The sequence below is a fragment of the Bacillus sp. 41-22 genome (assembly GCF_025809295.1).
Lineage (GTDB): Bacteria > Bacillota > Bacilli > Bacillales > Bacillaceae_G > Bacillus_A > Bacillus_A mycoides.
In genome coordinates this window covers 263,015-320,685 of record NZ_CP084035.1, presented here as the reverse complement: position 1 = coordinate 320,685, position 57,671 = coordinate 263,015, and the positions used below count along the sequence as shown (strand labels likewise).

28 protein-coding genes, 15 rRNA genes, 4 pseudogenes and 3 riboswitches (1 of these 50 cut by a window edge) are annotated in these 57,671 nt (G+C 41.8%); of the genes and pseudogenes, 15 read left to right on the top strand and 32 right to left on the bottom strand.

Translation table 11 applies throughout. From position 1 onward, the window contains the following. The 7 genes from purL to purE all read right to left on the bottom strand — a co-directional run. Nucleotides 1–311, bottom strand: partial view of a phosphoribosylformylglycinamidine synthase II gene (purL, locus tag LCF45_RS01760; RefSeq protein WP_002124868.1) — the beginning only. The gene continues 1,909 nt to the left of window position 1, outside the view; the window shows 311 of its 2,220 coding nt (coding positions 1–311); the start codon lies at nucleotides 309–311; the stop codon falls past the left edge of the window. Next, on the bottom strand, nucleotides 295–978 hold the full coding sequence (gene purQ, locus LCF45_RS01755) for a phosphoribosylformylglycinamidine synthase subunit PurQ (RefSeq protein WP_000666771.1): 684 nt from the start codon (nucleotides 976–978) through the stop codon (nucleotides 295–297). Before purQ ends, purL begins: the two co-directional genes overlap by 17 nt. Beyond that, nucleotides 975–1,229, bottom strand: coding sequence for a phosphoribosylformylglycinamidine synthase subunit PurS (gene purS, locus LCF45_RS01750; protein ID WP_000278823.1), 255 nt, complete (start codon nucleotides 1,227–1,229; stop codon nucleotides 975–977). The genes purQ and purS overlap by 4 nt, the downstream gene beginning before the upstream one ends. Then, nucleotides 1,222–1,941, bottom strand: coding sequence for a phosphoribosylaminoimidazolesuccinocarboxamide synthase (gene purC, locus LCF45_RS01745; protein ID WP_002010014.1), 720 nt, complete (start codon nucleotides 1,939–1,941; stop codon nucleotides 1,222–1,224). The genes purS and purC overlap by 8 nt, the downstream gene beginning before the upstream one ends. An 88-nt stretch (nucleotides 1,942–2,029) precedes the next feature. Further along, nucleotides 2,030–3,337: an adenylosuccinate lyase gene (purB, locus tag LCF45_RS01740; RefSeq protein ID WP_002124866.1), complete on the bottom strand. Its 1,308-nt coding sequence runs from the start codon at nucleotides 3,335–3,337 to the stop codon at nucleotides 2,030–2,032. Beyond that, nucleotides 3,334–4,485 (bottom strand): 5-(carboxyamino)imidazole ribonucleotide synthase, encoded by a 1,152-nt coding sequence (gene purK / locus LCF45_RS01735; RefSeq protein ID WP_002124865.1) that lies wholly within the window; start codon nucleotides 4,483–4,485, stop codon nucleotides 3,334–3,336. The genes purB and purK overlap by 4 nt, the downstream gene beginning before the upstream one ends. Then, nucleotides 4,482–4,967, bottom strand: a complete 486-nt coding sequence (gene purE, locus LCF45_RS01730; protein WP_002010008.1) for a 5-(carboxyamino)imidazole ribonucleotide mutase — start codon at nucleotides 4,965–4,967, stop codon at nucleotides 4,482–4,484. Before purE ends, purK begins: the two co-directional genes overlap by 4 nt. A 110-nt stretch (nucleotides 4,968–5,077) precedes the next feature. Then, nucleotides 5,078–5,179, bottom strand: a riboswitch (purine riboswitch). Nucleotides 5,180–5,461: 282 nt separating this feature from the next. Here purE and LCF45_RS01725 point away from each other — a divergent pair. After that, nucleotides 5,462–5,730 (top strand): annotated as a pseudogene (locus LCF45_RS01725) (hypothetical protein). Between the two features lie 43 nt (nucleotides 5,731–5,773). Here LCF45_RS01725 and rrf (LCF45_RS01720) read toward each other — a convergent pair. The 3 genes from rrf (LCF45_RS01720) to LCF45_RS01710 all read right to left on the bottom strand — a co-directional run bounded on the left by rrf (LCF45_RS01720) (nucleotide 5,774) and on the right by LCF45_RS01710 (nucleotide 10,558). Then, nucleotides 5,774–5,889: ribosomal RNA gene (gene rrf, locus LCF45_RS01720) — 5S ribosomal RNA — on the bottom strand. 49 nt (nucleotides 5,890–5,938) lie between these two features. Continuing rightward, a 23S ribosomal RNA gene (locus tag LCF45_RS01715) occupies nucleotides 5,939–8,860 on the bottom strand. 146 nt (nucleotides 8,861–9,006) lie between these two features. Further along, nucleotides 9,007–10,558: ribosomal RNA gene (locus tag LCF45_RS01710) — 16S ribosomal RNA — on the bottom strand. Together the 16S, 23S and 5S rRNA genes form the textbook arrangement of a ribosomal RNA operon. A 318-nt stretch (nucleotides 10,559–10,876) precedes the next feature. Between LCF45_RS01710 and LCF45_RS01705 the strand changes: the two genes are divergently transcribed. Next, nucleotides 10,877–11,668, top strand: coding sequence for a sulfotransferase family 2 domain-containing protein (locus LCF45_RS01705; protein WP_002124863.1), 792 nt, complete (start codon nucleotides 10,877–10,879; stop codon nucleotides 11,666–11,668). A gap of 93 nt (nucleotides 11,669–11,761) precedes the next feature. Here the strand turns inward: LCF45_RS01705 and LCF45_RS01700 are convergent, their stop codons facing one another. The 4 genes from LCF45_RS01700 to LCF45_RS01685 all read right to left on the bottom strand — a co-directional run bounded on the left by LCF45_RS01700 (nucleotide 11,762) and on the right by LCF45_RS01685 (nucleotide 17,827). After that, nucleotides 11,762–12,682, bottom strand: a complete 921-nt coding sequence (locus tag LCF45_RS01700) for a DMT family transporter (protein ID WP_002124860.1) — start codon at nucleotides 12,680–12,682, stop codon at nucleotides 11,762–11,764. Nucleotides 12,683–13,042: 360 nt separating this feature from the next. Beyond that, nucleotides 13,043–13,158, bottom strand: a 5S ribosomal RNA gene (gene rrf / locus LCF45_RS01695). Between the two features lie 49 nt (nucleotides 13,159–13,207). Further along, a 23S ribosomal RNA gene (locus tag LCF45_RS01690) occupies nucleotides 13,208–16,129 on the bottom strand. A 146-nt stretch (nucleotides 16,130–16,275) separates the two neighbouring features. After that, nucleotides 16,276–17,827 (bottom strand): 16S ribosomal RNA (locus LCF45_RS01685). A 558-nt stretch (nucleotides 17,828–18,385) separates the two neighbouring features. On the opposite strand from LCF45_RS01685, the gene LCF45_RS01680 reads away from it, so the two are divergent. From LCF45_RS01680 to LCF45_RS01650, 7 genes and pseudogenes are all read left to right on the top strand, one after another. Then, entirely contained in the window at nucleotides 18,386–19,099 is a 714-nt protein-coding gene (locus tag LCF45_RS01680) for a response regulator transcription factor (RefSeq protein ID WP_002170136.1), read from the top strand. Next, complete coding sequence (locus LCF45_RS01675; protein WP_263894461.1) at nucleotides 19,089–20,102, top strand: sensor histidine kinase; 1,014 nt, start codon at nucleotides 19,089–19,091, stop codon at nucleotides 20,100–20,102. Before LCF45_RS01680 ends, LCF45_RS01675 begins: the two co-directional genes overlap by 11 nt. Nucleotides 20,103–20,170: 68 nt before the next feature. Further along, the gene (locus LCF45_RS01670; RefSeq protein WP_263894460.1) at nucleotides 20,171–21,100 is read left to right on the top strand and encodes an ABC transporter ATP-binding protein; all 930 of its coding nucleotides are present in this window, start codon (nucleotides 20,171–20,173) and stop codon (nucleotides 21,098–21,100) included. Further along, nucleotides 21,093–21,830, top strand: a complete 738-nt coding sequence (locus LCF45_RS01665) for an ABC transporter permease (RefSeq protein ID WP_078207067.1) — start codon at nucleotides 21,093–21,095, stop codon at nucleotides 21,828–21,830. The genes LCF45_RS01670 and LCF45_RS01665 overlap by 8 nt, the downstream gene beginning before the upstream one ends. A 17-nt stretch (nucleotides 21,831–21,847) precedes the next feature. After that, nucleotides 21,848–22,645, top strand: coding sequence for an undecaprenyl-diphosphate phosphatase (gene bacA, locus LCF45_RS01660; RefSeq protein ID WP_002124850.1), 798 nt, complete (start codon nucleotides 21,848–21,850; stop codon nucleotides 22,643–22,645). A gap of 424 nt (nucleotides 22,646–23,069) precedes the next feature. Beyond that, nucleotides 23,070–23,270: pseudogene (locus LCF45_RS01655) on the top strand (peptidase M20); the annotation flags it as partial. A 27-nt stretch (nucleotides 23,271–23,297) separates the two neighbouring features. Then, a complete protein-coding gene (locus LCF45_RS01650; protein WP_002124849.1) occupies nucleotides 23,298–23,756 on the top strand; it encodes an ASCH domain-containing protein in 459 nt (152 codons plus the stop codon). A 151-nt stretch (nucleotides 23,757–23,907) separates the two neighbouring features. On the opposite strand, the gene rrf (LCF45_RS01645) is transcribed toward LCF45_RS01650, so the two are convergent. From rrf (LCF45_RS01645) to LCF45_RS01635, 3 genes are all read right to left on the bottom strand, one after another. Beyond that, nucleotides 23,908–24,023: ribosomal RNA gene (gene rrf / locus LCF45_RS01645) — 5S ribosomal RNA — on the bottom strand. A 49-nt stretch (nucleotides 24,024–24,072) separates the two neighbouring features. Further along, nucleotides 24,073–26,994 (bottom strand): 23S ribosomal RNA (locus LCF45_RS01640). A 146-nt stretch (nucleotides 26,995–27,140) separates the two neighbouring features. Continuing rightward, a 16S ribosomal RNA gene (locus tag LCF45_RS01635) occupies nucleotides 27,141–28,692 on the bottom strand. 516 nt (nucleotides 28,693–29,208) lie between these two features. Here LCF45_RS01635 and LCF45_RS01630 point away from each other — a divergent pair. Beyond that, entirely contained in the window at nucleotides 29,209–31,140 is a 1,932-nt protein-coding gene (locus LCF45_RS01630; protein ID WP_263894459.1) for a glycosyltransferase, read from the top strand. A gap of 65 nt (nucleotides 31,141–31,205) precedes the next feature. Further along, nucleotides 31,206–31,982, top strand: a complete 777-nt coding sequence (locus tag LCF45_RS01625) for a class I SAM-dependent methyltransferase (RefSeq protein ID WP_059038016.1) — start codon at nucleotides 31,206–31,208, stop codon at nucleotides 31,980–31,982. A gap of 40 nt (nucleotides 31,983–32,022) precedes the next feature. On the opposite strand, the gene LCF45_RS01620 is transcribed toward LCF45_RS01625, so the two are convergent. Continuing rightward, on the bottom strand, nucleotides 32,023–32,967 hold the full coding sequence (locus tag LCF45_RS01620; RefSeq protein WP_033708635.1) for an NAD-dependent epimerase/dehydratase family protein: 945 nt from the start codon (nucleotides 32,965–32,967) through the stop codon (nucleotides 32,023–32,025). Between the two features lie 302 nt (nucleotides 32,968–33,269). Here LCF45_RS01620 and LCF45_RS01615 point away from each other — a divergent pair. The 4 genes and pseudogenes from LCF45_RS01615 to LCF45_RS01600 all read left to right on the top strand — a co-directional run bounded on the left by LCF45_RS01615 (nucleotide 33,270) and on the right by LCF45_RS01600 (nucleotide 37,185). Further along, nucleotides 33,270–34,065: pseudogene (locus LCF45_RS01615) on the top strand (sulfotransferase family 2 domain-containing protein). Between the two features lie 206 nt (nucleotides 34,066–34,271). After that, entirely contained in the window at nucleotides 34,272–34,994 is a 723-nt protein-coding gene (locus LCF45_RS01610) for a class I SAM-dependent methyltransferase (protein WP_000398933.1), read from the top strand. A gap of 26 nt (nucleotides 34,995–35,020) precedes the next feature. Then, nucleotides 35,021–35,893, top strand: coding sequence for a class I SAM-dependent methyltransferase (locus tag LCF45_RS01605; protein WP_263894457.1), 873 nt, complete (start codon nucleotides 35,021–35,023; stop codon nucleotides 35,891–35,893). Between the two features lie 215 nt (nucleotides 35,894–36,108). Further along, nucleotides 36,109–37,185 (top strand): glycosyltransferase WbsX family protein, encoded by a 1,077-nt coding sequence (locus tag LCF45_RS01600; protein WP_078203762.1) that lies wholly within the window; start codon nucleotides 36,109–36,111, stop codon nucleotides 37,183–37,185. A 14-nt stretch (nucleotides 37,186–37,199) separates the two neighbouring features. On the opposite strand, the gene rrf (LCF45_RS01595) is transcribed toward LCF45_RS01600, so the two are convergent. The 14 genes and pseudogenes from rrf (LCF45_RS01595) to groES all read right to left on the bottom strand — a co-directional run bounded on the left by rrf (LCF45_RS01595) (nucleotide 37,200) and on the right by groES (nucleotide 57,485). Continuing rightward, nucleotides 37,200–37,315, bottom strand: a 5S ribosomal RNA gene (rrf, locus tag LCF45_RS01595). Nucleotides 37,316–37,364: 49 nt separating this feature from the next. Then, nucleotides 37,365–40,286 (bottom strand): 23S ribosomal RNA (locus LCF45_RS01590). A 145-nt stretch (nucleotides 40,287–40,431) separates the two neighbouring features. Next, nucleotides 40,432–41,983, bottom strand: a 16S ribosomal RNA gene (locus LCF45_RS01585). 350 nt (nucleotides 41,984–42,333) lie between these two features. Further along, a complete protein-coding gene (locus LCF45_RS01580) occupies nucleotides 42,334–43,065 on the bottom strand; it encodes a DsbA family oxidoreductase (protein ID WP_059038053.1) in 732 nt (243 codons plus the stop codon). A 191-nt stretch (nucleotides 43,066–43,256) separates the two neighbouring features. Beyond that, nucleotides 43,257–44,216, bottom strand: coding sequence for an alpha/beta hydrolase (locus LCF45_RS01575; protein WP_033709745.1), 960 nt, complete (start codon nucleotides 44,214–44,216; stop codon nucleotides 43,257–43,259). Nucleotides 44,217–44,457: 241 nt separating this feature from the next. Next, a 5S ribosomal RNA gene (gene rrf / locus LCF45_RS01570) occupies nucleotides 44,458–44,573 on the bottom strand. 50 nt (nucleotides 44,574–44,623) lie between these two features. Beyond that, nucleotides 44,624–47,545 (bottom strand): 23S ribosomal RNA (locus LCF45_RS01565). Nucleotides 47,546–47,691: 146 nt separating this feature from the next. Then, nucleotides 47,692–49,243: ribosomal RNA gene (locus LCF45_RS01560) — 16S ribosomal RNA — on the bottom strand. 295 nt (nucleotides 49,244–49,538) lie between these two features. Then, on the bottom strand, nucleotides 49,539–51,044 hold the full coding sequence (locus tag LCF45_RS01555; protein WP_002124847.1) for a sensor histidine kinase: 1,506 nt from the start codon (nucleotides 51,042–51,044) through the stop codon (nucleotides 49,539–49,541). After that, nucleotides 51,028–51,729 (bottom strand): response regulator transcription factor, encoded by a 702-nt coding sequence (locus tag LCF45_RS01550; RefSeq protein ID WP_002029454.1) that lies wholly within the window; start codon nucleotides 51,727–51,729, stop codon nucleotides 51,028–51,030. The genes LCF45_RS01555 and LCF45_RS01550 overlap by 17 nt, the downstream gene beginning before the upstream one ends. Nucleotides 51,730–51,874: 145 nt before the next feature. Then, on the bottom strand, nucleotides 51,875–53,200 hold the full coding sequence (locus tag LCF45_RS01545) for an NCS2 family permease (RefSeq protein ID WP_002091603.1): 1,326 nt from the start codon (nucleotides 53,198–53,200) through the stop codon (nucleotides 51,875–51,877). 128 nt (nucleotides 53,201–53,328) lie between these two features. Continuing rightward, nucleotides 53,329–53,430, bottom strand: a riboswitch (purine riboswitch). Nucleotides 53,431–53,585: 155 nt separating this feature from the next. Next, nucleotides 53,586–55,124, bottom strand: coding sequence for a glutamine-hydrolyzing GMP synthase (gene guaA, locus LCF45_RS01540; RefSeq protein WP_122974556.1), 1,539 nt, complete (start codon nucleotides 55,122–55,124; stop codon nucleotides 53,586–53,588). 165 nt (nucleotides 55,125–55,289) lie between these two features. Beyond that, nucleotides 55,290–55,391: riboswitch (purine riboswitch) on the bottom strand. Nucleotides 55,392–55,530: 139 nt separating this feature from the next. Then, nucleotides 55,531–57,163, bottom strand: a pseudogene (gene groL / locus LCF45_RS01535) (chaperonin GroEL). Nucleotides 57,164–57,200: 37 nt separating this feature from the next. Then, a complete protein-coding gene (groES, locus tag LCF45_RS01530) occupies nucleotides 57,201–57,485 on the bottom strand; it encodes a co-chaperone GroES (RefSeq protein ID WP_002009985.1) in 285 nt (94 codons plus the stop codon). Nucleotides 57,486–57,671 lie beyond the last annotated feature (186 nt).

The following is a 57,671-nucleotide window of genomic DNA, read 5'->3' as shown; positions in this document are numbered from 1 at the left end:
GAAGGATGGTTATGACTTTCCATTTTAAATACCACCGCTTGATTATCACCGATATCTACAATTCCAGCGCCTTCTCCAGGTCCTTGTAAGACACGCTCACCTGTCGTTGGAAACTTACGAAGAACTGGCTTTGAATTTTTATAACTACAATGTTCAGACCACATAACAGAGAATAGTCCCGTTTCTGTATAATTCGGCAAACGGCCTAAAATCTTTTCAACCATGGCAAACTCTTCGTCTGTTAGCCCCATTTCCGCATATATACGCTCTTCTTTAATTTGTGTTGGATTTGGCTCAAGCATTAACGACATATGTTTCCCTCCACTGTTTTAAGATAGATTGAAAGACTTTTAAACCTTCAGCACCGCCAAGTAATTCATCTACAGCACGCTCTGGGTGTGGCATCATACCAAGAACATTTCCTTTTTCATTTACAATACCCGCAATATCTGAAACGCTTCCATTCGGATTTTCTACGTAACGGAATGCGATTTGATTATTCTCTTCTAATTGTTTAAGAGTCGCTTCATCACAATAGTAATTTCCTTCGCCATGTGCAATTGGAATATTAATTACTTCATCTTTTTCATATTGTGATGTAAACATCGTTTCATTATTTTCAACACGTAACTGAACCGTACGGCACATAAATTTCAAGTTTTCGTTTCTCATTAATGCTCCTGGTAGTAATCCTGATTCAACAAGAATCTGGAATCCATTACATACACCTAAAATTGGCTTTCCTTGCTCAGCAGCTTTTTGCACTGCTTTCATTGCGTTAGCAAAGCGAGAAATAGCACCACAACGTAAATAGTCACCGTAAGAGAATCCACCTGGTAGTAAAATTGCATCATATTCATCTAAATTCTCTCTATCGTGCCAAACGTAATCTACTTCTTCACCAAGCTCATCTTTAATTGCATGGAACATATCGACATCACAGTTCGAACCTGGGAATACTATGACTGCAAATTTCACTGTGCGACAACCTCCTCAACTTCATAACGGAAGTCTTCCATTACAACGTTTGCTAATAATTTTTCACACATTTCTTTTACCTTGCTATCCAGATCAGATACTGATTTATCAATTGTTAATTCCATATATTTTCCGATTCGAACGTCTTGTACTTCTGTAAATGAAAGACTATGAAGTGCTCCCTTTACCGCAGTTCCTTGTGGATCTAATACACTTTCTCTTAACGTTACATATACCTTAACTTTATACATGTGAAGCTCCCCCTAAACGTTTTAAAATTTCTTCATATGCTTCTGTTAAATTCCCAAGATCACGACGGAATACATCTTTATCAAATTTTTCATTGCTCGTTTCATCCCATAAACGGCAAGTATCTGGTGAAATTTCATCTGCTAATATGATTTCCCCTTCTTCTGTTACGCCAAACTCTAATTTAAAATCTACTAATCTTACACGACAGCTTGCGAAATGCTCAATCAACACTTGATTGATTTGTAGAGCTGCATCTCGTAATACGCTTACTTGCTCTGGTGTTGCAACATTTAACAAACGAATATGATCTTCCGTTACAAGTGGATCTCCTAAATCATCATCTTTGTAGTAAAATTCTACGATTGGTGTTGTAAGAGCAGTTCCTTCTTCCATTCCTAGTCTTTTTGAAAGACTGCCTGCAATTACGTTTCTTGTGACAACTTCTAATGGAATAATACTCACCTTTTTGACAAGTTGTTCTGTATCAGATAACTTCTCCACAAAGTGTGTTTTAATTCCAACTTCTTGTAACTTTCTGAACAATAAAGTTGTAATCTCATTGTTCAAACGACCTTTTCCTGTAATTGTCGCTTTTTTCTCCCCATTGAAAGCAGTCGCACTATCTTTGTACTCTACCCAAACCATATCTGCTGCTTCTGTACGATAAATTCTTTTTGCCTTACCTTCATACAGCAATTCTAGCTTTTGCATTTCGCAAGCCCCCTGTAGTTTGAAAAATGTGAATAATATTTTTATAAAGAATGGCACAGAATGACTCTATTCTGTGCCATATGAAATTTTACGCTTCGTTTAATCCAAGGCGTTCAAAGATTGTATCAACGTGTTGCATATGATGTTCATAATTGAAACATTCGTTAATTTCTTCTTGCGTTAACTTACTTGTAATACGCTCGTCAGATTCTACAAGCTCTTTAAATTGTACTTGTGTTTCCCAAGCTTCCATTGCTTTAGGCTGTACGATATCATAAGCTTCTTCACGTACCAGACCTTTGTCAATTAGTGTAAGCATTACGCGTTGAGAGTAAATTAAGCCGTATGTTCTTGTCATATTGCGTTTCATATTCTCTGGGAATACAGTTAAGTTTTTAACGATATTACCAAAGCGATTTAACATGTAATTTAACGCGATTGTAGCATCTGGTAAAATTACGCGTTCTGCAGAAGAGTGAGAGATATCACGCTCATGCCATAACGGAACATTCTCGTAAGCTGTCATCATATAACCGCGGATAACACGAGCTAAACCAGTCATATTTTCAGATCCAATTGGATTACGTTTATGCGGCATTGCAGAAGAACCTTTTTGACCTTTTGCGAAAGCCTCTTCAACTTCACGTGTTTCACTCTTTTGTAAACCACGAATCTCAACTGCCATCTTTTCAACAGATGTTGCGATTAGTGCAAGTGTTGACATGTAATGTGCATGACGATCACGTTGCAATGTTTGTGTTGAAATTGGTGCTGCTTCTAATCCTAAGTTTTCACAAACATACTTTTCTACGAATGGATCAATATTTGCATATGTACCAACCGCACCAGATAACTTACCAACGCGAACTGTATCAGCAGCTTGTTTGAAACGCTCTACGTTACGTTTCATTTCTTCATACCAAAGACCAAGTTTTAAACCAAATGTTGTTGGCTCTGCATGTACACCGTGTGTTCTTCCCATCATAATCGTGTATTTATGCTCTTTCGCTTTATTAGCTAAAATGCTAACAAAGTTTTCTAAGTCTTTTAACAAGATTTCATTTGCTTGTTTTAAGATATAAGATAACGCTGTATCTACTACGTCTGTAGATGTTAAACCGTAATGAACCCATTTACGTTCCTCGCCTAATGTTGGTGTTTCTGATACAGCACGAGTGAAAGCAACTACGTCATGACGTGTTTCTTTTTCAATTTCATAAATACGATCAATATCAAATGTTGCATGTTCACGAATTTTTTTCACATCTTCTTTTGGAATATCGCCAAGCTCAGCCCATGCTTCACACGCTAAAATCTCAACTTCTAACCACGCTTTAAATTTGTTCTCTTCCGTCCAAATCGCACCCATTTCAGGGCGTGTATAACGATTAATCATCTTTTTCCCTCCAACAGTTGTTCTTGATGGTCCCAAATATGCAAACTCTTCGCTTTTTCTAGAGCGACTTCAATATTATCATTTAAAATATTAACATGCCCCATTTTTCGCTGCGCTTTTGCTTCTTCTTTTCCATACAAGTGTAAATAGCACCCGGTTAGTCTATTCACTTGTCCTAGGACCCCTTCTATATGTTCGCCTAAAATGTTTACCATGACAACTGGTTTTAACAAATTTGTTTCTCCAAGAGGTAAATTACAGATTGCTCGAATATGTTGACCAAATTGACTCGTTTCACATGCATCCTGTGTATAGTGTCCTGAATTGTGAGGTCTTGGTGCTAATTCATTAATGTAAATCTCACCGTCAGCTGTAGCAAACATCTCTACCGCTAGTGTTCCCACAAGTTCTAGTTCATCCGCAAGTACCTTTGCGTAAGCAATTGCTTTTTGAGAAAGTTCTTCTGTAATGCGGGCTGGAACGATAGATTCATGCAAAATATTATTTACATGAATATTTTCCGCTACCGGAAATACTTTAGTTTCACCACTTACACTACGAATTACAATAACTGATACTTCTTTTTCAAAAGGCACCCATTTTTCTAGAATGCACTCTGCTTTATTAGTAAGTTCTTTTGCTCTCACAACATCAGCTTCACTCTTTAAAACCACTTGCCCTTTACCATCGTATCCACCTGTCGTTGTTTTTAAGACAGAAGGGAAAGATAACTCTTTAATTGCTTCTGTAAGTTGATCTTGATTTTGAACCAATCTATACGCTGCTACTGGTAACCCAGCTTTTTCAATTGCATTCTTTTCTGTAAAACGATTTTGCGTTTTATTTAACAACTGACTACCTTGTGGTAAGTAAGCATGTTTTTCAAGCCATTGTAAACATCTATAATCAATATTCTCAAATTCATATGTGACAACGTCGCTTATCTCTGCTAAATGCTGAATTGCTTTTAGATCGTCATATGGTGCAACGACTTCAACATCAGCAACTTGTGCACATGGTGAATGCTTTGTAGGATCTAAAACAGCAATTTTATAACCCATTTCCTTAGCTGCCAACGCCATCATTCTTCCAAGCTGGCCGCCTCCAATAATGCCGATTGTTTTTCCAGGTAAAATGATTCTCGTCATACTAGCTCACTACCTTCACGCACAGTTTTCTCAATAGCTTCTCGTCTCAACTCTAATGCATCATGTATATCATCATGAAATGATCCAAGTATTTGTGCAGCAAGTAATCCAGCATTCGTTGAACCAGCCTTACCAATTGCAACAGTTGCAACTGGAACCCCTCCTGGCATTTGGACAATGGATAATAACGAATCTAGGCCGTTTAACGCCTTTGATTGAACTGGAACACCAATTACAGGAAGATTTGTCTTCGCTGCAACCATTCCTGGTAAATGCGCTGCTCCACCGGCTCCAGCAATAATAACTTTTAATCCACGTTCACGAGCTGTTTCTGCATATTCAAACATATAATCCGGAGTCCGATGAGCGGATACAACTTTTTTCTCATACGGTATATTTAATTCATCTAAAATGTCACAAGCATATTTCATTGTTTCCCAGTCTGACGTGCTTCCCATTATGACTCCAACTAGTGATTTCATATTAGAATCCCCCCGATTCAAATAAAAAAAGCCTGAAATAGAACAGTTTCTCTTTTACTATGAGAGAAAGTGCTCTACTCAGGCATACGTATCCCTTGTGAATAGAAAAATACCGAGTGACTTTCCCTCATAGTCTAACGAATAACGGTCGTTAGGTAGAGACTTGCAGGCCATATCCCCGCGATTATATGAGGTCTTATATATTATTGTTTCTATGGCTATATTAACAATATTTCATAAACAATGTCAATAAATAATCGAATGTTTTTTTATTAGTCATCGATAACGTTCGTGTTTTAGTTATATTCAAAAGAAGAATTGCAACTATATGCAAGAAGGAAAGGGAATTAGAATATATATTTCTAGAGATCTATTTTATGTATAACTATTTATATAATACTTCAGTATGTTTTAATCAATATATATACTCTCTTGTGTTCTATACATCGATAGAACCTATATTATAACGATTTAATTTCAAAGGAGGAATAACCGTGAAAAAAATTACTGTGCTATTATCCTATTTATTTTTCTCTATCACAGTAATTGCTGTAATTATTGAATGCTTATTTATATCACCCCATTTTTTCTACTCTCATTATTATGATAGAAATAATCTTTCCTATTCTTAGGGATTATTTTAGGAGCATTCGAAAAATCCGGAGCACAAAAAATCATTACCATTATTTTAAACTGCCTCTATTTCATTCTTTTTTCTTCTTTAGGGTTATTAAATTTATGGATTTTAACCTTCGGTAAATAAAAATAAACACAAAAAAACCTAAGTCGAAACGACTTAGGTTTTTGCTTGGCGACGTCCTACTCTCACAGGGACAAGGTCCCAACTACCATCGGCGCTAGAGAGCTTAACTTCCGTGTTCGGTATGGGAACGGGTGTGACCTCTCTGCCATCATCACCAAACTATGAAGGTATATTCCTTCAAAACTAGATAACATTTGCTTCATATTATATGGTTAAGTCCTCGATCTATTAGTATTCGTCAGCTCCACATGTCACCATGCTTCCACCTCGAACCTATCAACCTGATCATCTTTCAGGGATCTTACTAGCTTACGCTATGGGAAATCTCATCTTGAGGGGGGCTTCATGCTTAGATGCTTTCAGCACTTATCCCTTCCGCACATAGCTACCCAGCTATGCCCTTGGCAGAACAACTGGTACACCAGCGGTGCGTCCATCCCGGTCCTCTCGTACTAAGGACAGCTCCTCTCAAATTTCCTGCGCCCACGACGGATAGGGACCGAACTGTCTCACGACGTTCTGAACCCAGCTCGCGTACCGCTTTAATGGGCGAACAGCCCAACCCTTGGGACCGACTACAGCCCCAGGATGCGATGAGCCGACATCGAGGTGCCAAACCTCCCCGTCGATGTGGACTCTTGGGGGAGATAAGCCTGTTATCCCCGGGGTAGCTTTTATCCGTTGAGCGATGGCCCTTCCATGCGGAACCACCGGATCACTAAGCCCGACTTTCGTCCCTGCTCGACTTGTAGGTCTCGCAGTCAAGCTCCCTTATGCCTTTGCACTCTACGAATGATTTCCAACCATTCTGAGGGAACCTTTGGGCGCCTCCGTTACACTTTAGGAGGCGACCGCCCCAGTCAAACTGCCCACCTGACACTGTCTCCCGGGTCGATGAGACCCGTAGGTTAGAATTTCAATACAGTCAGGGCGGTATCCCACCAGCGCCTCCACCGAAGCTAGCGCTCCGGTTTCAATGGCTCCCGCCTATCCTGTACAAACTGTACCAAAATTCAATATCAGGCTACAGTAAAGCTCCACGGGGTCTTTCCGTCCTGTCGCGGGTAACCTGCATCTTCACAGGTACTATAATTTCACCGAGTCTCTGGTTGAGACAGTGCCCAAATCGTTACACCTTTCGTGCGGGTCGGAACTTACCCGACAAGGAATTTCGCTACCTTAGGACCGTTATAGTTACGGCCGCCGTTTACTGGGGCTTCAGTTCAGAGCTTCGCTTACGCTAACCCCTCTCCTTAACCTTCCAGCACCGGGCAGGTGTCAGCCCCTATACTTCGCCTTACGGCTTCGCAGAGACCTGTGTTTTTGCTAAACAGTCGCTTGGGCCTATTCACTGCGGCTTTCCGTTAAGAAAGCACCCCTTCTCCCGAAGTTACGGGGTCATTTTGCCGAGTTCCTTAACCAGAGTTCTCTCGCACACCTTAGGATTCTCTCCTCGCCTACCTGTGTCGGTTTGCGGTACAGGCACCTTTTATCTCGCTAGAAGCTTTTCTTGGCAGCGGGGAATCAAAGACTTCGCTCCATAAGGAGCTTCCCCATCACAGCTCAGCCTTCACGATAAGCGGATTTGCCTACTTATCAGCCTAACTGCTTGGACGTGCACAACCAATCGCACGCTTCTTCTATCCTTCTGCGTCCCTCCATTGCTCAAACGATAAAGAGGTGGTACAGGAATATCAACCTGTTGTCCATCGCCTACGCCTGTCGGCCTCGGCTTAGGTCCTGACTAACCCTGAGCGGACGAGCCTTCCTCAGGAAACCTTAGGCATTCGGTGGACGGGATTCTCACCCGTCTTTCGCTACTCATACCGGCATTCTCACTTCTAAGCGCTCCACCAGTCCTTCCGGTCTGACTTCACTGCACTTAGAACGCTCCCCTACCACTGATACCATTGGTATCAATTCGCAGCTTCGGTGGTGTATTTAGCCCCGGTACATTTTCGGCGCAGAGTCACTCGACTAGTGAGCTATTACGCACTCTTTAAATGGTGGCTGCTTCTGAGCCAACATCCTAGTTGTCTAAGCAACTCCACATCCTTTTCCACTTAATACACACTTTGGGACCTTAGCTGGCGATCTGGGCTGTTTCCCTCTTGACTACGGATCTTATCACTCGCAGTCTGACTCCTAAGGATAAGTCATTGGCATTCGGAGTTTGACTGAATTCGGTAATCCGATGAGGACCCCTAGTTCAATCAGTGCTCTACCTCCAAGACTCTTACACTTAAGGCTAGCCCTAAAGCTATTTCGGGGAGAACCAGCTATCTCCAGGTTCGATTGGAATTTCTCCGCTACCCACACCTCATCCCCGCACTTTTCAACGTGCGTGGGTTCGGGCCTCCATTCAGTGTTACCTGAACTTCACCCTGGACATGGGTAGATCACCTGGTTTCGGGTCTACGACCACGTACTAAACGCCCTATTCAGACTCGCTTTCGCTGCGGCTCCGCCTCTTCAGCTTAACCTCGCACGGGATCGTAACTCGCCGGTTCATTCTACAAAAGGCACGCCATCACCCATTAACGGGCTCTGACTATTTGTAGGCACACGGTTTCAGGATCTCTTTCACTCCCCTTCCGGGGTGCTTTTCACCTTTCCCTCACGGTACTGGTTCACTATCGATCACTAGGGAGTATTTAGCCTTGGGAGATGGTCCTCCCAGATTCCGACGGAATTTCACGTGTTCCGCCGTACTCAGGATACATTCAAGAGAGAACGAAGTTTCGACTACGGGGTTGTTACCCTCTGTGACGGACCTTTCCAGGTCGCTTCGTCTACCTCGTTCCTTTGTAACTCCGTATAGAATGTCCTACAACCCCAAGAGGCAAGCCTCTTGGTTTGGGCTAGATTCCGTTTCGCTCGCCGCTACTCAGGAAATCGCATTTGCTTTCTCTTCCTCCAGGTACTTAGATGTTTCAGTTCCCTGGGTCTGTCTTCCATACCCTATGTATTCAGGTAAGGATACCATACCATTACGTATAGTGGGTTTCCCCATTCGGAAATCTTCGGATCAAAGCTTACTTACAGCTCCCCGAAGCATATCGGCGTTAGTCCCGTCCTTCATCGACTCCTAGTGTCAAGGCATCCACCGTGCGCCCTTTCTAACTTAACCAAACTAAAATTAAAAAAATATGAGCTACACTGTTATCTAGTTTTCAAAGAACATACATTTAAAATTGAGAGATAGTTCTCTCAAAACTGAACGAAACAAAACAAGTCAACGTTTATTGATGAACTGCGTTCATCAATTCTCCATAGAAAGGAGGTGATCCAGCCGCACCTTCCGATACGGCTACCTTGTTACGACTTCACCCCAATCATCTGTCCCACCTTAGGCGGCTGGCTCCATAAAGGTTACCCCACCGACTTCGGGTGTTACAAACTCTCGTGGTGTGACGGGCGGTGTGTACAAGGCCCGGGAACGTATTCACCGCGGCATGCTGATCCGCGATTACTAGCGATTCCAGCTTCATGTAGGCGAGTTGCAGCCTACAATCCGAACTGAGAACGGTTTTATGAGATTAGCTCCACCTCGCGGTCTTGCAGCTCTTTGTACCGTCCATTGTAGCACGTGTGTAGCCCAGGTCATAAGGGGCATGATGATTTGACGTCATCCCCACCTTCCTCCGGTTTGTCACCGGCAGTCACCTTAGAGTGCCCAACTTAATGATGGCAACTAAGATCAAGGGTTGCGCTCGTTGCGGGACTTAACCCAACATCTCACGACACGAGCTGACGACAACCATGCACCACCTGTCACTCTGCTCCCGAAGGAGAAGCTCTATCTCTAGAGTTTTCAGAGGATGTCAAGACCTGGTAAGGTTCTTCGCGTTGCTTCGAATTAAACCACATGCTCCACCGCTTGTGCGGGCCCCCGTCAATTCCTTTGAGTTTCAGCCTTGCGGCCGTACTCCCCAGGCGGAGTGCTTAATGCGTTAACTTCAGCACTAAAGGGCGGAAACCCTCTAACACTTAGCACTCATCGTTTACGGCGTGGACTACCAGGGTATCTAATCCTGTTTGCTCCCCACGCTTTCGCGCCTCAGTGTCAGTTACAGACCAGAAAGTCGCCTTCGCCACTGGTGTTCCTCCATATCTCTACGCATTTCACCGCTACACATGGAATTCCACTTTCCTCTTCTGCACTCAAGTCTCCCAGTTTCCAATGACCCTCCACGGTTGAGCCGTGGGCTTTCACATCAGACTTAAGAAACCACCTGCGCGCGCTTTACGCCCAATAATTCCGGATAACGCTTGCCACCTACGTATTACCGCGGCTGCTGGCACGTAGTTAGCCGTGGCTTTCTGGTTAGGTACCGTCAAGGTGCCAGCTTATTCAACTAGCACTTGTTCTTCCCTAACAACAGAGTTTTACGACCCGAAAGCCTTCATCACTCACGCGGCGTTGCTCCGTCAGACTTTCGTCCATTGCGGAAGATTCCCTACTGCTGCCTCCCGTAGGAGTCTGGGCCGTGTCTCAGTCCCAGTGTGGCCGATCACCCTCTCAGGTCGGCTACGCATCGTCGCCTTGGTGAGCCGTTACCTCACCAACTAGCTAATGCGACGCGGGTCCATCCATAAGTGACAGCCGAAGCCGCCTTTCAATTTCGAACTATGCAGTTCAAAATATTATCCGGTATTAGCCCCGGTTTCCCGGAGTTATCCCAGTCTTATGGGTAGGTTACCCACGTGTTACTCACCCGTCCGCCGCTAATTTCATAAGAGCAAGCTCTTAATCCATTCGCTCGACTTGCATGTATTAGGCACGCCGCCAGCGTTCATCCTGAGCCAGGATCAAACTCTCCAATAAAGTTAGTTTGTCTAGCATCTAAAAATAAAAATTGACGTTCACGTTGTTTGTTTCGTTCAGTTTTCAAAGAACTTGTTTGCCGCTCATTTGCGACTCCCTTATGTTAACATTTCCATATTTCAATGTCAACCAAGTTTTTTTATTTCTTTTGTCGCTTTCTGCGTTGTTGCTATCGGCGACTTTTTCTATATTACACCCCTATATAATAATAGTCAACATTTCTTTTTCATTTTCTACAAAAAAAATTCCAAACACTCATACCTCATCTTTATTTTACATATGTATATATAATCAAGATACATGAAAGGAGTGCATCAATTGTTGGATCCTTCCTTATTACACATCATTAGTACTAATGCAAGAAGCCCACACTATCATAGAAACTTTCCTCTCATTCTATTTTGGAGTCAAAAAAGTGGTTGTACTTCCCTTGCTAAGTGGTTTTTTTACCAGATTGATTTATTACAAACAGCTTTAAACTATCACCCCTTCATCCATAATTTCGAATATGAAATATACAAAAGTACACCGGCCTATAATATACGGCTGAGTGTAGCACTACGAGATAAACAAAAGGAAACTTTCAAACTGGTTCGCAATCCGTTTAAAAGAGCAGTCAGTTCTTTCGTGTCCTTAATTGCACCTCCTTATGTAGAAAATGAAGAATGGAAACCCATTCGAAAGTTTTTATATCAAAATGAAAATTCTCCTAAAGGAATCTCATTCAAACAATTTTTATACTACCTATTTACTAAAGGTGCTCATGCAAATGATATTAACGCTCACTTTACACAACAATATATAGCAGGTGAAGAAGAGTATGTAACCAATTATATATACTTAGAAAATTTCGATCAGGAAATGAAAGAATTAGAAAAACGTTTCGAATTAAAACCTGCACCGATAAATGAGTTTTCAACATCATGGCATCATCAAACCCCTGCCATGATTTATAAAGGGAATTTCAGCGATGCCGATATTACTGATCCTTTATTCCCTCGTCACCCGACTTTTGAAAGCTTTTATGATGATGAATGTATACAGCTCGTCAAAACAATATTTCAAAAAGATTTCGATACATATAGATATAACAAAGAATATCCCTACTAATTTAAGTCCATTATCTTCGCTAAATATAAAAAGATACCTTATACATATATATGAGGTATCTTTTTAACATTTAAACTATATAAAACATACAATTTAACAGTCCCTACTATCCATTTTATTACCCTTTAATAGATTACGTAACTTTTGCTTATCCGCCCATCCTACTCCAATTAAAACTAGACTCCCTCCCATTATTATCTTCCATGTCAGAGATTCATTTAATAGGATAATTGAAGTAATGATACTTATTAACGGCAATCCATTTAAGTACAGTCCACTTATTGATGCTGAGACCGTCTCTAGCGCTTTATTCCAGAACCAATATGCTAAAATTGTTGCCCCAATAACAAGGTATACTACACTAAATCCAATCTTCCATGTTTCGATTTTTGGGAAACCGTAGTAAAAAATTTCTATCATTGCAAATGGCAACACAATAGCTGCACCTATCATTAGTGTTACTGTAGTGAAAACTTTATTAGATAAACGTCGTTCTTGTTTTGGCCGTTTTAACAAAACTGTGTAGAACGCAAATAAAAAGGTACTTAATAAAATAAGTATATCTCCTATTAAAGACACCTCTTGATTAGTATCGCTAGATGGAATTGTAATAAAGAGCACTCCTATAGCGCCCAACATAATTCCGATCCAATAATCCATCTGAATTTTCTCTTTCAGAAAGAACGCTGAAAAAAGAATTGTAACTAATGGCAATGCAGCATCAATAATACTAACATGTAATCCACTTGTTAAAGAAATACCATAGGATGTGAACATAAAGTACCCAGCTACACCAGTAAAAGACAGTAAACTCATTCTTTTCCACGGAATATGTTTATGTATAACTACTTTTTGTAGTTCGTTAAATGAGAAAAGCATACAAATCCCACCCGCAAAGAAAAGACGAATAAATAACAAAGTAAACGGTTGAATGGATTCTAATGCCCATTTCGTTGGTGCAATGGCTGTTCCCCATAATATAACAGCCACTAATAACATGCATATTTCTTTCATAATCCCCCACCCCCATCAAAAAATATATGTTAACTACCTTAATTATAGATTTTTTCTTAGGTAAAATCCTTTAAAACCACAAAAAGGTTATGCGAAAAATAGCCATCCAGCTCTTTTTTACATAACCTTTTCATATTAAATCAAAACATTATTGTTCATTCGACAACTAAATTAACATAAAAAGGCAATCCTTACCTTCAATTTATATTTAAACGTATTACTTTATCATCCGAATTTTATTTTATACCGTTTCTATTTCATTCTTTTTTTCATCTTCAGGGTTATTAAATTTATGGATTTTAACCTTCGGTAAATAAAAATAAACACAAAAAAACCTAAGTCGAAACGACTTAGGTTTTTGCTTGGCGACGTCCTACTCTCACAGGGACAAGGTCCCAACTACCATCGGCGCTAGAGAGCTTAACTTCCGTGTTCGGTATGGGAACGGGTGTGACCTCTCTGCCATCATCACCAAACTGATGAAGGTATATTCCTTCAAAACTAGATAACATTGCTTCATATTATATGGTTAAGTCCTCGATCTATTAGTATTCGTCAGCTCCACATGTCACCATGCTTCCACCTCGAACCTATCAACCTGATCATCTTTCAGGGATCTTACTAGCTTACGCTATGGGAAATCTCATCTTGAGGGGGGCTTCATGCTTAGATGCTTTCAGCACTTATCCCTTCCGCACATAGCTACCCAGCTATGCCCTTGGCAGAACAACTGGTACACCAGCGGTGCGTCCATCCCGGTCCTCTCGTACTAAGGACAGCTCCTCTCAAATTTCCTGCGCCCACGACGGATAGGGACCGAACTGTCTCACGACGTTCTGAACCCAGCTCGCGTACCGCTTTAATGGGCGAACAGCCCAACCCTTGGGACCGACTACAGCCCCAGGATGCGATGAGCCGACATCGAGGTGCCAAACCTCCCCGTCGATGTGGACTCTTGGGGGAGATAAGCCTGTTATCCCCGGGGTAGCTTTTATCCGTTGAGCGATGGCCCTTCCATGCGGAACCACCGGATCACTAAGCCCGACTTTCGTCCCTGCTCGACTTGTAGGTCTCGCAGTCAAGCTCCCTTATGCCTTTGCACTCTACGAATGATTTCCAACCATTCTGAGGGAACCTTTGGGCGCCTCCGTTACACTTTAGGAGGCGACCGCCCCAGTCAAACTGCCCACCTGACACTGTCTCCCGGGTCGATAAGACCCGTAGGTTAGAATTTCAATACAGTCAGGGCGGTATCCCACCAGCGCCTCCACCGAAGCTAGCGCTCCGGTTTCAATGGCTCCCGCCTATCCTGTACAAACTGTACCAAAATTCAATATCAGGCTACAGTAAAGCTCCACGGGGTCTTTCCGTCCTGTCGCGGGTAACCTGCATCTTCACAGGTACTATAATTTCACCGAGTCTCTGGTTGAGACAGTGCCCAAATCGTTACACCTTTCGTGCGGGTCGGAACTTACCCGACAAGGAATTTCGCTACCTTAGGACCGTTATAGTTACGGCCGCCGTTTACTGGGGCTTCAGTTCAGAGCTTCGCTTACGCTAACCCCTCTCCTTAACCTTCCAGCACCGGGCAGGTGTCAGCCCCTATACTTCGCCTTACGGCTTCGCAGAGACCTGTGTTTTTGCTAAACAGTCGCTTGGGCCTATTCACTGCGGCTTTCCGTTAAGAAAGCACCCCTTCTCCCGAAGTTACGGGGTCATTTTGCCGAGTTCCTTAACCAGAGTTCTCTCGCACACCTTAGGATTCTCTCCTCGCCTACCTGTGTCGGTTTGCGGTACAGGCACCTTTTATCTCGCTAGAAGCTTTTCTTGGCAGCGGGGAATCAAAGACTTCGCTCCATAAGGAGCTTCCCCATCACAGCTCAGCCTTCACGATAAGCGGATTTGCCTACTTATCAGCCTAACTGCTTGGACGTGCACAACCAATCGCACGCTTCTTCTATCCTTCTGCGTCCCTCCATTGCTCAAACGATAAAGAGGTGGTACAGGAATATCAACCTGTTGTCCATCGCCTACGCCTGTCGGCCTCGGCTTAGGTCCTGACTAACCCTGAGCGGACGAGCCTTCCTCAGGAAACCTTAGGCATTCGGTGGACGGGATTCTCACCCGTCTTTCGCTACTCATACCGGCATTCTCACTTCTAAGCGCTCCACCAGTCCTTCCGGTCTGACTTCACTGCACTTAGAACGCTCCCCTACCACTGATACCATTGGTATCAATTCGCAGCTTCGGTGGTGTATTTAGCCCCGGTACATTTTCGGCGCAGAGTCACTCGACTAGTGAGCTATTACGCACTCTTTAAATGGTGGCTGCTTCTGAGCCAACATCCTAGTTGTCTAAGCAACTCCACATCCTTTTCCACTTAATACACACTTTGGGACCTTAGCTGGCGATCTGGGCTGTTTCCCTCTTGACTACGGATCTTATCACTCGCAGTCTGACTCCTAAGGATAAGTCATTGGCATTCGGAGTTTGACTGAATTCGGTAATCCGATGAGGACCCCTAGTTCAATCAGTGCTCTACCTCCAAGACTCTTACACTTAAGGCTAGCCCTAAAGCTATTTCGGGGAGAACCAGCTATCTCCAGGTTCGATTGGAATTTCTCCGCTACCCACACCTCATCCCCGCACTTTTCAACGTGCGTGGGTTCGGGCCTCCATTCAGTGTTACCTGAACTTCACCCTGGACATGGGTAGATCACCTGGTTTCGGGTCTACGACCACGTACTAAACGCCCTATTCAGACTCGCTTTCGCTGCGGCTCCGCCTCTTCAGCTTAACCTCGCACGGGATCGTAACTCGCCGGTTCATTCTACAAAAGGCACGCCATCACCCATTAACGGGCTCTGACTATTTGTAGGCACACGGTTTCAGGATCTCTTTCACTCCCCTTCCGGGGTGCTTTTCACCTTTCCCTCACGGTACTGGTTCACTATCGATCACTAGGGAGTATTTAGCCTTGGGAGATGGTCCTCCCAGATTCCGACGGAATTTCACGTGTTCCGCCGTACTCAGGATACATTCAAGAGAGAACGAAGTTTCGACTACGGGGTTGTTACCCTCTGTGACGGACCTTTCCAGGTCGCTTCGTCTACCTCGTTCCTTTGTAACTCCGTATAGAATGTCCTACAACCCCAAGAGGCAAGCCTCTTGGTTTGGGCTAGATTCCGTTTCGCTCGCCGCTACTCAGGAAATCGCATTTGCTTTCTCTTCCTCCAGGTACTTAGATGTTTCAGTTCCCTGGGTCTGTCTTCCATACCCTATGTATTCAGGTAAGGATACCATACCATTACGTATAGTGGGTTTCCCCATTCGGAAATCTTCGGATCAAAGCTTACTTACAGCTCCCCGAAGCATATCGGCGTTAGTCCCGTCCTTCATCGACTCCTAGTGTCAAGGCATCCACCGTGCGCCCTTTCTAACTTAACCAAACTAAAATTAAAAAAATATGAGCTACACTGTTATCTAGTTTTCAAAGAACATACATTTAAACTTGAGAGATAGTTCTCTCAAAACTGAACGAAACAAAACAAGTCAACGTTTATTGATGAACTGCGTTCATCAATTCTCCATAGAAAGGAGGTGATCCAGCCGCACCTTCCGATACGGCTACCTTGTTACGACTTCACCCCAATCATCTGTCCCACCTTAGGCGGCTGGCTCCATAAAGGTTACCCCACCGACTTCGGGTGTTACAAACTCTCGTGGTGTGACGGGCGGTGTGTACAAGGCCCGGGAACGTATTCACCGCGGCATGCTGATCCGCGATTACTAGCGATTCCAGCTTCATGTAGGCGAGTTGCAGCCTACAATCCGAACTGAGAACGGTTTTATGAGATTAGCTCCACCTCGCGGTCTTGCAGCTCTTTGTACCGTCCATTGTAGCACGTGTGTAGCCCAGGTCATAAGGGGCATGATGATTTGACGTCATCCCCACCTTCCTCCGGTTTGTCACCGGCAGTCACCTTAGAGTGCCCAACTTAATGATGGCAACTAAGATCAAGGGTTGCGCTCGTTGCGGGACTTAACCCAACATCTCACGACACGAGCTGACGACAACCATGCACCACCTGTCACTCTGCTCCCGAAGGAGAAGCTCTATCTCTAGAGTTTTCAGAGGATGTCAAGACCTGGTAAGGTTCTTCGCGTTGCTTCGAATTAAACCACATGCTCCACCGCTTGTGCGGGCCCCCGTCAATTCCTTTGAGTTTCAGCCTTGCGGCCGTACTCCCCAGGCGGAGTGCTTAATGCGTTAACTTCAGCACTAAAGGGCGGAAACCCTCTAACACTTAGCACTCATCGTTTACGGCGTGGACTACCAGGGTATCTAATCCTGTTTGCTCCCCACGCTTTCGCGCCTCAGTGTCAGTTACAGACCAGAAAGTCGCCTTCGCCACTGGTGTTCCTCCATATCTCTACGCATTTCACCGCTACACATGGAATTCCACTTTCCTCTTCTGCACTCAAGTCTCCCAGTTTCCAATGACCCTCCACGGTTGAGCCGTGGGCTTTCACATCAGACTTAAGAAACCACCTGCGCGCGCTTTACGCCCAATAATTCCGGATAACGCTTGCCACCTACGTATTACCGCGGCTGCTGGCACGTAGTTAGCCGTGGCTTTCTGGTTAGGTACCGTCAAGGTGCCAGCTTATTCAACTAGCACTTGTTCTTCCCTAACAACAGAGTTTTACGACCCGAAAGCCTTCATCACTCACGCGGCGTTGCTCCGTCAGACTTTCGTCCATTGCGGAAGATTCCCTACTGCTGCCTCCCGTAGGAGTCTGGGCCGTGTCTCAGTCCCAGTGTGGCCGATCACCCTCTCAGGTCGGCTACGCATCGTCGCCTTGGTGAGCCGTTACCTCACCAACTAGCTAATGCGACGCGGGTCCATCCATAAGTGACAGCCGAAGCCGCCTTTCAATTTCGAACTATGCAGTTCAAAATATTATCCGGTATTAGCCCCGGTTTCCCGGAGTTATCCCAGTCTTATGGGTAGGTTACCCACGTGTTACTCACCCGTCCGCCGCTAACTTCATAAGAGCAAGCTCTTAATCCATTCGCTCGACTTGCATGTATTAGGCACGCCGCCAGCGTTCATCCTGAGCCAGGATCAAACTCTCCAATAAAGTTAGTTTGTCTAGCATCTAAAAATAAAAATTGACGTTCACGTTGTTTGTTTCGTTCAGTTTTCAAAGAACTTGTTTGCCGCTCATTTGCGACTCCCTTATGTTAACATTTTCATATTTCAATGTCAACCAAGTTTTTTTATTTCTTTTGTCGCTTTCTGCGTTGTTGCTATCGGCGACTTGTCCTATACTACACCTCTATATACTAATCGTCAATACCTTTTTACAAAGAAATTTAATTTAGTACCTTTGCACTCTTTTAACTCTAGATAAGGACCTACAAAGATCTCATTAAAATAGAAACCATCGTCTACTTTTCTTTACCAATCTATTCTTCTAAATACTATTCAATTTAGGCACTTCTCTATTTCAAAGGACTCGCTTCCCCCATCTTACCGAACTCATACAATTGATTCTTTTCAGCTAAACTAGCAACCTTATTTTAACAATTAATAGTATATAATTAGAAAGTTGCTTTATTTTTTATTACCGCTCCCTATTCCCCTTTGTTTATCAAGTTGTAATATCAATAACATTCTATTAGAAACAGGTGACGATATGAAAGATATACGTATTCTTATAGCAGATGACGATAAAGAAATTCGAGACTTATTAAAAAGATATTTAGAACGAGAATTATATATGGTAGATACTGCAATTAATGGCGAAGAAGCGTTGTGCTTATTTAACAAAAATAACTACAACCTCGTTATATTAGATCTTATGATGCCGAAAGTAGATGGTATCGAAGTGTGTAGAAAACTTAGAGATACAACCAACATTCCTATATTAATGCTAACTGCTAAAGATCACGAAGTTGATAAAATTTTGGGCTTAAGCATAGGTGCTGATGATTATATTACGAAACCTTTCAGTATTCACGAAGTGGTTGCAAGAGTAAAAGCTCTTATGCGACGTTTTTTAGTTCTTGGAAGTAACACTAACGTACAAGAGAAAACAGCTTTAACATTTAAAGGACTAACTATCGATTTTAAAAAATACACAGTCCATACGAACGGAAAAGAAATCAACTTAACTGGAAAAGAACTTGAACTATTAAAATTCTTCGCTTCAAACCCAGAGCAAGTATTTACGAAAACACAACTCTTTCGGAATGTATGGGACGATAATTATATAGAAGATGATAATACAGTTATGGTGCATATTAGAAAGCTTAGAAAGAAAATAGAAATCGATTCTTCCAATCCAAAATTCATTCAGACTGTATGGGGAATCGGTTATAAGTTTGTAGGTGAAAAGGTTGAAAAATGATAAGATCCTCATTCTTATTTCATTACAACTTATCATTTGCGGACTTTTAAATATAGATATGGGATACCATGTAAAAATATCTTTATTTATTGCTCTTATCATAATCACAATATATCTTTTCTTTTCAAGAGTTCACTTTATTCAAAGCAACGAATCGATGGTTACTAAATTAGGCCTTGCACTTAAAGGGAATTTACAAACGAGGCTATTCACAAATAACGACCGTTCACTAAATAGTATCGTGTTTTCAATAAACGACTTAATAACTGCATTAGAAAAGGGTCAGATCGAAGCAAGGAAATCCCAAGAAGCTAGAAAACAACTTTTATCTAATATCTCACATGATATCCGAACACCACTTACTTCTATTATTGGATATATTGATGCTTTAAAAGATGATGTCGCTGCTTCTGAAGTAGAAAAGCAAGAATATCTTGAAATACTTTATAAGAAATCGAATGACTTAAAACATCTGGTCGATGAAATCTTTAATATGGCCAAGCTAGATGCTGATGAATTTCCATTAAAAGAAGAAGAACTCGATTTTTCTGAAGTTACTAGAGAAGTATTAATCGAATTTTTACCCGAGCTATCAAAACATAACATTGAACTACAAGTTCTCATACCAGAATCTACTTCCCCTATTATTGCAGATCACCTTAGCCTTATACGAATTATAGGTAATCTAATAAAAAACGCTATCCATCACGGAAAAGCTGGGAAAATAGTAGGAGTCGAACTACTAGAAACCAATACAGAATATGAGCTTCTTATTTGGGACAAGGGACCCGGTATTCCAAAACATGATTTACAAAACGTATTTAAGCGGATGTACCGCAGCGAACAATCAAGAAATCCTTCTTACGGTGGTAGTGGCCTCGGACTTTCTATTTCTAAAGCCCTCGTTGAAAAAAATGGTGGGCGCATATGGGTTGACAGTATTCCCTGGGAACGAACTACTTTTGGTTTTTCCATCCCAAAACACACTACTTTTAAGAAATAGTTAAGAAATGATTAATATGCAGTTAAACCTTCCTTTTTATTATGTAATTAAGAACTTATAGAAAGTAGGTGCCCCCTATAAATACAATTATAAAAACGACAAACCTTACTAAAGTTTATGGGAACCAAAAGTCAGTAGATAATCTAAATATAAATGTACAGCAAGGAGAGATTTATGGATTCATAGGGCGTAACGGTGCTGGTAAAACAACTACAATCCGTATGCTGCTTAGTCTTATAAAACCTACAAGTGGAAATATAGAAATATTCGGTGAGGATTTACTTCGGAATCCAAAAGAAATTTTAAGAAGAATTGGTTCTATCGTTGAAGTCCCAGGATTTTATGAAAACTTAACTGCAAGAGAGAACTTATTAATTAATGCAAAGATAATTGGAGTTCACAAAAGGAATGCAATTGAAGAAGCATTAGAAATTGTAGGCTTGCAGCACGAAACAAAAAAATTAGTAGGAAAATACTCTTTAGGAATGAAGCAACGCTTAGGAATTGCACGTGCTCTTCTCCATTATCCTGAACTACTCATACTAGATGAACCAACTAACGGACTAGATCCAATCGGTATTAAAGAAATGCGAAAACTCATTAAATCTTTAGCTCAAGACAGAAATATAACGATACTCATTTCTAGTCATATATTAGCTGAGGCGGAACAACTAGTCGATCGTATGGGAATTATTCATGAAGGAAGGTTATTAGAAGAAGTTTCTCTTGATACACTGCGTAAAGCCAATCGTAAGTACATAGAATTCCAGGTAAATAATGATAATAAAGCTGCGATGCTATTAGAAAAGCATTTTCAAATTTTTGATTATGAGGTACATGATGAAGGAAATATTCGCGTTTATTCTCACTTTGGACAGCAAGGACACATTAATAGAACGTTAGTTCGTAATGATGTTGAAGTATTAAAAATTGTGATGAGCGAAGATAGACTAGAAGATTATTTCACCAAACTAGTTGGGGGTGGCGCAATTGGTTAATCTTCTTTATACAGAATTATTAAAATTGAAACGATCCAATATGTTTTTGATTAGTATTATCGGAGCAGGTGTCGCGCCATTTTTAGTGGTTGTAGCTTCTTATATACACATGAAGACAAAGCAACCTACTCCAACTATTTTATTAGGTCAACTGTTCACTGAAGTTAACCTATACACTACTTTAATTATAGGATTCCCCTTATATGGAGTTGTGATCGCTTATCTATTTACCCGTGAATACACGGAAGATACATTAAAAAATTTGCTAACTATCCCAGTATCACGTATTAGCTTTATTATAAGTAAGTTTATCCTTCTATTCCTTTGGATCATGATGCTAACTTTAGTTGCTTGGACGCTAACTTTATTATTAGGGCTAATAGGTAGCTTCCCTGGGTTTAGTATCACCTTACTTTTAGGCTCTCTCATAAAATTTTTAATATGTGGTGGACTTCTCTTTCTTTTGTCTTCACCTATTGTACTACTAACTCTTGTAATGAAGACCTATGTACCGCCTATTATATTAACAATCATTATTACAATGACTAACCTTATGATCGTAAATTCAAAACATAAAGACCTATTCCCATGGACCGCTACTCTAGATATAGCAAATAACGAATTACAACCGACTTATCCATCAGAGTATTCTTATATCATCATTGCAGTAACAGCGATTTTCGGATTTATTACAACACTATTCTATTTTAAAAGGGTGGATATTCATTAATTTATAGGAGTGAAACTATGAGCGATCTTATCATTGCCTTCATACTTGGTATTGTAGAAGGGTTAGCTGAATTTTTACCCATCTCTTCTACTGGCCATCTTATATTAGTCGGACATTTATTAGGTTTTGAAGGAGAAAGGGCAAAAACGTTTGAAATTGTCATACAGTTAGGGGCAATTTTAGCTATCGCGATTTTATATCATAAACGCCTTGTTTCTTTATGTAATATTAAACCCCTTCTACGGAAAGAGAAAAAATTCAATGCATTACATGTTTTTCTCGGTGTATTCCCAGCAGTAGTTGTTGGCCTATTATTACATGATGTTATTAAAACATACTTATTTCAGCCGTATACTGTCGTAATCGGACTTGTAGCAGGAGCAATTCTTATGATTTTTGCAGAAGCAAAAAAAGCAGAGGCAACCGCCTTTTCACTAGATGATTTAACATACCGTCAAGCATTAACAATTGGATTATTTCAATGCTTAGCAGTATATCCTGGCTTCTCTAGAGCGGGCTCTACTATTTCTGGAGGGCTATTAGCAAAAGTAAATTATAAGGCTGCATCTGAGTTCTCTTTTCTCATTGCCATTCCTGTAATGGCCGGAGCTACAGGGTTAGACTTATTAAAAAGTTGGAAGTATTTAAGTGTAGATGATATTCCTATGTTTGCGGTAGGATTCATTACCTCTTTTCTTGTAGCAATGCTAGCGGTAGTAACCTTCCTGAAGCTTTTAGAAAAGATAGGTTTAAAACCTTTTGCATATTATCGTATTTTGTTAGCCATTGTATTTACACTTTTCGTATTGCTATAGCTTCATATAAGTCACATATTATTAAACCGATATTCAAGGAATATCGGTTTTTATCTATTTCAACTCTAGTATTACTCACTTCAATATGGCATAGTGGATAATAGATCAATATTAATAATCAGAATATTCTTTACCTCTAAACAACACTTCATTAAAATATGTAACGTTAAAAGCTATATTTGAAATCCGAACCTAGTAATAGCATTTCTTCTTTATACACATATACTGAAGTGAAAATAAGCACCTCAATTGATTGAGTCTACCCATTACACCACGATAGAACTAACGTTCTCATCCCTTTGCTATACATCACTTCTTCCTTGTTTCTATATTTATGGAAGCGAAGTACGTGTAGGTGATCGGGCATTGACCCTAACTTTATTGCAGCCCAAATCACAAATAGACTACATAACAACTATATCCATTACCATACGAAACAATTCGAAAATTGAACATCCCGTCTATTAATATGGGCGTCTACGGGGAAAATGGTCATAAATGGACAGAACAAGTTTATAAACCATATTCCTTCAGCGTATTACTTGTATTAATCCGTAATACAACAAACCAGATTTTATATGACTACAAAACTATTACAAATAAGCAAGTTGCTCAAGGCTTATAAAAAAATTAAAGCGAGGTAAATATACAAATGAATCCATTAGCACAATCATATTGGGATACTTATTGGGGAAACAATAAAAAACCAGAATCTGTTACAGCTTGGCAATTTGGTGATTCTCCTGATTATCTCGCTCAATTAGTCATTGATGGTGTGAAAACCGCAACATGCTCGGGCCATATTTTTTACGAATTAGAAAATGAACCACTACCAACAACTAACGATTATAGTATTGTACTCAATAGTCAGGATGAACCTGTAGCTATTATTAAGACAATAGAAGTAACTATAATGCCAATGAATGAAGTGACTGAAGAATTTGCTGTAGCTGAGGGTGAAGGCGATCTTACTTATAATTACTGGAGAGACACCCATATACAGTTCTTTACAAAGGAACTAAGCGAACTTGGTCTTAGTTTTTCTGAAGATATGCTGCTCGTTTGCGAACGTTTTAAGCTTATCGATGTAAAAAACAAAGTGAAGCTATGATAAATAACGATTTTACCGGAAGTCCATACTAGATAAATACATTTATTTTTAAACAAATAAGCTTGTTATCAATGGATTTCTTGAGCCATTAATAACAAGCTTATTTCATTAAACACAAAAAAGACGAGTCATTCTGACTCGTCTTAAAGTTGCTTGGCGACGTCCTACTCTCACAGGGACAAGGTCCCAACTACCATCGGCGCTAGAGAGCTTAACTTCCGTGTTCGGTATGGGAACGGGTGTGACCTCTCTGCCATCATCACCAAACTGATGAAGGTATATTCCTTCAAAACTAGATAACATTGCTTCATATTATATGGTTAAGTCCTCGATCTATTAGTATTCGTCAGCTCCACATGTCACCATGCTTCCACCTCGAACCTATCAACCTGATCATCTTTCAGGGATCTTACTAGCTTACGCTATGGGAAATCTCATCTTGAGGGGGGCTTCATGCTTAGATGCTTTCAGCACTTATCCCTTCCGCACATAGCTACCCAGCTATGCCCTTGGCAGAACAACTGGTACACCAGCGGTGCGTCCATCCCGGTCCTCTCGTACTAAGGACAGCTCCTCTCAAATTTCCTGCGCCCACGACGGATAGGGACCGAACTGTCTCACGACGTTCTGAACCCAGCTCGCGTACCGCTTTAATGGGCGAACAGCCCAACCCTTGGGACCGACTACAGCCCCAGGATGCGATGAGCCGACATCGAGGTGCCAAACCTCCCCGTCGATGTGGACTCTTGGGGGAGATAAGCCTGTTATCCCCGGGGTAGCTTTTATCCGTTGAGCGATGGCCCTTCCATGCGGAACCACCGGATCACTAAGCCCGACTTTCGTCCCTGCTCGACTTGTAGGTCTCGCAGTCAAGCTCCCTTATGCCTTTGCACTCTACGAATGATTTCCAACCATTCTGAGGGAACCTTTGGGCGCCTCCGTTACACTTTAGGAGGCGACCGCCCCAGTCAAACTGCCCACCTGACACTGTCTCCCGGGTCGATAAGACCCGTAGGTTAGAATTTCAATACAGTCAGGGCGGTATCCCACCAGCGCCTCCACCGAAGCTAGCGCTCCGGTTTCAATGGCTCCCGCCTATCCTGTACAAACTGTACCAAAATTCAATATCAGGCTACAGTAAAGCTCCACGGGGTCTTTCCGTCCTGTCGCGGGTAACCTGCATCTTCACAGGTACTATAATTTCACCGAGTCTCTGGTTGAGACAGTGCCCAAATCGTTACACCTTTCGTGCGGGTCGGAACTTACCCGACAAGGAATTTCGCTACCTTAGGACCGTTATAGTTACGGCCGCCGTTTACTGGGGCTTCAGTTCAGAGCTTCGCTTACGCTAACCCCTCTCCTTAACCTTCCAGCACCGGGCAGGTGTCAGCCCCTATACTTCGCCTTACGGCTTCGCAGAGACCTGTGTTTTTGCTAAACAGTCGCTTGGGCCTATTCACTGCGGCTTTCCGTTAAGAAAGCACCCCTTCTCCCGAAGTTACGGGGTCATTTTGCCGAGTTCCTTAACCAGAGTTCTCTCGCACACCTTAGGATTCTCTCCTCGCCTACCTGTGTCGGTTTGCGGTACAGGCACCTTTTATCTCGCTAGAAGCTTTTCTTGGCAGCGGGGAATCAAAGACTTCGCTCCATAAGGAGCTTCCCCATCACAGCTCAGCCTTCACGATAAGCGGATTTGCCTACTTATCAGCCTAACTGCTTGGACGTGCACAACCAATCGCACGCTTCTTCTATCCTTCTGCGTCCCTCCATTGCTCAAACGATAAAGAGGTGGTACAGGAATATCAACCTGTTGTCCATCGCCTACGCCTGTCGGCCTCGGCTTAGGTCCTGACTAACCCTGAGCGGACGAGCCTTCCTCAGGAAACCTTAGGCATTCGGTGGACGGGATTCTCACCCGTCTTTCGCTACTCATACCGGCATTCTCACTTCTAAGCGCTCCACCAGTCCTTCCGGTCTGACTTCACTGCACTTAGAACGCTCCCCTACCACTGATACCATTGGTATCAATTCGCAGCTTCGGTGGTGTATTTAGCCCCGGTACATTTTCGGCGCAGAGTCACTCGACTAGTGAGCTATTACGCACTCTTTAAATGGTGGCTGCTTCTGAGCCAACATCCTAGTTGTCTAAGCAACTCCACATCCTTTTCCACTTAATACACACTTTGGGACCTTAGCTGGCGATCTGGGCTGTTTCCCTCTTGACTACGGATCTTATCACTCGCAGTCTGACTCCTAAGGATAAGTCATTGGCATTCGGAGTTTGACTGAATTCGGTAATCCGATGAGGACCCCTAGTTCAATCAGTGCTCTACCTCCAAGACTCTTACACTTAAGGCTAGCCCTAAAGCTATTTCGGGGAGAACCAGCTATCTCCAGGTTCGATTGGAATTTCTCCGCTACCCACACCTCATCCCCGCACTTTTCAACGTGCGTGGGTTCGGGCCTCCATTCAGTGTTACCTGAACTTCACCCTGGACATGGGTAGATCACCTGGTTTCGGGTCTACGACCACGTACTAAACGCCCTATTCAGACTCGCTTTCGCTGCGGCTCCGCCTCTTCAGCTTAACCTCGCACGGGATCGTAACTCGCCGGTTCATTCTACAAAAGGCACGCCATCACCCATTAACGGGCTCTGACTATTTGTAGGCACACGGTTTCAGGATCTCTTTCACTCCCCTTCCGGGGTGCTTTTCACCTTTCCCTCACGGTACTGGTTCACTATCGATCACTAGGGAGTATTTAGCCTTGGGAGATGGTCCTCCCAGATTCCGACGGAATTTCACGTGTTCCGCCGTACTCAGGATACATTCAAGAGAGAACGAAGTTTCGACTACGGGGTTGTTACCCTCTGTGACGGACCTTTCCAGGTCGCTTCGTCTACCTCGTTCCTTTGTAACTCCGTATAGAATGTCCTACAACCCCAAGAGGCAAGCCTCTTGGTTTGGGCTAGATTCCGTTTCGCTCGCCGCTACTCAGGAAATCGCATTTGCTTTCTCTTCCTCCAGGTACTTAGATGTTTCAGTTCCCTGGGTCTGTCTTCCATACCCTATGTATTCAGGTAAGGATACCATACCATTACGTATAGTGGGTTTCCCCATTCGGAAATCTTCGGATCAAAGCTTACTTACAGCTCCCCGAAGCATATCGGCGTTAGTCCCGTCCTTCATCGACTCCTAGTGTCAAGGCATCCACCGTGCGCCCTTTCTAACTTAACCAAACTAAAATTAAAAAAATATGAGCTACACTGTTATCTAGTTTTCAAAGAACATACATTTAAACTTGAGAGATAGTTCTCTCAAAACTGAACGAAACAAAACAAGTCAACGTTTATTGATGAACTGCGTTCATCAATTCTCCATAGAAAGGAGGTGATCCAGCCGCACCTTCCGATACGGCTACCTTGTTACGACTTCACCCCAATCATCTGTCCCACCTTAGGCGGCTGGCTCCATAAAGGTTACCCCACCGACTTCGGGTGTTACAAACTCTCGTGGTGTGACGGGCGGTGTGTACAAGGCCCGGGAACGTATTCACCGCGGCATGCTGATCCGCGATTACTAGCGATTCCAGCTTCATGTAGGCGAGTTGCAGCCTACAATCCGAACTGAGAACGGTTTTATGAGATTAGCTCCACCTCGCGGTCTTGCAGCTCTTTGTACCGTCCATTGTAGCACGTGTGTAGCCCAGGTCATAAGGGGCATGATGATTTGACGTCATCCCCACCTTCCTCCGGTTTGTCACCGGCAGTCACCTTAGAGTGCCCAACTTAATGATGGCAACTAAGATCAAGGGTTGCGCTCGTTGCGGGACTTAACCCAACATCTCACGACACGAGCTGACGACAACCATGCACCACCTGTCACTCTGCTCCCGAAGGAGAAGCTCTATCTCTAGAGTTTTCAGAGGATGTCAAGACCTGGTAAGGTTCTTCGCGTTGCTTCGAATTAAACCACATGCTCCACCGCTTGTGCGGGCCCCCGTCAATTCCTTTGAGTTTCAGCCTTGCGGCCGTACTCCCCAGGCGGAGTGCTTAATGCGTTAACTTCAGCACTAAAGGGCGGAAACCCTCTAACACTTAGCACTCATCGTTTACGGCGTGGACTACCAGGGTATCTAATCCTGTTTGCTCCCCACGCTTTCGCGCCTCAGTGTCAGTTACAGACCAGAAAGTCGCCTTCGCCACTGGTGTTCCTCCATATCTCTACGCATTTCACCGCTACACATGGAATTCCACTTTCCTCTTCTGCACTCAAGTCTCCCAGTTTCCAATGACCCTCCACGGTTGAGCCGTGGGCTTTCACATCAGACTTAAGAAACCACCTGCGCGCGCTTTACGCCCAATAATTCCGGATAACGCTTGCCACCTACGTATTACCGCGGCTGCTGGCACGTAGTTAGCCGTGGCTTTCTGGTTAGGTACCGTCAAGGTGCCAGCTTATTCAACTAGCACTTGTTCTTCCCTAACAACAGAGTTTTACGACCCGAAAGCCTTCATCACTCACGCGGCGTTGCTCCGTCAGACTTTCGTCCATTGCGGAAGATTCCCTACTGCTGCCTCCCGTAGGAGTCTGGGCCGTGTCTCAGTCCCAGTGTGGCCGATCACCCTCTCAGGTCGGCTACGCATCGTCGCCTTGGTGAGCCGTTACCTCACCAACTAGCTAATGCGACGCGGGTCCATCCATAAGTGACAGCCGAAGCCGCCTTTCAATTTCGAACTATGCAGTTCAAAATATTATCCGGTATTAGCCCCGGTTTCCCGGAGTTATCCCAGTCTTATGGGTAGGTTACCCACGTGTTACTCACCCGTCCGCCGCTAACTTCATAAGAGCAAGCTCTTAATCCATTCGCTCGACTTGCATGTATTAGGCACGCCGCCAGCGTTCATCCTGAGCCAGGATCAAACTCTCCAATAAAGTTAGTTTGTCTAGCATCTAAAAATAAAAATTGACGTTCACGTTGTTTGTTTCGTTCAGTTTTCAAAGAACTTGTTTGCCGCTCATTTGCGACTCCCTTATGTTAACATTTTCATATTTCAATGTCAACTAAGTTTTTCATTTTGTTTTGTCGCTTTCTGCGTTGTTGCTATCGGCGACTTGTTCTATATTACACCTCTATATCCTAATCGTCAATACCTTTTATCCTTTTTATTTTATAAATTCTAAAGGGTATTGAACCTTCTTCATTTATACTCCGTTCCTAGAGATTAATAGACTGGTGCAATCACTTTCATAATCGACAGTTTATACTTTCTTACTTACACCTTTCTAAAGAATGAATAGCAAGCCAAACAAATATATATTAAAGGTAGCACTTTTTATTTCGAGTACATTCCAGCTGCATTCACAATTATCTCCTACCACTTCTCTTTAGGAATTATACATACACCATGCATTTACTAAAAATCTAATTAACTTAGGAGGCGTTATGAAATGCATGTTAATAAGAAGATCATTTATGTATCCCATGATGCCCATTTCCACGGAGCACAGCTGCTTTCTTTACATACTATTAAAGCTCTTAAAGAAAACTTTCATTACTCCGTCGCAATTATTTCTATTGGAACGGGCATTTTAATCCACGATTTTCAAAAGTATGGTCCTGTTTATTGCCTAGAGGAAGACTACCCAACAGAAAAAAGGGTCGAATTATTAATAAAGAAGTTACTATCACAAGACTATACCATCGCCATATGTAGTACCGTCATAAGTGGTGATATAGTTGCATTGCTAGCTAAACACAATATAAAAGTTATTTCATTAATACATGAATTGCCGCATTTAATACAACAGTACTCTGCCGAGGGGAAAGCTAGAAACATTGCCCAGTTTGCTTACAAAATTGTCTTCCCTTCACAGTACGTGTATGAAAAATTCCGTACAATCACCCAATTAGATCATCAAAAATGTCACATCCTCCCTCAAGGCTTGTTTAACCACAATCCTTATAAGAACAATATTGCAAAAGCTAGAAGCGAATTACGAAAAAAACACAACCTGCCTCTAGATAGCAAAATCATTTTAGGAGTAGGTTTCGCTGATCATCGGAAAGGGATAGATTTATTCTCACTTATTGCTTACTCAGTAAGAAAGATTCATACGAATATTCATTTTATCTGGGTCGGGAGAACAGATGTTCATTTCTTTAACACGCTATCCCCAAGATATACAGCACATTTCACATTAGTTGAGCCTACTCCAGATATCGGTTTATATAACGCCGGGGCTGATTTATATTTATTAACTTCAAGAGAAGATCCTTTTCCAAACGTTGTTTTAGAGGCATTAGATACAAAAGTCCCTGTTATAGGGTTTAAAAACGCTGGAGGTTTTGAAGATGTTGTTACGGAACAAACTGGCGCCTTAGTAGACTTTTTAAATTTACCGCAGGTGCTGGAAAGAATATATGAATTTATTGGAGATGAAGAATTACGATTACAAAAGGGGCGCTTTGGCCAAGAGCTTATTGAAAAAGATTTCAACTTTCTTCATTACATTTATCAACTGTTAAACCTACTTGATCATAATTACAAAAAAATAAGCGTAATCATACCGAACTATAATTACGAAAAATACTTATCTGACCGAGTTAAATCCATATTAAACCAAACCTATCCCCTTTACGAACTAATTTTCCTAGACGATGCCTCTACTGACAATAGCGTATCTATATTTGAACAGCTGCTCTCAAACGAAAATAAGCCCCACCTAAAAGTTCAGCAGATTATTAATGATAAAAACTCTGGTTCTGTATTTAAACAATGGATAAAAGGCATCTCTGCAGCAACCGGTGATTATATTTGGATTGCAGAGGCCGATGACTTATGTGATCAGACATTTTTAGAAGAAGTAATACAAGGGTTTCATATAAATGGTGATGTTACCTTAAGCTACACACAATCAAAACAAATAGATGAACAAGGAAATATCCTAGCCAATCATTATTTAGATTACACAAATGATATTGATAAAGAAAAATGGAAAAGTTCTTATTTCCGAAAAGGGATAGATGAAATACAAGATACATTACTTATCAAAAACACCATACCTAATGTCTCAAGTGTAGTTTTTAAAAATATAGATATAAAAACAACAGAAAAACAATTAGAAGAGTTTAAAGTAGCTGGTGATTGGTTTTTCTATGTTTCTATTCTTAAAGAGGGAAACATTTATTTCAATCCAAAACCGCTAAACTATCATAGACGACATACAAATAGCGTAACGAGAACAGAAGATTCATATTCCCATTACAGTGAAGTTGTACAAATGCAGAATTTCATTAAAGAAACCTTTACTATCGATGACATTTCAAAAAAGAAAATGTACACATATAGAAAGTACCTTAAAGCATATTTGAAGATTTAATGATATATTTTCTTCGCCATCAGTATCTCTTGTAAAACGTTACTATCATTTAAGGGGGTTACTCTTTGAAAGAATTTATAGAAGCAAATAAAGATTTGCTTTCTCAAATTGCACACAACTACAATGTAAATGCAAGTATCCATCCAGAGGATCATATCTTTCAATTCCTTGTCACTAATCCAGTCTTCCCATCTAAAAAAGAAGCGATAGATTATTATTTTCAAGATGGGAGAAAATCCGCAGAAACACTCTTAGATTTAATTACTTCCTTTTATCCCCCTATAGACACTCCAATTAAATTATTAGAATTCGCATCCGGATATGGCTGCGTAACACGTCATTTATTAAACCCACAAACGAACTTAAGTATAACTACCTGTGATATACATGAAGAGGCTATTACTTTTATTGAAAACACATTAAATACTTCTTCTATCTTATCTCACCCTGAACCTGAACAAGTAAAATTGGCCTCGTCTACGTATGATATCGTCTTTTGTCTATCCTTTTTTTCTCATATGCCTGATACAACTTGGTTTCGTTGGCTTCAAACATTGTATAATGCTGTTTCTCCTGAAGGCTTACTCATTTTCACAACTCATGGTTATCAAAGTAAAAAGTACTTCAGCTTTCCAGATTTAAATAAACAGGGTTATTGGTTTCTCCCTTCTAGTGAACAATTGGATTTAGATGTTCATCAATACGGGCAAACGATCGTTAGTCCCTCTTACGTATGTGACAAAATTAAATTATTACCCTATAACCCTGTCATCAAAAAATACACTGAAGGTTTTTGGTGGGAACATCAAGACCTTTGGGTAATAAAAAAAGAAATAAAATAATAAACCACGCTCTACTGATACAAAAGTAGGGCATGGCTTATTATTTTTTACTATATAAGAACTCTTCAATCCATAGCTTATTTAATCTAATTCCACTTTTGAAATCTATTTTCGGTTCCCAATTACATTCTCGTCTTACTCTATCTATATTTAAAATGATTTTTTGAACATTTTCTTGCCTTTGTTTATAGCAGGTAAAGTCCACTTTTCTTTCCGTTAATTTCTCCAATTCTACTATAATTCGTTTTAAAGAGAGACCCTTGCCGCTCCCTATGTTATACACACAAGATTTCAAACGATTTAATTGTGATAGTTGTATAGTGATTTCAACTAAATCATCGATATAAATATAATCTCGAATAATCTCTTGTGGATTCCCATATATATTAATCTTTTCATTACTGAGATGCTGATACAAAAAACAATTTATTGCCCCAACTTTCTTTAAAGGATTTTGATATTTTCCATATGGATTAGAATATCTACATACAACATAGTCAATTCCGTATTTTTTCTTATAAAAGTACAAGTAATTTTCAAGCGATACTTTTGTTATTCCATAAGGAGAAAGTGGTTTTAATGGATGTTCCTCATCAATAGGTAAATATTCCGGTTCACCATAAACCGTCCCTCCAGAAGATGCTAATACAATTTTTTTAACAGGAAAATTTTTAACACTTTCCATGAAGTTAAGAAAAAAAAAGCTACTGTTTATATCTCCGAAAACATCTTCAATTGAAGTTGCTACATTAGACGTTGCAGCTAAATAAATAATAATATCCACACTCACTAAAGCTTTATATATATCTTTAACATTCGCTAAATCACCTTTAATAAATTCAACCTCACTTATAATATTTTGAGGGAAATTATTTATATGTCTGGAAAATACTTTTACATTTTGACCTTGTTTCAATAAACCTAATGCGAGGTTTATACCAATGAAACTATTTCCACCTACTATTAAATAATTATTCTTCCTCATAATATCCTCTCTAGTAATAAGATTTTTGCTTATCACACCTAGAAATACAAATAAACGAACTTGGTCACCTCTATTATTCATTCTCTTATAATTGTATGCCCCTTATAAATTTTCATTATCTTTATTTTATATTTTCCTTTTAGAATCGATACTTTATTTAAGATGACCGCAAAAACACTCATAATATTTACTCATTCCCATGAATATATTGGATTAGTAAAAACTTGCCTTCTCATATTCTCGTTTATTCTATTTAAAAACCTTCTCCATAAATAAAACTTTCAAAAAGGAGCACTACATGTATGAAGAATGTAAATCAAGAGCTTTTAAATCATGTAATCCTACATAAAGATCGAATCCCACATTTCCATAAAGACTTTCCACTTATACTATTCTGGAGCCATAGAAGCGGATGTACTACTTTAGCTAATTGGTTCTTTTTTTCAAATTGGATTATTTCCTGAAGCAAAGAAATACCATGACTTTATTCATTACTATGAATTCTGGGTGTATAAAAACAACACCAACTACATACCAGAGTTACAAAATGGGCTTCTAACAGCAAAAAAAGATGTTTGTAAACTTGTACGGAATCCCTATACAAGGGCGGTCAGCTCCTTTTTATTGCTTGCTGACAATCCATATGCTAGCCCTCAATGGGAAAGTATCCGGCATTATTTTTATAATGACAAATATAGTAATCAAGGAATATCATTTAAACAATTTTTATATTACGTTCAAGCATTCGGTTCTAATTCCCTAGCAATAGATATACATTTTAGTCAGCAATACGTCCCAGGTGAAGAAAACTTCATCCAATGCTATATTCCTTTAGAAGATTTTAATACACAAATCACCAAGATAGAACACACGTACGATTTGACTGAATCAAATTTAGCGCTTCTTACAAATTCAGATCATCATCGTGCTCATAAGATGCTTTATACGGGAAGCTATGCAGAACTTAGCATTACAGATGCATCCTTCCCCCGCTTTCCAACATATGAAAGCTTTTATGATAAAGAAACCATGGATTTAGTTACAGAAATATATGCACAAGACTTTGAAATGTATCCGTACACAAAAGGGATATTCTAAGTCGATACATTCTTCAATGAATAAAAGCGAATGTATCGCATAGCATAAAGTGAAACTTTAATTAGCGTGGGGTTCTCTCCCGCTAATTATTCCATTCTACCAATCTCACTTTTATGAGTTCCCTAATTTCCACCCACTCTCTTTGATTTCGCTGGTTGTTGACGTGTGTGTCATATGCATTTTTTTTTACACAGGAGTGATGTCATGTGGAAGGTAATTTGAAGCACAATAATGGATATTGCGTTATTTGTGAGAAGAAAGCTACATTTATAGAGCATAATGATTGGCTTAGAGATCACTACTTATGTTCTACATGCCACTCTATACCAAGGCAGCGCGCTCTAATCCATGTTTTAAATACATTTTTTCCAAAATGGGGTTCCTATCATATCCACGAATCCTCTCCTGGGGGAATTACAACTCAACTACTAATAAAAAACTGCAAAAACTATACATACTCTCAATACTTTAAAAACTACCCTCTCGGCCAATACTTTCAAGGGATTAGATGCGAGAACTTAGAAGACATGACTTTTCAAAATGAATCTTTTGATTTATTCATTACTCAAGATGTCTTTGAACATGTAATGGAGCCAAACAAAGCCTTTAAAGAAATAGAGCGTGTATTAAAGCCTGGCGGCGCTCATGTGTTTACTGTCCCTTGGTATCATACACTCACAAAGACTTTACAAAGAGCAAGAATCAATAAAGAAGGAATCGAATATATTGAGGAGCCAATTTATCATGGTAATCCTATTGATGAGAACGGGTCTTTAGTAACATTTGATTGGGGTCAAGATATGATTGAATATATTTATACACATGCAAATATGTATACCATTGTTTATTTACAAAAGGATAGATCACTGGGGTTAGATGCTGAATTTCTACATGTTTTTATTAGTAAAAAACACGAAAATGATTTTTAGGCACTATATAATTTGGAGGTTAACAAATGAATAACTTTAAGTTAGGAAGTGATTTTGATAACCTTGTTAGCCCACTTTCTGATGTTGAACTTCTTAATCTATTTATACAAAGTTGCTCACAAACAAAGATAAATGGCATCCCAGTACCTACGTTCCCCTCCGAAGAAATTCAACAACAGTTTGTAGGTGCTTCCTATGAACATGCTCTTTATGAAGCATATTTGTTTTATAGCCTTGTAAAAACATATGCCCATAATTTAGGCGTTCCCTTGAATAAAGAACGGAAAATTTTAGACTTTGGTTGCGGATGGGGAAGAATCATACGCTTCTTTTTCAAAGATGTTCGCCATAAAAATTTACTTGGTATTGATGTAGATCCTGTAATGATTAACCTTTGTAACGAAACGTTAGGAAGAGGCAGATATAAAATAGCTCCCCCACAACCTCCTGTAGAATTTATTAATGACAATTCATTAGACATCATATTCGCTTATTCTGTATTCTCACATTTATCCGAAGAAACTGCAGAAAATTGGATAAAGGAATTTTCAAGAATTCTTCGTCCAGGTGGAATCTTCATCGCCACAACACAAGCACGCTATTTTCTCGATTTCTGTCAACAATTTAAGGAACACCCTGAATTAATTCAAACGGGATGGCATAAAACTTTATCTCATGCTTTTCCAGATATAAATCGTGCCATCTCGGATTATGAAAGCGGCAATTTTATCCACAGCCCTACGGGAGCTGGAGACGTTAGAAACAGTAGCTTCTATGGGGAAACCGTTATACCTAGAACTTATATTAAAAACCACTATGAGAAGTATTTAAAGCTACGGGACTTTTTTGATGATACAAACCGGTTACCCCAAGCTCTATTTGTTCTCCAAAAAGATTAACTCTTTTCGCTCATTGTATAATGAAGATCATTTTGTATCTCAGCCGTATATATTAAATCATCAAAGATTTCCATATCAAGCAAACTGCACAAAAGAATTCATTATGCAGCATAAACACAGTAAGTAAATAACATATCTCATGTTTTAACTAGATTCGAAAAATCAAAAGTAACTTCCCACCACTTGAACTACGAAGAACATAAGGGGGATATATCTTGAAAATAATCGCTTTTTACTTACCACAGTTTCATCAAATAAAAGAAAATGACCGATGGTGGGGGAAAGGGTTTACTGAATGGACAAATACTAAAAGTGCACGACCTTTATTTTCAGGACATTACCAACCTAGAGAACCTTATCAAGATTTTTATTATGACTTAACCACCCCATCCGTAAGAAAATGGCAAGCAGAAATCGCCAAAGCACATGGCATATATGGTTTTTGTTATTACCATTACTGGTTTAAAGGGAAGAGGCTATTGGAGGCACCCTTTAATGAGGTACTTAAGATGAAGGAACCAGATTTTCCATTTTGCCTTTCTTGGGCAAATGAACCGTGGACAAAAACTTGGGATGGTCTTGATAGTCACATATTAATGCCTCAAAATTATGGAGAATTATCGGATTGGAAAGAACACTTTGAGTATTTATTGCAAGCTTTCCAAGATGAGAGATATATCCGTATAGACGATAAACCACTATTCATTATTTATCGCCCTGGGCATATCCCTCATTGTGAACAAATGCTTCATTATTGGAATACACTCGCACAAGAAAATGGTTTGAAAGGTATATACTTTGCAGAAACATTAAACAGCTTTCCACTTCCTAATATAAATGGATTTGATGCTAGCATTCAATTCGAGCCTTTTTATACAATTGCTCATGATAGCTCTTCAGACATAAATAAGACAATATATGAGTCTGGTAAACAAATAAACGCTTGGGATTATGATAAAGTGTGGATGTATATACTAAAGCGATCTCCTCCAGAGAAAAAAACATTTCCTGGTGCCTTTGTTGACTGGGACAATACAGCACGCCGCAAAGACTTAAATAGCAGTATCTTCCTAGGTTCTACCCCTGGTAAGTTCACGATATATTTAAGCAAACAAATCCAGCGTACCTATTCTCTTTACAACAGCGAGTTTTTATTTATTAATGCGTGGAATGAATGGGCAGAAGGTACTTACTTAGAACCAGATAAAAGGCATGGATTCGCCTATTTAGAAGGAGTTAAGCAGGCAATTAACAGAGGTATGAAAGCATACAAAAAAGACGAGTCATTCTGACTCGTCTTAAAGTTGCTTGGCGACGTCCTACTCTCACAGGGACAAGGTCCCAACTACCATCGGCGCTAGAGAGCTTAACTTCCGTGTTCGGTATGGGAACGGGTGTGACCTCTCTGCCATCATCACCAAACTGATGAAGGTATATTCCTTCAAAACTAGATAACATTGCTTCATATTATATGGTTAAGTCCTCGATCTATTAGTATTCGTCAGCTCCACATGTCACCATGCTTCCACCTCGAACCTATCAACCTGATCATCTTTCAGGGATCTTACTAGCTTACGCTATGGGAAATCTCATCTTGAGGGGGGCTTCATGCTTAGATGCTTTCAGCACTTATCCCTTCCGCACATAGCTACCCAGCTATGCCCTTGGCAGAACAACTGGTACACCAGCGGTGCGTCCATCCCGGTCCTCTCGTACTAAGGACAGCTCCTCTCAAATTTCCTGCGCCCACGACGGATAGGGACCGAACTGTCTCACGACGTTCTGAACCCAGCTCGCGTACCGCTTTAATGGGCGAACAGCCCAACCCTTGGGACCGACTACAGCCCCAGGATGCGATGAGCCGACATCGAGGTGCCAAACCTCCCCGTCGATGTGGACTCTTGGGGGAGATAAGCCTGTTATCCCCGGGGTAGCTTTTATCCGTTGAGCGATGGCCCTTCCATGCGGAACCACCGGATCACTAAGCCCGACTTTCGTCCCTGCTCGACTTGTAGGTCTCGCAGTCAAGCTCCCTTATGCCTTTGCACTCTACGAATGATTTCCAACCATTCTGAGGGAACCTTTGGGCGCCTCCGTTACACTTTAGGAGGCGACCGCCCCAGTCAAACTGCCCACCTGACACTGTCTCCCGGGTCGATGAGACCCGTAGGTTAGAATTTCAATACAGTCAGGGCGGTATCCCACCAGCGCCTCCACCGAAGCTAGCGCTCCGGTTTCAATGGCTCCCGCCTATCCTGTACAAACTGTACCAAAATTCAATATCAGGCTACAGTAAAGCTCCACGGGGTCTTTCCGTCCTGTCGCGGGTAACCTGCATCTTCACAGGTACTATAATTTCACCGAGTCTCTGGTTGAGACAGTGCCCAAATCGTTACACCTTTCGTGCGGGTCGGAACTTACCCGACAAGGAATTTCGCTACCTTAGGACCGTTATAGTTACGGCCGCCGTTTACTGGGGCTTCAGTTCAGAGCTTCGCTTACGCTAACCCCTCTCCTTAACCTTCCAGCACCGGGCAGGTGTCAGCCCCTATACTTCGCCTTACGGCTTCGCAGAGACCTGTGTTTTTGCTAAACAGTCGCTTGGGCCTATTCACTGCGGCTTTCCGTTAAGAAAGCACCCCTTCTCCCGAAGTTACGGGGTCATTTTGCCGAGTTCCTTAACCAGAGTTCTCTCGCACACCTTAGGATTCTCTCCTCGCCTACCTGTGTCGGTTTGCGGTACAGGCACCTTTTATCTCGCTAGAAGCTTTTCTTGGCAGCGGGGAATCAAAGACTTCGCTCCATAAGGAGCTTCCCCATCACAGCTCAGCCTTCACGATAAGCGGATTTGCCTACTTATCAGCCTAACTGCTTGGACGTGCACAACCAATCGCACGCTTCTTCTATCCTTCTGCGTCCCTCCATTGCTCAAACGATAAAGAGGTGGTACAGGAATATCAACCTGTTGTCCATCGCCTACGCCTGTCGGCCTCGGCTTAGGTCCTGACTAACCCTGAGCGGACGAGCCTTCCTCAGGAAACCTTAGGCATTCGGTGGACGGGATTCTCACCCGTCTTTCGCTACTCATACCGGCATTCTCACTTCTAAGCGCTCCACCAGTCCTTCCGGTCTGACTTCACTGCACTTAGAACGCTCCCCTACCACTGATACGATTGGTATCAATTCGCAGCTTCGGTGGTGTATTTAGCCCCGGTACATTTTCGGCGCAGAGTCACTCGACTAGTGAGCTATTACGCACTCTTTAAATGGTGGCTGCTTCTGAGCCAACATCCTAGTTGTCTAAGCAACTCCACATCCTTTTCCACTTAATACACACTTTGGGACCTTAGCTGGCGATCTGGGCTGTTTCCCTCTTGACTACGGATCTTATCACTCGCAGTCTGACTCCTAAGGATAAGTCATTGGCATTCGGAGTTTGACTGAATTCGGTAATCCGATGAGGACCCCTAGTTCAATCAGTGCTCTACCTCCAAGACTCTTACACTTAAGGCTAGCCCTAAAGCTATTTCGGGGAGAACCAGCTATCTCCAGGTTCGATTGGAATTTCTCCGCTACCCACACCTCATCCCCGCACTTTTCAACGTGCGTGGGTTCGGGCCTCCATTCAGTGTTACCTGAACTTCACCCTGGACATGGGTAGATCACCTGGTTTCGGGTCTACGACCACGTACTAAACGCCCTATTCAGACTCGCTTTCGCTGCGGCTCCGCCTCTTCAGCTTAACCTCGCACGGGATCGTAACTCGCCGGTTCATTCTACAAAAGGCACGCCATCACCCATTAACGGGCTCTGACTATTTGTAGGCACACGGTTTCAGGATCTCTTTCACTCCCCTTCCGGGGTGCTTTTCACCTTTCCCTCACGGTACTGGTTCACTATCGATCACTAGGGAGTATTTAGCCTTGGGAGATGGTCCTCCCAGATTCCGACGGAATTTCACGTGTTCCGCCGTACTCAGGATACATTCAAGAGAGAACGAAGTTTCGACTACGGGGTTATTACCCTCTGTGACGGACCTTTCCAGGTCGCTTCGTCTACCTCGTTCCTTTGTAACTCCGTATAGAATGTCCTACAACCCCAAGAGGCAAGCCTCTTGGTTTGGGCTAGATTCCGTTTCGCTCGCCGCTACTCAGGAAATCGCATTTGCTTTCTCTTCCTCCAGGTACTTAGATGTTTCAGTTCCCTGGGTCTGTCTTCCATACCCTATGTATTCAGGTAAGGATACCATACCATTACGTATAGTGGGTTTCCCCATTCGGAAATCTTCGGATCAAAGCTTACTTACAGCTCCCCGAAGCATATCGGCGTTAGTCCCGTCCTTCATCGACTCCTAGTGTCAAGGCATCCACCGTGCGCCCTTTCTAACTTAACCAAACTAAAATTAAAAAATATGAGCTACACTGTTATCTAGTTTTCAAAGAACATACATTTAAACTTGAGAGATAGTTCTCTCAAAACTGAACGAAACAAAACAAGTCAACGTTTATTGATGAACTGCGTTCATCAATTCTCCATAGAAAGGAGGTGATCCAGCCGCACCTTCCGATACGGCTACCTTGTTACGACTTCACCCCAATCATCTGTCCCACCTTAGGCGGCTGGCTCCATAAAGGTTACCCCACCGACTTCGGGTGTTACAAACTCTCGTGGTGTGACGGGCGGTGTGTACAAGGCCCGGGAACGTATTCACCGCGGCATGCTGATCCGCGATTACTAGCGATTCCAGCTTCATGTAGGCGAGTTGCAGCCTACAATCCGAACTGAGAACGGTTTTATGAGATTAGCTCCACCTCGCGGTCTTGCAGCTCTTTGTACCGTCCATTGTAGCACGTGTGTAGCCCAGGTCATAAGGGGCATGATGATTTGACGTCATCCCCACCTTCCTCCGGTTTGTCACCGGCAGTCACCTTAGAGTGCCCAACTTAATGATGGCAACTAAGATCAAGGGTTGCGCTCGTTGCGGGACTTAACCCAACATCTCACGACACGAGCTGACGACAACCATGCACCACCTGTCACTCTGCTCCCGAAGGAGAAGCTCTATCTCTAGAGTTTTCAGAGGATGTCAAGACCTGGTAAGGTTCTTCGCGTTGCTTCGAATTAAACCACATGCTCCACCGCTTGTGCGGGCCCCCGTCAATTCCTTTGAGTTTCAGCCTTGCGGCCGTACTCCCCAGGCGGAGTGCTTAATGCGTTAACTTCAGCACTAAAGGGCGGAAACCCTCTAACACTTAGCACTCATCGTTTACGGCGTGGACTACCAGGGTATCTAATCCTGTTTGCTCCCCACGCTTTCGCGCCTCAGTGTCAGTTACAGACCAGAAAGTCGCCTTCGCCACTGGTGTTCCTCCATATCTCTACGCATTTCACCGCTACACATGGAATTCCACTTTCCTCTTCTGCACTCAAGTCTCCCAGTTTCCAATGACCCTCCACGGTTGAGCCGTGGGCTTTCACATCAGACTTAAGAAACCACCTGCGCGCGCTTTACGCCCAATAATTCCGGATAACGCTTGCCACCTACGTATTACCGCGGCTGCTGGCACGTAGTTAGCCGTGGCTTTCTGGTTAGGTACCGTCAAGGTGCCAGCTTATTCAACTAGCACTTGTTCTTCCCTAACAACAGAGTTTTACGACCCGAAAGCCTTCATCACTCACGCGGCGTTGCTCCGTCAGACTTTCGTCCATTGCGGAAGATTCCCTACTGCTGCCTCCCGTAGGAGTCTGGGCCGTGTCTCAGTCCCAGTGTGGCCGATCACCCTCTCAGGTCGGCTACGCATCGTCGCCTTGGTGAGCCGTTACCTCACCAACTAGCTAATGCGACGCGGGTCCATCCATAAGTGACAGCCGAAGCCGCCTTTCAATTTCGAACTATGCAGTTCAAAATATTATCCGGTATTAGCCCCGGTTTCCCGGAGTTATCCCAGTCTTATGGGTAGGTTACCCACGTGTTACTCACCCGTCCGCCGCTAACTTCATAAGAGCAAGCTCTTAATCCATTCGCTCGACTTGCATGTATTAGGCACGCCGCCAGCGTTCATCCTGAGCCAGGATCAAACTCTCCAATAAAGTTAGTTTGTCTAGCATCTAAAAATAAAAATTGACGTTCACGTTGTTTGTTTCGTTCAGTTTTCAAAGAACTTGTTTGCCGCTCATTTGCGACTCCCTTATGTTAACATTTTCATATTTCAATGTCAACTAAGTTTTTCATTTTGTTTTGTCGCTTTCTGCATTGTTGCTATCGGCGACTTGTTCTATATTACACCTCTAACCTACAATCGTCAATATGTTTTTATAAAAAACTTCATTTTTTTATAAATCCTATTTACGTTATTAATTTATCTATTTATATACCTCTTCTATAAGAATAGATAAGCAACCCATGAAACACTCTATGGGTTGCTATTCCATCATAAAAACTATTGTTCTTTTGAAGGTACAGAACAACTTTCATCCGTACAAGACATATCGCTTCCACCCTCTGAAGAAAGCTCTTGTAACTTAGGTGCAGGATTCTCTTCTTCCCAAACTTGCTGAAGTGCACCAACAAAGGTTTCAAGTGGTTGCGCACCTGAAATAGCATACTTTTGATTAATAATAAAATAAGGAACTCCCGAAATTTGATATTGCTGAGCAATCGCTTCATCAATTCTAACATCATTTGCATATGCGCTTTTATCATTAATAACATGTAGAGCTTCTTGCTTATCTAAACCTGAAGCTTCAGCAATAGTAGCAAGCGTATCCACATCACTTAAATTTTCCGATTCAGTGAAATATGCACAAAGTAGATTTTCCGTAATCTCTTTTTCTTTCCCTTGATCCTTTGCAAATTTGGCAAGACGATGCGCATCAAAAGTGTTCGTCGGCTTCATCTCTTCAAAATTAAAACTTAACCCCATACTAGCTGCATGATTGCCTAGTTGTATATTATTACGCTTAGCTTCTTCAATACTAATCCCATACTTTGATGCAAGTACTTCATTAATACTTGTTCCAGAATAGATTGGAGCATTTTGGTCTAATTCAAAACTTTTAAACTCAACTTCAACATCTTTCTTATGCGGAAATTGCTCTAAAGCCATTTCTAATCTACGTTTCCCAATATAACAAAATGGGCATACAAAATCTGACCATACTTCAATTTTCATAGAAACACCTCATTAACATGTAGTTTTCAATTATTGTAGCACTGGTAATAAGGAATTCAAAAATTTATGCTTCAAACCTTATATACTACAAACTAAAATGAGTTTTTAAATAGAAAAAACGATAATCAAAAGTATAAAAACAGTTCCTTCTGATTATCGTATATACAAAATACAAATCTAAAACAATCTAATTACGCTGGAATGTATCTCCCCACGAACTCCCATATGGTATTCCAATATTTATTCGAATCTACCTTCTCGGCTTCTCCATGTCCAGCACCTGGAACAATTAATTTCTCTTTTTCTACTTTTGCAGCATTATATACTTCATCTAACATTTCATAAGGAACGAATGTATCAGCGTCCCCATGAATAAATAGCATCGGTGTTTTACTTTTCGCTACTTGTTTTACAGCTGAAGCTTCTTCTAAATCATATCCAGCTCTTAATTTTGTAACTGTATTTGCCGCATTCATAACAGGAAACTTCGGCAAGTGGAATAAATCGTTTAATTGATAAGTAAATTCATCAATAACAGTTGAGTATCCACAATCTTCAATAATAACTTTAACGTTAGAGGGTAACTCTTCACCTGAAGTCATCATTACAGTTGCTCCCCCCATTGAAACTCCAAAGAGTGCTATTTCAGCATTAGGGTCTTTCTTTACAATTTGTTGAATCCAAATCAAAATATCTTTACGATCGTGCCAGCCCATCCCTATATAATCACCTTCACTATTTCCATGCCCACGAAGATCTGGCGCTATGACGTTATATCCTTCTTCATAAAAATTCCGGATATATTTCGTCATTTTCGATGCCCTACTATCATATCCATGAACTACAATTGCCCATTTATGGCTAGATTGTTCATTCATATATTCATAACCTGTTAATTTCAACTTATCGAAAGAATTTATGTTTCGTATATTAGGTTTATGATTTGATACAAAGTTCGCATCCTTTTCTTCATTTGTAGCAAACACACCTCCCGATGCATTCACAGTTTCTACTAAGTGAGGATTATCCTCTAAAAACTCTTTCTCTTGTTTTGCATTCAACGCATAATTATAAAAATAATTCCCGACTAACATATAAGTAATTGCTAGAAGGACTAAAACCACTATAGTAATTACACCTATCTTCTTCATATTATCTCCTTAAAAAATTTAAATCTTCCTATATTAAAGTACCTCGAAAAACAACTGTACTATTTTAACACACCGATAGATTGCTTCTACAAAAAATAGAATAGAAAATCTTAAACTACACATCAAAAATGATGAAAGAAAATGAATATGAGAGGATCAAAATAATAAGGATTACTTACTTGAGGCTGATAAGAAGTTTAAAACACAAAAAAGACGAGTCATTCTGACTCGTCTTAAAGTTGCTTGGCGACGTCCTACTCTCACAGGGACAAGGTCCCAACTACCATCGGCGCTAGAGAGCTTAACTTCCGTGTTCGGTATGGGAACGGGTGTGACCTCTCTGCCATCATCACCAAACTATTGAAGGTATATTCCTTCAAAACTAGATAACATTTGCTTCATATTATATGGTTAAGTCCTCGATCTATTAGTATTCGTCAGCTCCACATGTCACCATGCTTCCACCTCGAACCTATCAACCTGATCATCTTTCAGGGATCTTACTAGCTTACGCTATGGGAAATCTCATCTTGAGGGGGGCTTCATGCTTAGATGCTTTCAGCACTTATCCCTTCCGCACATAGCTACCCAGCTATGCCCTTGGCAGAACAACTGGTACACCAGCGGTGCGTCCATCCCGGTCCTCTCGTACTAAGGACAGCTCCTCTCAAATTTCCTGCGCCCACGACGGATAGGGACCGAACTGTCTCACGACGTTCTGAACCCAGCTCGCGTACCGCTTTAATGGGCGAACAGCCCAACCCTTGGGACCGACTACAGCCCCAGGATGCGATGAGCCGACATCGAGGTGCCAAACCTCCCCGTCGATGTGGACTCTTGGGGGAGATAAGCCTGTTATCCCCGGGGTAGCTTTTATCCGTTGAGCGATGGCCCTTCCATGCGGAACCACCGGATCACTAAGCCCGACTTTCGTCCCTGCTCGACTTGTAGGTCTCGCAGTCAAGCTCCCTTATGCCTTTGCACTCTACGAATGATTTCCAACCATTCTGAGGGAACCTTTGGGCGCCTCCGTTACACTTTAGGAGGCGACCGCCCCAGTCAAACTGCCCACCTGACACTGTCTCCCGGGTCGATGAGACCCGTAGGTTAGAATTTCAATACAGTCAGGGCGGTATCCCACCAGCGCCTCCACCGAAGCTAGCGCTCCGGTTTCAATGGCTCCCGCCTATCCTGTACAAACTGTACCAAAATTCAATATCAGGCTACAGTAAAGCTCCACGGGGTCTTTCCGTCCTGTCGCGGGTAACCTGCATCTTCACAGGTACTATAATTTCACCGAGTCTCTGGTTGAGACAGTGCCCAAATCGTTACACCTTTCGTGCGGGTCGGAACTTACCCGACAAGGAATTTCGCTACCTTAGGACCGTTATAGTTACGGCCGCCGTTTACTGGGGCTTCAGTTCAGAGCTTCGCTTACGCTAACCCCTCTCCTTAACCTTCCAGCACCGGGCAGGTGTCAGCCCCTATACTTCGCCTTACGGCTTCGCAGAGACCTGTGTTTTTGCTAAACAGTCGCTTGGGCCTATTCACTGCGGCTTTCCGTTAAGAAAGCACCCCTTCTCCCGAAGTTACGGGGTCATTTTGCCGAGTTCCTTAACCAGAGTTCTCTCGCACACCTTAGGATTCTCTCCTCGCCTACCTGTGTCGGTTTGCGGTACAGGCACCTTTTATCTCGCTAGAAGCTTTTCTTGGCAGCGGGGAATCAAAGACTTCGCTCCATAAGGAGCTTCCCCATCACAGCTCAGCCTTCACGATAAGCGGATTTGCCTACTTATCAGCCTAACTGCTTGGACGTGCACAACCAATCGCACGCTTCTTCTATCCTTCTGCGTCCCTCCATTGCTCAAACGATAAAGAGGTGGTACAGGAATATCAACCTGTTGTCCATCGCCTACGCCTGTCGGCCTCGGCTTAGGTCCTGACTAACCCTGAGCGGACGAGCCTTCCTCAGGAAACCTTAGGCATTCGGTGGACGGGATTCTCACCCGTCTTTCGCTACTCATACCGGCATTCTCACTTCTAAGCGCTCCACCAGTCCTTCCGGTCTGACTTCACTGCACTTAGAACGCTCCCCTACCACTGATACCATTGGTATCAATTCGCAGCTTCGGTGGTGTATTTAGCCCCGGTACATTTTCGGCGCAGAGTCACTCGACTAGTGAGCTATTACGCACTCTTTAAATGGTGGCTGCTTCTGAGCCAACATCCTAGTTGTCTAAGCAACTCCACATCCTTTTCCACTTAATACACACTTTGGGACCTTAGCTGGCGATCTGGGCTGTTTCCCTCTTGACTACGGATCTTATCACTCGCAGTCTGACTCCTAAGGATAAGTCATTGGCATTCGGAGTTTGACTGAATTCGGTAATCCGATGAGGACCCCTAGTTCAATCAGTGCTCTACCTCCAAGACTCTTACACTTAAGGCTAGCCCTAAAGCTATTTCGGGGAGAACCAGCTATCTCCAGGTTCGATTGGAATTTCTCCGCTACCCACACCTCATCCCCGCACTTTTCAACGTGCGTGGGTTCGGGCCTCCATTCAGTGTTACCTGAACTTCACCCTGGACATGGGTAGATCACCTGGTTTCGGGTCTACGACCACGTACTAAACGCCCTATTCAGACTCGCTTTCGCTGCGGCTCCGCCTCTTCAGCTTAACCTCGCACGGGATCGTAACTCGCCGGTTCATTCTACAAAAGGCACGCCATCACCCATTAACGGGCTCTGACTATTTGTAGGCACACGGTTTCAGGATCTCTTTCACTCCCCTTCCGGGGTGCTTTTCACCTTTCCCTCACGGTACTGGTTCACTATCGATCACTAGGGAGTATTTAGCCTTGGGAGATGGTCCTCCCAGATTCCGACGGAATTTCACGTGTTCCGCCGTACTCAGGATACATTCAAGAGAGAACGAAGTTTCGACTACGGGGTTATTACCCTCTGTGACGGACCTTTCCAGGTCGCTTCGTCTACCTCGTTCCTTTGTAACTCCGTATAGAATGTCCTACAACCCCAAGAGGCAAGCCTCTTGGTTTGGGCTAGATTCCGTTTCGCTCGCCGCTACTCAGGAAATCGCATTTGCTTTCTCTTCCTCCAGGTACTTAGATGTTTCAGTTCCCTGGGTCTGTCTTCCATACCCTATGTATTCAGGTAAGGATACCATACCATTACGTATAGTGGGTTTCCCCATTCGGAAATCTTCGGATCAAAGCTTACTTACAGCTCCCCGAAGCATATCGGCGTTAGTCCCGTCCTTCATCGACTCCTAGTGTCAAGGCATCCACCGTGCGCCCTTTCTAACTTAACCAAACTAAAATTAAAAAAATATGAGCTACACTGTTATCTAGTTTTCAAAGAACATACATTTAAACTTGAGAGATAGTTCTCTCAAAACTGAACGAAACAAAACAAGTCAACGTTTATTGATGAACTGCGTTCATCAATTCTCCATAGAAAGGAGGTGATCCAGCCGCACCTTCCGATACGGCTACCTTGTTACGACTTCACCCCAATCATCTGTCCCACCTTAGGCGGCTGGCTCCATAAAGGTTACCCCACCGACTTCGGGTGTTACAAACTCTCGTGGTGTGACGGGCGGTGTGTACAAGGCCCGGGAACGTATTCACCGCGGCATGCTGATCCGCGATTACTAGCGATTCCAGCTTCATGTAGGCGAGTTGCAGCCTACAATCCGAACTGAGAACGGTTTTATGAGATTAGCTCCACCTCGCGGTCTTGCAGCTCTTTGTACCGTCCATTGTAGCACGTGTGTAGCCCAGGTCATAAGGGGCATGATGATTTGACGTCATCCCCACCTTCCTCCGGTTTGTCACCGGCAGTCACCTTAGAGTGCCCAACTTAATGATGGCAACTAAGATCAAGGGTTGCGCTCGTTGCGGGACTTAACCCAACATCTCACGACACGAGCTGACGACAACCATGCACCACCTGTCACTCTGCTCCCGAAGGAGAAGCTCTATCTCTAGAGTTTTCAGAGGATGTCAAGACCTGGTAAGGTTCTTCGCGTTGCTTCGAATTAAACCACATGCTCCACCGCTTGTGCGGGCCCCCGTCAATTCCTTTGAGTTTCAGCCTTGCGGCCGTACTCCCCAGGCGGAGTGCTTAATGCGTTAACTTCAGCACTAAAGGGCGGAAACCCTCTAACACTTAGCACTCATCGTTTACGGCGTGGACTACCAGGGTATCTAATCCTGTTTGCTCCCCACGCTTTCGCGCCTCAGTGTCAGTTACAGACCAGAAAGTCGCCTTCGCCACTGGTGTTCCTCCATATCTCTACGCATTTCACCGCTACACATGGAATTCCACTTTCCTCTTCTGCACTCAAGTCTCCCAGTTTCCAATGACCCTCCACGGTTGAGCCGTGGGCTTTCACATCAGACTTAAGAAACCACCTGCGCGCGCTTTACGCCCAATAATTCCGGATAACGCTTGCCACCTACGTATTACCGCGGCTGCTGGCACGTAGTTAGCCGTGGCTTTCTGGTTAGGTACCGTCAAGGTGCCAGCTTATTCAACTAGCACTTGTTCTTCCCTAACAACAGAGTTTTACGACCCGAAAGCCTTCATCACTCACGCGGCGTTGCTCCGTCAGACTTTCGTCCATTGCGGAAGATTCCCTACTGCTGCCTCCCGTAGGAGTCTGGGCCGTGTCTCAGTCCCAGTGTGGCCGATCACCCTCTCAGGTCGGCTACGCATCGTCGCCTTGGTGAGCCGTTACCTCACCAACTAGCTAATGCGACGCGGGTCCATCCATAAGTGACAGCCGAAGCCGCCTTTCAATTTCGAACTATGCAGTTCAAAATATTATCCGGTATTAGCCCCGGTTTCCCGGAGTTATCCCAGTCTTATGGGTAGGTTACCCACGTGTTACTCACCCGTCCGCCGCTAACTTCATAAGAGCAAGCTCTTAATCCATTCGCTCGACTTGCATGTATTAGGCACGCCGCCAGCGTTCATCCTGAGCCAGGATCAAACTCTCCAATAAAGTTAGTTTGTCTAGCATCTAAAAATAAAAATTGACGTTCACGTTGTTTGTTTCGTTCAGTTTTCAAAGAACTTGTTTGCCGCTCATTTGCGACTCCCTTATGTTAACATTTTCATATTCCAATGTCAACCAAGTTTTTTTATTTCTTTTGTCGCTTTCTGCGTTGTTGCTATCGGCGACTTGTTCTATATTACACCTCTAAACTCTAATCGTCAATATGTTTTTCTAAAAAAATATAAAAAGGCTTATCCCTTTTAAAATAAGCCTTTTTATCCTATAACATTCTATTCATTTATTATTTTTCTATAATTGGTAATGAAACGATGAACTGAACGATCCCGTCCTCATACTCAGCTCGAATACTACCACCTTGCAACTCAACAATACTTTTCGCAATAGCTAATCCGAGCCCCGAACCTTCTGTTACTCTACTTCTAGATTGATCTTTCTTATAAAACCGTTCAAACAAGTTCCCTAACTCTTCTCTCGTAAACTCTTCACTATGATTCGCAATAACAATTTGTATATTCCTGCGCTGCCTTTGAAGAGAAACTTTTATCTCTCCGTCATCTTTACTATACTTAATTGCATTCATTAGTAAGTTGTCGAATACACGGACCATCTTTTCCGAATCAATCATCGCATATGCACGTTCCTCAGGAAACTTCTTAACAAACATAAGGCCATGCTCTTCCGCTTGTGGTACTAACTCTTCTATTAATTGATCAAGTAACTCATTTACACACACTTCCTGTTTTTCTAATACAACTTGTTCATTCGTTAACTTCGTATACTCAAATAAATCTTCTATTAAATTCTTTAACTGCTCCGACTTTGCAAAAGCAATTCTCGTATACTCATCATGTTGTTCTTTATTTTCATATTTAGAATCTCGAAGTAATCGCAAGTAACCCATTATAGAAGTCAGTGGTGTACGTAAATCGTGTGATACATTCGTAATAAGCTCATTCTTTTGCTTCTCTAATTTACGTTCCTTTTCTATATTATTCATAAGCTCTTCCGCCATATTATTAATATTCTCAGTTAAAGACGCAATCTCATCTTCACCTTTTTTCTCAATACGGTACGCTAAGTTTCCTTTTTCTATTTCCTTGACACCTTGTGCCATCGCTTCAATTTGCTTCATCTTTCTCTTTGTTATATAGAAGAAAGAGAAAATAAATACAAGTACACCTATGAAAAACGGAAACGGTCCTTCTTGCGTATCATATATTACTTCACCTTCTGGAATCCCACTAACAAACATGTATAAATTCTTATCTTCTATTGTAATAGGTGCAAAAGCTATAAATTCTTTTCTCGTACTTTCAAATTCTTTTCTACCATTCATATAATTAATCGCAAACGATGATGCATTACGAATTGTATTATGCAAATCAATTTGTTCTTCTTGCGCCTGCTTCGTTTTATATAAAACTTTACCGCTCTCGTCAGTGACCAATACTTTTAAAGCTCTAGAGTTTTGTTCTAAATTTTGATTCTCTATTTCAATCATAGTTGATATAGCTTCTAATTTATTTTCATGAACTGAACTATTTGCCACGCTTTGAGCTTGTTGATTAATTTGTTCCATACCAACCCGATAATCGATCGTCGCCTCTCGATTCGCATTCTCAAAAAACGGTGCTGCTGCCTTCGCTGACAAAATCCCTAACAACGCACAAGCAGTAAACGCAGTAATAAGTTGAATTCGTATACTCCGTTTCACACTCTTCACTATCTTTCCAATTAATTCTCGAATTTTCCTAACATAAGTAAATGGATTAAATATCTTTTTCAATCTTATACCCCACTCCCCATACTGTTTTTATATATATTGGCTTCCTTGGATTCTCCTCAATCTTTTCACGCACTTTCCGAATATGAACCATTACCGTGTTATCCGACTGGAAAGATCTTTCGTTCCAAACCTTTTCATAAATTTGTTCCGCACTAAAGACCATCCCCGGATTACGGACTAGTAATTCTAAAATTGAAAATTCCCTCGGGGTCAGTTTCACTTCTTCTCCATCCACAATGACTGTATGAGTGGAGATGTTTATTTTCATCTCTCCAATTTCTAACTCGTCCTCATTTTGAATAGCAAAGCCATTCATTTTCATATAACGACGTAGTTGCGATTTAATTCTTGCGATTAACTCTAACGGATTAAACGGTTTTGCTACATAATCATCTGCACCTGTTGTTAATCCTAAAATTTTATCCATATCTTGCGTTTTTGCCGAAAGCATAATAATCGGCATTTCCTTCGCTTCCCTTACTTTCATACACATATGAATACCATCTACTTTCGGCATCATAATATCTAATACGACTAAGTGCACTTCATTTTCTTCTAATATACGTAACCCTTCTTCTCCGTCCCCTGCTTGCAGTACTTTATATCCTTCGTTCTTTAAATAAATTGTAATAAGGTTCCTAATTTCTTTTTCATCATCTACGACAAGTATTGTTTCCCCGGCCATACTATCTCCCCCATCACTTTTTTAATCCCTAACTTCTATTATAAGAAAACTTCTGAAGAAAAACGCTCGGAAATCCTTAAGATTTTCTGAAGACGCAAAAAAGGTCTAGACTCCCCTCAAGTCTAGACCTTTCAAAAAACCCCTTTTATTTACGAACGTAGATGAAATATAGTACGAATAAAACTCCCATAACATACATAATTGGATGAATCTCTTTACGACGACCACTCACAACCATTGTAATTGGATAGAAGATAAACCCGATTGCAATTCCTGTTGCGATACTATACGTAAGTGGCATTGAAATGATAGTAAAGAACGCTGGCACTGCAATCTCAAATTTCTTCCAATCAATTTCTCCTAAAGATGAAACCATCAAGATTCCTACAATAATTAATGCTGGCGCTGTTACAGCTGGTGTCACAACACTTAATAGCGGCGAGAAGAATAGTGCCAGTAAGAAGAACCCTGCTGTTACAACCGCTGTAAATCCAGAACGTCCTCCTGCTGCTACCCCCGCAGACGATTCAATGTAAGACGTTGTTGTTGATGTACCTAAAATCGCACCAATTACAGTTGCAATCGCATCTGCAAATAACGCTTTACCTGCACGTGGTAATTTATTGTTCTTCATTAATCCCGCTTGATTCGCAACCGCTACAAGCGTACCTGCTGTATCAAAGAAATCGATAAAGAAGAACGTTATAATAACAATCGCCATTTCAACAGTGAAAATGTCTCCAAAGTGAGTTAATGCTACCCCGAACGTTGGTTCTAGACTCGGTATTGCTCCCACTACAGCTTTTGGTGTATCAATTAATCCAGTCGCTACTCCTAAGATCGCCGTAAGGATCATACCGTAGAAAACTGCACCATTTATTTTTTTAATCATGAAAATGATTGTAGTAACAACTCCGAAGATTGCTAGTAACGTTGTGCCCTTTGTTAAGTCCCCCAACCCAACAAGAACAGCATCATTCTTTACGATAATTCCAGCGTTTTGGAATCCAAGGAAGGCAATGAATAATCCAATACCCGCCGCTACTGCAAACTTTAACTCTACTGGAATTGCATTAATGATTTTTTCACGAATACCTGAAGCAGTAAGAATAATAAAGATAATACCTGACATTAATGTTCCAGCAATTGCCGTTTGCCACGGAATTCCCATCGTTAACACTGCTGTATAAGCAAAGAACGCGTTTATTCCCATACCTGGCGCTAAAGCAATCGGATACTTCGCAAATATCCCCATAATTAACGAACCAATCGCCGCTGCTAATGCTGTAGCAACGAATACTGCACCTGGATCCATTCCTGTACCTGCCGGTAATCCTTTAACATTTCCAAGCGACAGCGTAGCAGGATTGACAAATAGTACGTAAGCCATAGATAGAAATGTCGTTAAACCTGCTATGAACTCTGTTTTATAATTTGTGCCGAGTTCATCAAACTGAAAATAGCGTTTCATCTTACGTTTCCCCCGTTATATGATTACTCGCCGTATTTCACCCTAGCCCTCTTTTATCTATAAAAATAAAAAAGGCTTCCATTGCATATACATGGAAGCGTTCTATGAATAAAGACAAGTTTCCCCTCATCTTTATCAAAACGCCTCGTAGTCAAGCCATTTACGGTAGCTAGGTAGAAACTTTCGGGCCATATCCCCGATATTATACGACGGCATAATATTCACTTTTCGTTTGAATTACATACTCATATTAACTCGAGGAGGTGGTTTTGTCAATTTAAAAACGAACATTTTTATAAGTTTTTATATTTTCGTTCGTATTAAAGGTAAAAACAAAAAGATCCATCTATACATAAATGATAGATGGATCCTTTTTATTACAATACTATTCCCACTCAATAGTTGCTGGTGGCTTACTCGTTATATCATACACGATACGGTTAACGTGTTTTACTTCGTTTACGATACGTACAGAGATTTTCTCTAATACGTCCCAAGGGATACGTGCCCAGTCAGCTGTCATACCATCGATAGATGTTACTGCACGGATACCTACTGTGTAATCGTAAGTACGCTCGTCACCCATAACACCTACACTACGCATACCAGGAAGCGCAGTGAAGTATTGCCAAACTTCGCGGTCTAATCCTGCTTTTATAATTTCTTCACGTAAAATCGCATCAGATTCACGAACGATTTCTAATTTCTCTTCTGTAATTTCACCTAATACACGAATACCAAGACCAGGGCCTGGGAATGGTTGACGCCATACGATTTCATCAGGAATTCCTAGTTCTGATCCTAATACACGTACTTCGTCTTTAAATAAAGTGTTTAAAGGCTCAATTAATTTGAACTGCATGTCTTCTGGAAGTCCACCAACGTTATGGTGAGATTTAATTGTTTGTGCAGTTGCTGTACCACTTTCAACGATATCCGTGTAAAGTGTACCTTGCGCTAGGAAGTCCATTCCTTGTAATTTAGAAGCTTCATCATCAAATACGTAAATGAATTCATTACCGATGATTTTACGTTTTTGCTCTGGATCTTCTACACCTTTTAACTTGTTCATGAAGCGCTCTTGTGCATCCACTTTAATAACGTTCATATGGAAGCCTTCGCTAAATGTTTTCATAACACCTTCTGCTTCATCTTTACGAAGTAAACCGTGGTCCACGAAAATACATGTTAATTGGTCACCAATTGCCTTATGAATTAATACTGCTACAACAGAAGAGTCTACACCGCCACTAAGTGCGCATAATACTTTTTTGTCTCCAACAGTTTCACGGATCTTCTCTAATTCTACTTCTATAAAGTTCTCCATGTTCCATCCTTCAGAACAACCACATACGCCGAATACGAAGTTTTTAATTAAATCGTTACCGTGCTCAGAGTGACGTACTTCTGGGTGGAATTGTACACCGTATAAGTTTTCCGCTTCATTGCTCATACCAGCAATTGGACAAGACTCACTTGTTGCATCTACTACGAATCCTTCAGGTAAACCAGTTACTAAGTCACCATGGCTCATCCATACAACTTGCTCTTCTGGAAGGTTCGCATATAATTTTGATTCGTTCTCTACTTTAAGAACAGCTTTTCCATACTCACGGTGGTTGGCACGTTCTACTTTACCACCAAAGTGTTGTGTCATAAGCTGCATACCGTAACAAATACCGAAAATCGGTAATCCTAGTTCAAAGATTTTTTCATCACAATGTAATGCACCTTCACCGTATACACTATTTGGTCCACCAGAGAAGATAATCCCTTTTGGATTCATTGCTTTAATTTCTTCTGCAGTAATTGTATGTGGATGAAGTTCACTGTATACACCGAACTCACGAATTCGACGTGCTATTAACTGATTGTACTGACTCCCAAAATCTAAAACGATAATTGTATCATGCTGCTTCTTCAAAATAATCACCCCAACGTTAGTTCTCGTATATAAATATTTTCACCAATTTGGCGAAAAGCATTACTAATATAATAAAAAAAGCCAGTCCTCCGCCTCTAGTCTCATGACAAAGAAAAGGCAGGGGTCTGGCTTTATAAAGAAAGATAGTCTTCCGCTCTTTATAAATATAAGACGCACTGCCTTCATAGTCAGGTTGTTTACGGTAACCCGGTAGAGACTCTCAAACCATATCATCGAGGATATATGAAGGATTGTTTTATATTATCTTCCTAGATTCTAACAATGAAGTATCGGTATGGTCAAGAGAGAAAGCGACAAAATTCTACAGAAATTATTTTCCTGCGCTCAAAAACATAAAAAAACATCCACTTCTATATAGAAGTGGATGTTTTTCGGGAGAACGGAATTACATCATTCCGCCCATACCGCCCATGCCCATGCCGCCCATGTCAGGCATTGCTGGTGCATTTGGTTCTGGCTTGTCAGCAACTACAGCTTCAGTTGTTAAGAACATAGCTGCAACAGATGCTGCGTTTTGAAGTGCAGAACGAGTTACTTTAGCTGGATCTACGATACCAGACTCAAGCATGTTAACCCATTCGCCAGTAGCTGCGTTGAAACCAACGCCTACTTTTTCGCCTTTTAGACGCTCTACAACTACAGATCCTTCTAGACCAGCGTTGATTGCGATTTGACGAACTGGCTCTTCTAGTGCACGAAGTACGATGTTGATACCTGTTGCTTCGTCGCCTTCAGCTACGATAGAAGCTACTTTTGTGTATACGTTCATAAGTGAAGTACCACCACCTGCAACGATACCTTCTTCTACTGCTGCACGAGTTGAGTTAAGTGCATCTTCAATGCGAAGTTTGCGCTCTTTTAACTCAGTTTCAGTTGCTGCACCTACTTTAATTACTGCTACACCGCCCGCAAGTTTAGCAAGACGCTCTTGTAATTTTTCACGATCGAATTCAGAAGTAGTTTCTTCTAATTGCGCGCGGATTTGACCGATGCGAGCTTCGATTTGTTGTGAATTTCCAATACCCTCAACTACAGTTGTGTTTTCTTTCGTTACAACAATTTTACCAGCACGTCCTAAAGATTCAACTGTAGCAGATTTTAAGTCACGTCCTAATTCTTCAGTGATTACTTCGCCACCAGTTAAGATTGCGATATCTTCTAGCATTGCTTTACGACGGTCACCAAATCCAGGAGCTTTAACAGCAACTACATTGAATGTACCACGAAGTTTGTTCACTACTAATGTAGCTAACGCTTCGCCTTCTACATCTTCAGCAATGATAAGAAGTGGTTTACCTTGTTGTACCACTTGCTCTAATACTGGTAAGATTTCTTGAATGTTAGAAATCTTTTTGTCAGTAATTAAAATGTATGGGTTATCAAGAACTGCTTCCATTTTGTCAGAATCAGTAATCATGTAAGGAGATGCATATCCACGATCAAATTGCATACCTTCTACTACGTCTAATTCTGTTGTGAATCCTTTAGATTCTTCTAAAGTAATAACGCCGTCGTTACCAACGCGCTCCATTGCTTCAGCGATTAATTGACCTACTTCTTCGTCAGCCGAAGAAATAGCAGCTACTTGTGCGATAGAAGATTTACCTTCGATTGGTTTAGAAATCGCTTTTAATTCTTCAATTGCAGCAGTAACAGCTTTTTCGATACCTTTACGAAGACCCATTGGGTTTGCACCCAGCTGTTACGTTAAGACCTTCACGAATCATAGCTTGCGCTAATACAGTTGCAGTTGTCGTTCCGTCACCAGCTACATCGTTTGTTTTGCTAGCAACTTCTGCTACTAATTTCGCACCCATGTTTTCGAATGCATCTTCTAATTCGATTTCTTTTGCGATTGTTACACCGTCATTTGTAATAAGTGGTGAACCGAATTTTTTCTCAAGTACAACGTTACGACCTTTTGGTCCAAGCGTTACTTTTACTGCGTTTGCAAGAGTGTCGACACCGCGAAGCATCGAACGACGTGCTTCTTCACTAAATTTAATATCTTTTGCCATAATAATTGACCCCCTTGGATTTTTAAAATGTATATAATTAACCGATAATTGCTAAAATGTCACTTTCACGTAAAATCAAGTAGTCTGTACCTTCGTATTTCACTTCAGTACCTGCATATTTTGAGAAGATGATAAGATCACCTGCTGCTACCTCTAAAGCAACACGCTCACCATTTTCAAGCACTCGGCCTGTACCTACTGCAATAACTTTACCCTCTTGTGGTTTTTCTTTTGCAGTTTCTGGTAATACAATACCACTTGCTGTTTTTTCTTCTGCTTGAACAAGTTCAATTACAACGCGATCACCTAATGGCTTTAGCATGAACAATAACCTCCTCATTTTGTTATGTAAATTTTATTTATTAGCACTCAAGTCACACGAGTGCTAACACACTTCTAATAATAAATAATCTCAATTTCTTTTGCAAGTAAAAAAATCATAATTTTTTCGCAAATTACTTTATGCACTTTCCTAGATATCATTACTTCTTCTACTGCCTTTACTATA

Bases quoted from the DNA above. Each gene is read 5' to 3' on its own strand.
- purS (WP_000278823.1), bottom strand. From the start codon at position 1,229: ATGTATAAAGTTAAGGTATATGTAACGTTAAGAGAAAGTGTATTAGAT.
- purC (WP_002010014.1), bottom strand. From the start codon at position 1,941: ATGCAAAAGCTAGAATTGCTGTATGAAGGTAAGGCAAAAAGAATTTAT.
- purB (WP_002124866.1), bottom strand. From the start codon at position 3,337: ATGATTAATCGTTATACACGCCCTGAAATGGGTGCGATTTGGACGGAA.
- purK (WP_002124865.1), bottom strand. From the start codon at position 4,485: ATGACGAGAATCATTTTACCTGGAAAAACAATCGGCATTATTGGAGGC.
- purE (WP_002010008.1), bottom strand. From the start codon at position 4,967: ATGAAATCACTAGTTGGAGTCATAATGGGAAGCACGTCAGACTGGGAA.
- LCF45_RS01700 (WP_002124860.1), bottom strand. From the start codon at position 12,682: ATGAAAGAAATATGCATGTTATTAGTGGCTGTTATATTATGGGGAACA.
- LCF45_RS01680 (WP_002170136.1), top strand. From the start codon at position 18,386: ATGAAAGATATACGTATTCTTATAGCAGATGACGATAAAGAAATTCGA.
- bacA (WP_002124850.1), top strand. From the start codon at position 21,848: ATGAGCGATCTTATCATTGCCTTCATACTTGGTATTGTAGAAGGGTTA.
- LCF45_RS01650 (WP_002124849.1), top strand. From the start codon at position 23,298: ATGAATCCATTAGCACAATCATATTGGGATACTTATTGGGGAAACAAT.
- LCF45_RS01630 (WP_263894459.1), top strand. From the start codon at position 29,209: ATGCATGTTAATAAGAAGATCATTTATGTATCCCATGATGCCCATTTC.
- LCF45_RS01620 (WP_033708635.1), bottom strand. From the start codon at position 32,967: ATGAGGAAGAATAATTATTTAATAGTAGGTGGAAATAGTTTCATTGGT.
- LCF45_RS01605 (WP_263894457.1), top strand. From the start codon at position 35,021: ATGAATAACTTTAAGTTAGGAAGTGATTTTGATAACCTTGTTAGCCCA.
- LCF45_RS01580 (WP_059038053.1), bottom strand. From the start codon at position 43,065: ATGAAAATTGAAGTATGGTCAGATTTTGTATGCCCATTTTGTTATATT.
- LCF45_RS01575 (WP_033709745.1), bottom strand. From the start codon at position 44,216: ATGAAGAAGATAGGTGTAATTACTATAGTGGTTTTAGTCCTTCTAGCA.
- LCF45_RS01550 (WP_002029454.1), bottom strand. From the start codon at position 51,729: ATGGCCGGGGAAACAATACTTGTCGTAGATGATGAAAAAGAAATTAGG.
- LCF45_RS01545 (WP_002091603.1), bottom strand. From the start codon at position 53,200: ATGAAACGCTATTTTCAGTTTGATGAACTCGGCACAAATTATAAAACA.
- groES (WP_002009985.1), bottom strand. From the start codon at position 57,485: ATGCTAAAGCCATTAGGTGATCGCGTTGTAATTGAACTTGTTCAAGCA.